Below are 56,865 nucleotides of genomic sequence, written 5' to 3' on the forward strand. Positions count from 1 at the left end.
TGGCGCGGCGTCAGCTTAACGCCCTGTTCCGGCACCAGGCTCAGGAACGGGTTGTGCTGTGGTTTTGGCGCGTAGTGGTGTACGTGCTCCAGAACCTGCTCATAGCTGTGTGGGCCAGTGATTTCCAGCACTTTCGGGTGCACTTCGCGAATTTGATCTTCTTTGGCGCCCAGGCAGCCGGTCACGATGACCTTACCGTTTTCTTGTAGCGCTTCACCGATCGCTTCCAGGGATTCCTGGACGGCGCTGTCGATAAAGCCGCAGGTATTGACGATGACCATATCGGCACCCTCATAAGTGGGCACCACCTCATAACCTTCGGTGCGCAGCTCGGTAAGGATGCGCTCGGAATCGACCAGGTTTTTCGGACAGCCTAAAGATACAAAACCAATTTTGCTCATTTTATGTACGAATCATTGCTCAGGAAAACGCGGAGTATACATCATGCCCCAACGCTACAGCTATATCCGATGGTCATCTGATTGTCAGGAAAACGATACGTTAATAATGCGCTTCGTGAGCACGAATGCAGGCCAGAAAAGCGCCTGCATTATGCTTTCCGCCTGGTGACGTATTACTCTTTTTTCGCCACATCGCCCCGGATAAGGAAGGGCACGGAATCGCGCAGCGATGGATTGACGGTACCGCTGTGGTCAAGCCCTTCATAAACATGCACTTCTGCCTGCGTGCCGGCGGCTTTAACGGCATCGGCGAAGCGCAGCTGCATGGCGGTGGGAACGTTGATATCCGCGCTGCCAATACCGATAAATACCGGGTGCTGAATATGCATTGTCGGATACAACATGGTGTTGATCCCATTGCTTAACAGGCTTTCTATCGCGGGTTTAAGCGTATTGCTGGCATTGAGACCGGCCTGCATGGTCTTTTGCGTCAGCGGTGTGATACAGAGATTTTTCGCCTGTTCCAACAGTGGCAGCGCGCTGTCCTGGAAATAATTTTCTGGCTTCAGCGAGGGATCGGCGTCTGCTGCGGCGAGGTAGATATAGAAGATATACGGAATCTTAGGATCTCCGGCGTTCTGATTATCCCCTTTTGCTGGCGGCAGAATATCAGCAGCGGTGGTTCCGATCGCAAAATACGGTGTGCCGGTTAATACCGTGGCGCGGATGTTCAGTTCCGGCGCGTACTGAGGCTGGAATCCTGCGCTGGAAAATGCCGCGTGAGCCCCTTGTGATTGACCGACCAGAGTCAGTTCATTCTTCAGCGGAAACTGGCGCAGCGCGGCGCGAACGCCATCCAGTATGCTCCACGCTTCCCCACGGGCATTGAGATAGTGGTGTACGCCTTCCGAACCCAGACCGGCATAGTCCGGCGCCACGATGGCGTAGCCCAGCGAAAGCCAGGTATTAAGGTACTGTTTATCGCGGACGGTACGTTCATTGAGCGATGGTGCGCATTGGCTGGCTACGCCGACGGTGCCATGCGCCCAGACCACGACGGGCCATCCGCCTTCCGGCGCTTTCCCTTTTGGAATAAACACCGCGGCGGAGTCCACGCGCGGCGAATGTCCGTCAACGCCACTACGGGAAGGGTAATGCATCAGATACTGCTGGGCGGCTTCGCTAAGCCCATGGTCGGCGGCCAGAGTGGCCGTATTTTCATGCTCTTTGGCCTGCGACGGCGCGGCAATAACCGGGGAGGCGCTTGCGGATAACAGCATTAATGCACAGGCCGTCACCCTTACTCTTTCCTGAAATAACATGCACAACATCCTTTTTTGTCGTCTGAATAGTCACAGTGTAGTCGGCGACGCGTTAACGCGGCATCAATGACAGTCTGATATAGGGGCAGGGCGGTCGAGGCTTTTTCCAGTCCCGACGATGTTCAAGGTTGGTTTGTTGTTAAAAATGTTGCAAATGATGAATTGTTGATATCGCGCAGCATTTTGTACGTTAAGTAATCTCATAATGAGAATGCCAATGGGTGGCAAGGGAGGTAAATGCATGACGGAAAGCAAACTGAAACGCAAGCTGGTGGGGAGGCTCATCAACGCGCGAATTGACCTTGATGCCTATTTGCAACTGAGGAAGGCAAAGGGGTATATGTCAGTCGGTGAAAACGATCATCTGCGTACTAACCTGCTTGAATTGTGCAGCGAGCTGCGTGATAACGCGGTCGCGCTTAAGCGCTGCACATCACTGAACGAATTGGAAATGATGCGGCAGGCGGGCGAGGCGATGGCCTCTGCTGCGGTTTGCCTGATGAGTGGGCGCTATGATTGCCCCTCGTATATCGCGGTTAACGTAGAAACGCTCGATCGCTGTCTGGCGGCGTTGACGAAAAGCATTCGTAAGCTGGATGCAGGGACTCCCGTGGTGGAAACCTGAAACCAGGGGGACATTCGTCCCCCTGCTCGTCGTGCTAGCGCATAATGCGACGTAAAATGCGGTTAGCCTGCTCTTCAAAGTTGGTCGCGGTCTGGTCGATCGTGGCTTTACCGTAATCGATGCTTTGCAGCGCGGAGCTGAACAAGGCGCCAAACTGCGGATCTTCAAGGTACGGCAGCGCCTTCGACTTATTCGGCAGCGAGGCGGACTGCAGTAGCCCGGAAATCACCGGGTCGTCATCGGTTAACAGGCCCGCGTCGCGCAGGATTTTTTCACCTGACTTGCTTAGCGGCACGCCGCGCTCCAGCGCCACAGGGATAACGCCTTCTTTCTCGCTCATCAGGAAGTTAATCAGCGTTGCCGCTTCCTCCGGGTGGCGCGTGTTTTTGCTGATAGACAGCATCAGCGCCGTTTTATGGAACTGCCCGGCGTCTTTTGCCCCTTCGCGCATCGGATACGGCCCCATCACCAGATCCGCCGGATTGGCCAGATTCTGCGACTCGGCGGTGTACAACACGTTCCAGTTATAGACGCCGCCCCATTCACCGTTGATCCACGGTTTCATCTCATAGGCCACGCCTTTGCCAAACGATGCCATGGTACGGGCGTCCGGCACCGCGTGGGCGTCAACCAGCTTACGATAGAAGGTGAACGCCTCGACCAGATCGGCATGGTTCCAGCCGAGCTTGCGGGCTTTCTCATCGACCATCGGTTTCTGGTTGCCCTGATAGACATACGAGTTCAGGAGCAGCAGAGAATCCTGCTCCGTGAGAATCAATGGATAGTAGTTATCACCCAGCTTCTCTTTAAATACCGGCCCGGCCTTCAGCAGTTCGTCCCAGGTTTTGGGTAACGCAACGCCGGCTTTTTTCCACGTGGCGGCGTTGTAGTAAAACAGCATCACGTTGGCGGAAACCGGAATGGCGTTGACCTTGCCATTCACTGTGGTGCTGGCCAGCGACTCCGGAGAAAACTGATCGAGTCCAATAGGCTTCGCCAGTTTATTGAGGTCATAAAAACCGTCGCCGGTTTTTGACAGCAGCGTCAGCCAGTTCCAGTTGGCCTGGATAACGTCGGCCTCGGTATTGCTGTTGATCTGCGTGGTCAGACGCGAGTAGAAGCCGTCCCAGCCGGTGTATTCCGCCTTCACTTTGATATTGGGATATTTGGCCTCAAAGGCTTCCAGCGCCTTTAAGGTGGCCTGGTTACGGGCTTTGCCGCCCCACCAGGCAAAACGGAGTTCCACCTGATCGGCGCTGTGTGCGATGGGCATCGCGCCGAAACTGCAGCAGGCAAGCAGGAACAATATCGACTTTTTCATGGATGAATCCTCCGTGTCATAAGATTAACGCTGCTGCCGACGCCAGGTCGTTAAACCTTTCACCAGCTGCATTTCCTGCTCGCACCACGGCTTACCTTCTGGCGTTAACACATCGTGGAACCAGAGCGACTGCGGATCAGGGTGGTTTTTATTCACGCTGGTCCATGGGATCCAGGTTTGCGTGCGGCCCTGTACCAACCCCCACTGATAGCAGCCGGTATCAAAGGCGCAGAACAGCGGTAGCTGTTCGCTGAAGACGCAGTCCATATGGCGGGCCAGCCACTCGGTACACAGAACGGGACGATTACGGCGAACCAGATTCTCCAGCACGCTCAGCTGGCGGGCGGCGGTGTTGTAGTTGTGGTAGGTGATGATGTCTGACAGATCCATTGCGGCAGCGTCGATCGGATGTTCCAGCGTGCCGTACTTGTCGTGATCGATATGCCATGCGCCAACGGTCAGCGGCTGGGTTGGCCCCACGTCGCGCGCCCAGCCAAAGGTGGCGATCATCAGCTCCAGGGCGTAGCTTTCCAGCGCTTCGTCATACTCGGTTGATTCCGTTGGCGACAGGTTGATGCCGCGGTTTCCCGGTTCGTTGTAGAGATCCCAGATGGTGATGCGCGCGTCGTCTTTAAAACGGGTCAGCACGTCACGTACGTAGGCTTCAACCCGCGGCCACTGCTGTGGATCCATCACGATAGCGCGGCCAGGGCTGGCGGCAGCCTGGCTGTTGTGGACGCCTTCGCGCGGTGGTTTTTGCGGGCCGAGGTATGGCTCGTCGCCGGAGAAGCCGCAGTCGTCCATCAGCGTCAGCATGACCTGGATATCGTGTTTCGCGGCGAGGCTCAGGAAGGTGTCGATGCGCGCCAGCAGACCGTCGCGATCCGCTTCCCAGACAATAAACGGCAGGTTGGTGCGCAGGGCGTTATAGCCGTAATCATGCGCCCAGCCCAGCTCCTGATCGATCACTGCGGCGTCAAAGGTGTCGGCCTGCCACATTTCAGTCCAGTTCACCGCGCTGCGCGGCAAATAGTTAAACCCACAGGCCCAGCCGTGTTGTTTAAACCATGCTTGCGCCTGAGATTCGGTCCATTGTGAATGCATTTCTGTTTCTCCGTTGCTAATAATTATTAGCTAATATTTATTAACTGACGGTGGATACGCAATCACAAGGCTGTCATTCTGCTGGGGCGTTCACAAAAAAGATGTGGGATAACTGTGCTATAGTCGGCGGCGATAAGGAGTAATCATGCAGAAAAAAAATAAGATAACGATGAGTGATATCGCCAGGGAAGCCGGTGTTTCTCAGGCGACCGTTTCGCTGGTGCTCAACAATAGTCGGGCAATTCGTCTGAGTGATGCCACGCGCGACCGGGTGTATGCCGCGGCGCAGGCGTTGGGCTATCAAAAAATTATCGTGCCGCACCGTAAGGACGGGCAGGAGGAGATTGCGCTGCTGCTCAGCGGGATGCCGAATTACGATCCCTTTGTTGACGCCATTAGCGAGGCCAGCAGCACGGCATGGCAGCGTGATACGTTGCTGACCGTTTACGATTACGGCGACGATATGGAACTGGCCGTGCAGATTCTCCGTCAGTTGGAGCGGCGCAACTGCGCGGGAGTCATTCTCGCCAGCTCGGTAACGCGCGTCTTCGACTTTTCACCCTTTGAACCGTTAATCAATAAGCCGGTGGTGCTGCTGAACCAGTACGATCCCAACCGCCCGCTGTTGCCGACTTTCCTGCCGGATGACCGGGCTAACGCCTGTCAGACCGTCAACCATTTGCTGGCGCAGGGGGTGACGCGCATCGCGCACATCATGGGCGATGAGTGGATGGATGCCAGCGTGCTGCGCCTGGAAGGGTATCGCCAGACGCTTGAGCATGCGGGCATTACGGTGGATGAAGCGTTGATCAAGCAAACGGACTGGTCGCTGGATGCCACGTTTAAAGCCACGCTGGAGCTGATGCGCCTGCCGCAGCCGCCGCAGGCCATCTTCTGCGCTAGCGACTGGATGACGCTCGGCTGCTATCAGGCGCTGGCAACGTTGAATGTGTCGATTCCAGGGGACGTGCTGGTGTGTGGTTATGACGATCAGCGGATTGCTCATCAGTTGACGCCGGCGCTGACCAGCGTGCAGCTCGCTTATAACGAGTTGGGTCGAATGGCGGTGAGCTATCTCTGCGATGGCGACGATACCGCCGCCCATATCCGGCTGGTGGGCAAGTTGCAGGTGCGCGGCAGCAGCCAGCGCACCTGAAAAAATCAGCTGACGGGAATCATCACGACGTCGCGGAATGCAGGGCGCTCGGCTAGCTGCTGATACCAGCGCGCGAGGTGTGGGCGTGGCTGCCAGGTCTTGACGGTTTCCAGCAGGTTATAGACGAACGGCGCGACGGCGATATCGCCCACGCCGAACGCTTCGCCGGAGAGCCAGGTCTGTTTCGCCAGCGTGTTCTCCAGAATGTCCAGCAGCGGCTCGCAGGCTTCAATGGCCGCTTCAATCTCCGCCATATTGCGCTGTTCCGCTGGGGTTCTTACCAGCCCGATGAGAATCTTGCGATGCACCGGGGACAGGGTCTCGTTGGCCCAGTCCATCCATTTTTCGCTTTTGGCGCGCTGAATGGGGCTGGCTTGCCACAGGCTGTCAGTTCCGTACTGCGCCGCCAGGTAGCGGACAATAGTATTGGACTCCCACAACACGTCATCACCGTCTTTCAACATCGGCACCAGACCGTTCGGATTGAGCGCCAGATAGGCTGCGTCGCGGTTCACGCCAAAGCCCTGACCCGCCATAATCTGCTCATAGGGCAGGTTGAGTTCGGCCAGCGTCCAGCGCACTTTTTTCACGTTCGTTGAATTATTTCGTCCCCACAGCGTAACCATAACCACTCCCGTTTTTTTAGCGAAGGTTCAATGTGCGGCAAAGTTAACGCTTACGCAATCTTGATCAAAAAAAATGTCAGGTTTTAAGCACAAGTTGGGGATCTTGCGTAAACTTAAAAAACTTTACCAACTCACTGTTTCTTTAAGAGAGTTTCTACGTTATTACTCACGGCCTGGTGCAGCACGGCACTGTCGTGGCGTGTTTTGGGAATGGATACTTGGGTGGTTTTTATGATGTGTAACGCTAACGCCTTCAGGAGCCTGATGGCAGGCTCTGCGCTTTTACTTTTGATTGCACCGGCGGTGCAGGCGGCGGAGCAGATGCCCGATGCGCCGGCTATCGACGCGCGCGCGTTTATATTGATGGACTATGCCAGCGGTAAGGTACTGACCGAAGGCAATGCCGATGAGAAGCTGGACCCGGCCAGCCTGACGAAAATCATGACCAGCTACGTGGTTGGCCAGGCGCTGAAGGCGAACAAAATCAAGCTGACCGATATGGTCACGATTGGCCGTGATGCATGGGCCACCGGCAACCCGGCGCTGCGCGGATCCTCGGTGATGTTCCTCAAGCCGGGTGAGCAAGTCTCCGTCGAGAACCTCAATAAAGGGGTGATCATCCAGTCGGGCAACGATGCCAGCATCGCCATCGCCGACTACGTTGCAGGCAGTCAGGACTCTTTTGTGAGTCTGATGAACGGCTATGCGCAGAAAATTGGCCTGACAAATACCACCTTCAAAACTGTTCACGGCCTGGATGCGCCGGGGCAGTACAGCACCGCGCGCGACATGGCGCTGCTGACCAAAGCCATGATCCACGATGTGCCGGAAGAGTACGCGGTGCACAAAGAGAAAGAGTTTACCTTCAACAATATCCGCCAGCCGAACCGTAACCGCCTGCTGTGGAGCACCAACCTCAACGTCGACGGCGTGAAAACCGGTACGACCGCCGGCGCGGGCTACAACCTGGTGTCATCGGCCACCCAGGGCGATATGCGCCTGATTGCCGTGGTGCTGGGCACCAAGAGCGATCGTGTGCGGTTTAACGAGTCGGAAAAATTGTTGACCTGGGGCTTCCGTTTCTTTGAAACCGTCACCCCGATTAAGCCGGATGCGACCTTTGTCAGCCAGCGAGTGTGGTTTGGCGACAAGAGCGAAGTGAATCTGGGGGCCGGGGAAGCCGGTTCGGTGACGATTCCGAAAGGCCAGCTGAAAAACCTGAAGGCCAGCTACAGCTTAACTCAGCCGCAGCTGACCGCGCCGCTGACCAAAGGGCAGGTGGTGGGGACCATTGATTTTAAACTCAACGACAAAACCATCGAACAGCGCCCGCTGATCGTCATGGAAGCGGTCGAAGAGGGCGGGTTCTTTAGCCGGATGATGGACTTCGTGCTGATGAAATTCCACGAGTGGTTCGGCAGCTGGTTCTCGTAATGCCTGATTAATACAGCAGCGAGATTTGCTGCTGTTTCGCCAGTGCCACCAGTTCTTCATCCGGACTGGTGTCGCTGGCAATCACATCAAAGCGCGTCAGATCGCCCATGCGGGCGGGGCGCACTTTGCCAAACTTGCTGTGATCCGCTACCAGCACATGATAGCGCGCCTGGCGCATTGCCCAGTGCTTCACCGGCAGCTCTTCCAGATTAAAACAGGTTGCGCCCATCTCGATGTCGATACCCGCCGCGGAATAGAAAGCGATGTCCGGGCACAGGTGCGACAACGTATCCTGCTCGCTCAGCGGTTTGAAAATAGCGTTGCTGGCGTGGAACTCGCCGCCGCAAAGAATAGGCCGACAGTTGGGCTTATCCTGTAGCGCGAGGAAAGTGTTGAGGGAGTAGCAGACGGCGGTAAAAGGCAGATCGTTATCAATGGCATCGATAATCCACGGAGTGGTGGTGCCGCAGTCGAAAAACGCCATCTGGTGCGGCTTGAGCAGCTTTGCGGCATGGCGTGCCGCCAGCTTTTTTTCTTCCACCAGGCGGGTTTTTTGGTCGCTCAGTAAATAGTGCGGCACGCTGCGCGGTTCCAGCACCACGTAGCCCCCCAGCAGCACGACCGGCCCGCTTTCGCTGTTAAGATCGCGACGAATCGTCATTTCAGAAACGCCAAGCAGCGCCGCCGCTTCTTTAAGATGCAGCTTATCGCTACGTTTCAGTGCCTGAATCAGTTGGCCAATTCGCTCGTCGCGTCGTGTTTCCATAGTGCCTCTGGTGGACATGCCCCGGCAGGTCGCCGGGGCTCAGCGCGTTATTTTACCTGCGAGCGAAGTGCTAGTCACGCACCCAGCCTTTACGAATCGGAACAGAGAAGATAATGCGGTGCAGCTGCTGAAGGCGCGGGTAAACCAATGCGCCAATGGAGTGCCACAGCATTTGCGCGACCATGCAACCTACGAGGCCGCTGAGGAAACCGCCGAGCATATCCATCGGCCAGTGTACGCCGAGATAGACGCGGGACCAGGCAATCGCCATCCCCACGACCATCAGCACCAGCCCGGACCACAGGCGGTGCCAGAACAGGAACGCCAGCGCGAAGGTGAATATCACCGTGCCGTGGTCGCTCGGGAAGGAGTTATCCGGCGCGTGGTGCAGGAACGTATGGCCGACGTTTTCGACAAACGGACGCTCGTGCGGGAATAGCTGACCAATCGTCCACGACAGCGTAAGGCTAACGGCAATCGCCAGCGCGACTTTAATCACCAGATGACGCTGAGCATGCACCTGCTTACGTTCACCCCATAACCACATGGCGGCGGCCAGCAGAGGGACGATCAGGATCAGATCCTGCGCGATGAATGTCGCCAATGAAATTTCCCACGCCGCCGAGGCAGGGGTGGCATTGATGAGCAAAAACAGCGAATGGTTCAGGTTTTCCAGCATAGCGTTCCGGCTTAATAGATGACGTTTATATGACAGCTACCTTAAAAAGCCGTTTCTGGCGGGTAAAGCGGCATTGTCTGATTCGCTATACGCAATTTAAGGCGGCCTGTCGCATTGCGTAGAGTATAGTGCCAACTACCTTAAGCCAATCTTAACAACGCTTAACAACATCAATTTGTGCGAAATTGTTAAGCTGCGTGATAATTGACTATCACCACTAGCGTGCATTGATTAAACTTGCGCGTTTTTAGAATGCATACGAGTCATATGGACACTTTATCTTCTTCCCGGAAACGCTTAGGGCGCAAGGCGATTCTGTTCCCGCTTTGCCTCGTGCTCTATGAGTTTTCTACCTATATCGGCAACGATATGATCCAGCCCGGCATGCTCGCAGTGGTGAAGGAATTCAACGCTGGAGATGAATGGGTGCCGACCTCGATGACCGCCTACCTTGCCGGCGGTATGTTCCTGCAATGGCTGCTGGGGCCGCTATCGGACCGCATTGGCCGCCGTCCGGTCATGCTCACTGGCGTGGTCTGGTTTATCGTCACCTGTCTGGCGACTCTGCTGGTGCAAAATATTGAGCAGTTCACTTTCCTGCGTTTTTTACAGGGTGTGAGTCTGTGCTTTATTGGCGCGGTGGGTTATGCGGCGATTCAGGAGTCTTACGATGAGGCGACCTGTATCAAGATAACCGCCTTGATGGCCAACGTCGCATTGATTGCGCCATTACTGGGGCCACTGGTGGGGGCCGCGTGGATCCACGTCGCCCGTTGGGAGAGCATGTTTGTGCTCTTCGCGGTGCTGGCAGCCCTGGCTTATATCGGGCTGCATAAGGAGATGCCGGAGACGGCGACGCGCATTGGCGAGAAGCTGTCGTTAAAAGAGCTGGGGCGAGATTATCGCGAAGTGCTGAAAAATGGCCGCTTCGTGGCGGGCGCGCTGGCGACGGGTTTTGTCAGCCTGCCGCTGCTGGCGTGGATCGCGCAGTCGCCGGTGATTATTATTAGCGGTGAGGGCGCGAGCAGCTATGAATACGGCCTGCTGCAGGTGCCGATTTTCGGCGCGCTGATCCTCGGGAACCTTGTGCTGGCACGTCTGACCTCGCGCCGCACGGTGCGCGCGCTGATCGTCGCGGGGGGATATCCCATTATGTTTGGCCTTATTCTGGCCGCTGCGGCGACGGTGGTGTCGTCTCATGCCTATTTGTGGATGACCGCCGGATTAAGCTTCTACGCCTTCGGTATTGGTCTGGCGAACGCCGGGCTGGTGCGTTTGACGCTGTTTGCCAGCGAGATGAGCAAAGGTACGGTCTCCGCGGCGATGGGCATGCTGCAAATGCTGATCTTTACCGTCGGCATTGAGCTGAGTAAACACATGTACCTGTTGGGGGGAATTGGCTTATTCAGCCTGTTCAACCTGGCCGGTGGTTTGCTGTGGCTGGGGCTGATGGTGATGTTCCTGCGGGACAAAACGGTCGGCAGCGGCTTACAGCCGCAATAACGCTACGCAGCTTATCGGGCCTACGATCGATAATCGACCAGTAGGCCCGATAACCGAGCCGGATCTTAATCAGGCAAACGGCGCTTCGCCGTTGAGCACCTTATCAATAATCTCCAGCACGCCTTCTTCGTTATTGTGCGCCGCACGATAATTCGCGACCGCTTTCACCGCTTCAGACGCATTGGCCATCGCAAAACCGTAGCCAGCCTGCTTCAGCATCTCAATATCGTTGCCGCTGTCGCCAAACGCCACCACTTCCTCGTTACGGATGCCCCAGCGCGCCTGCAGTAGACTCAAGCCGTGTGCCTTGTGCACGCCGGGGATGATCAGGTCGATACTGCCGTGACCGGTGGTGACGGCGGTGAGCATATGACCAAGCTTGTCATCAAGCAGTGTCTGCATTTGCGGCACTTTATCGTCCGGAATATTCAGGGCGAATTTGAGAATGGTGTCGTCGAGATTATCGAAATTCTCCACCAGCTCCAGACGGTGATAATAGTGCACCGCAATGTCGTGGAAGCGCGGGTCATAGTGCTTCAGCGTGTAGGCGCTCTGTTTACCGCAGGCGATAATCTCAATTTCCGGGCGCGTTTGCAGGAACGCCACAATCTGCTGGAAATGGTCGCGCGGCATTGAACAGTTGAAAACGTCCTCTCCGGCGTCGCGGACCCAGCCGCCGTTCTCGGCAACGAAGCCAATTTCATCGACAATTTCCGGGAAGAACGACGCCAGTTGGTAGTACTGGTTGCCGCTGGCGACCACAAAGCGAATCTGCTGTTCTTTCATCCGCGCATACTGTTGGCGGAAGCGTTCGCGGTTATAGGTTTTCTTGTCGTTTAAAAATGTGCCATCCATGTCGACAGCGATCAGTTTAACGCTCATCAATGACTCTCCATTACAACGCGGGGCTCGGGTTTCGCCACCGCTTTCGCCACCAGAGCGGCAATCAGAACCAGCGCCAGGACGGCCAGCATCGCGCTACGCAGACCGTAATGTTCGCCGAGGAAGCCGAGCAGCGGCGGCCCGACCAGAAACGCCAGATAGCCAGTGGTGGCGACAACGCTGACGCGAGTTGGCGCATCCGGGCCGGTATCGCTGGCGGCGGAAATCGTGAGCGGGAAGCCAAGCGACGCGCCCAGTCCCCATAGAATAACCGACACGCCGGCCACCCAGGCGCTGTCGACAAAAATAATCAGCGCAATACCGAGCGCCCCCATCAACGCGCTGGCGCGCACCACGCTGACGCGGCTGTAGCGGTCGATAAACCAGCCGCCGGTAAAGCGCCCGACGGTCATACCCAGCGTGAAGCCGGCGTAAATGAGCGAGCCGGAGGTGGGACTAAAACCATGACCGTCCACCATCAGCAGCGGTAGCCAGTCGTTGGCTGAGCCTTCGGCGAACGCCATCGCCAGCACCACCACGCCAATCAGCATCAGCTGCATATCACGCCAGAAGGGCACGCCTTTTTCCTGGTGCTGCGCATCTTCCGCGGCGTTTTTGCCTGTGCCGTCGGGAATGGCCTTAATGGCAATGGCGATGGGGGCAATACCTACCAGCGCCGCCAGCAGAATATGCCACATCGCAGGAAGACCAAAGGCGGTGACCGCCATGCCGATGCCGGCGCCAACCAGCGTGCCGAAGCTGTAAAAGCCGTGCATCATTGGCAGTACGGTTTTTTTCATTTCGCGCTCGACCGCCGCGCCTTCAACGTTAATCGCCACTTCCGCTGAGCCAAAGCTGGCGCCAAAGATGGCCAGGCCGATAGCGAAGATCCACGCCGAGCCAAAGTGTAGCGCCAGGCTGAGGATCATCATGCCAAAGATGGCGCACGACATAGTGGTGCGAATCACCGCGCGGGTCCCGAATCGTTTCACTAAAAAAGCCGAACAAAGGATGCCGCTCATCGAACCAATCGACAGGCCAAACAGCACGATGCCCATTTCAGCAGTAGAAACCGATAAAATATCGCGGATCGCAGGCGTACGTGTAGCCCAGGAGGCCATCAATAAACCGGGTAAAAAAAAGAACATAAAGAGCGCCCACATCCGCAGTTGCAGGGCTTTACGGGAAGTTAACGTTGTCATCCATTCGCGTCGGGTCGGAAAGTGTGCAGACAACACTAACAAGACTGTGTACATTTGTACATAATCTGCATGAGGAGAATTATGGCTCGCCGACCGAATGACCCGCAGCGCCGGGAGCGCATCGTTGACGCTACGCTGGAAACGATCGCCACCCACGGCATTAATGCGGTCACGCACCGTAAAATCGCCACCTGTGCCGATGTGCCGTTGGGGTCGATGACCTATTATTTCGACGGCATTGAAGCGCTGCTGGGCGAGGCGTTTCGCACCTTTACCGATCGGATGTCGGAAGAGTATACGGCGTTCTTCGCCGATGTGACCAACACCACGGAAGCCTGTGATGCCGTTGCTGAAATCATCTTCAGCAGCCAGGTGACAACACCGAAGAACATGACCCTGATGTATCAGCTGTACGCGCTGGCGAGCAGTACGCCGTCGATGAAAGCGATTATGCAGAACTGGATGAAGCGCAGCCAGCAGACGCTGGCGCAGTGGTTCGACCCGACGACCGCCCGCGCGCTGGACGCCTTTATCGAAGGCATGACGCTGCATTTTGTCACCGATCGCCAGCCGCTGACGCGCGAGGATATTCGCAGCATGGTAGGGCGCATTGCCGGAGAGAAGCTGCGCTAGCTCAGCGTCGCGCCAGCGGTCACGTTGACGATGGTCGCGGTCATGGCTCCGGCTGCGTCAGCGGCCAAAAATGTTATCACTCCGGCGACCTGCTCGAGCGTAGGCAATTGTTTAAGCAGGGTGCCTTGCGCCGCGCCGCCCAGCCATTCGTCGACGGTGAGTTCCATTGCCTGCGCCTTCTGGCGAAAGATCTCGCCGGTATAGGAGCCCGCTTCTACGGCCCCGATAATCGCGTGTGAACGTACGCCGAGCACGCGGATGTTGCGTGGGCCCAGTTCGCTTGCCAGCGCTTTAATAAACGCCTCCGTTGCCGCACAGCCCACGATATGTCCCAGATGTCCTGGGATTGCCATCGCGGCTGCCGGGGCGACGACGGTCAGCATCACGCCCTGGCGGCGTCCACCCAGATAGGGGGCAGTCGATTTGGCGATAATAAACTGGGCTGCCAGAAACGGATCGATTCCCTGCCTGAACTCGGCAAGGGACAGCCGCTCCAGATGTTTTCCCTGCTCATGCATAAAGCCGGTCGCGTTCACCACCACGTCGATGCCGTGAGCCTGCTCGGCCAGCTGCGCGACGCGCCGCTGCGTCGCCTGTTCATCGAGTACGTCAACGGTAAAGGTGCTGACAGTGCCCCCCTGCGCGCGCACGCTTTCGACCACCTCGTCGAGCTTATCCTGATGGCGCGCCGCGAGATGCACCAGCGCGCCCTCGCGGGCCATGGCATGCGCTACCGCGCCGCCAATAGCACCGCTGCCGCCGAAGATAATCGCGACTTTGCCTGCTAATAACATAGGTCACCTCATGGTTCGGTGCGTGTTCTATCAGTATGGGATAGGGGGGAGGGGATGCAAGCGAAGCGAGTTTAATGTATTGATTTTGTTTGGTTTAACTGAATTTCAGGCAACAAAAAACCCATCAACCTTGAACCAAAGATGGCGGGGTTGATGGGCTCCACAAAATGGGGACATCAAAGAAAAGCAGTGGCACTAATTAAGACTCGCACCCTGAGGAAAAGTTCTGCGTTGCGCAAAAAAATTTTCTTTTCTTTGTTTTCCCCCTGTCAGGGCTAGCCGCCTAGTCCTGGCCAGATGATGATAATGAGCGTACCGGCGAGGGTTAACAGCACGTTTGCGATCGCATATGTGCCCGCATAACCCAGCGCCGGAATATTGCTGCGCGCGGTGTCGCTGATGATTTCCATTGCTGGCGCACAGGTACGCGCTCCCATAATGGCGCCGAACAGCAGCGCGCGGTTCATGCGCAGGACGTAAGCACCGAACAGGAAGCAGATAACCACCGGAACCAGGCTGACAAACAGTCCCGCAACCAGCATCTGGCCGCCAACCACGCCGAGGCTGTTGCCAATGCCGCCGCCAGCGCTTAAGCCGACGCCCGCCATAAACACCATCAGACCAAACTCTTTCACCATGTTCAGCGCGCCCTGCGGGATATAGCCGAAGGTGGGGTGGTTAGCACGCAGGAAGCCAAGCATGATGCCCGCAAACAGCAATCCGGCAGCGTTGCCGACGCCGAAGCTAAAGTTGCTGAACTGGAAGGTGATCATGCCGATCATCAGGCCGATGATAAAGAAGGCGCAGAAGGCCAGCAGGTCGGTCACCTGGCTGTGGATGGAGACGAAGCCGATACGATCGGCGACGGTTTTCACGCGGCGCGCGTCGCCGCTCACCTGTAGCACATCACCTTTGTTGAGGACGATGTTATCGTCGATCGGCATTTCAATCTGGCTACGGATGACGCGGTTGAGGAAGCAGCCGTGGTCGGTCAGCTTCAGCTGCGCCAGACGGCGACCCACCACATTATGATTTTTCACCACGATCTCTTCGGTAACGATGCGCATGTCCAGCAGATCGCGGTCGAACACCTCTTTACCGTTACGGAAGCTCGGGTCCAGACGCGCATGGGCATCCGGGTAGCCAACCAGCGAAATCTCATCACCCATTTGCAGGACGGCGTCGCCGTCCGGGTTTGCCAGAATGCCGTTGCGGCGGATACGTTCGATATAGCAGCCGGTCTGGCGATAGATGCCCAGTTCACGCAGATTTTTGCCGTCGGCCCATGCAACCAGCTCTGGCCCCACGCGGTAGGCGCGGATTACCGGCAGATAGACTTTTCGATTGGTGTCGGTGTCCAGACCGCGCTCACGGGCGATCTGCTGGGCGCTGGTTTGCAGATCCTGATGCTGGAACTTCGGCATATAGCGGGCGGCGACGATCAGGCTCACCAGACCAATCAGGTAGGTCAGGGCATAACCAAGACTCAGATGATCTTGCGCCTGCGCCAGCAGAGCGCTCTCCATGCCCGAGTGGCGCAGGGTATCCCCCGCGCCCACCAGAACCGGGGTAGACGTCATGGAGCCGGCAAGCAAACCGGCGGTCAGACCGATATCCCAGCCGAAGAGTTTACCGAGGCCCAGCGCAATCAGCAGCGCGCTGCCGACCATCACTAACCCCAGCATGAGATAATTTTTACCGTCGCGGAAGAAAATAGAAAAAAAGTTGGGTCCGGCTTCAACACCAACGCAGAAAATAAACAGCATAAAGCCTAAATTCAGCGCGTCGGTGTTAATACTAAAGTGCTGCTGCCCTAATAAGAGGGAGACGACTAAAACGCCAATGGAATTACCAAGTTGGATGGAGCCCAGACGTAATTTGCCAAGACAAAGCCCCAGCGCTAATACCACGAATAATAACAGGATGTAATTCCCGTTTAACAAATCTGCGACGTTTATATTCACGGAATCTAACTTATCGTTTACCAGTAACGTGTTGAAAGAAAGGGTTATTTGGTCTACTGTTGACCAAGGGCGATGGTTGGCTTAATGCTATCCTGTACCCAAAAAATAACCAGAAAATAGCGGTCAGTAGTTTAATCGTTCCTGAAAGCTACGGCTAGCAACAATCGCTTTTAGCACCGAAGTGTTTTGGCAGGGAAAGCCAAAAACTTTATCTGACTGGGCGCCCGTAAGGGTGATGAATGGGGTTTGATAGAGAATTTTTCAGGAGATGCGTGTGAAAACTGAACGCGGTTGGGTCGGTATAATATGCTGCTTTTTACTTTTTATAGTGGTCTTTTTTTCACTCGTCCTGCACGTCAAGGGCGCATTTCGCGCATCCGGAAATCCTGAACTCGGCCTGCTGTTTTTTATTATTCCTGGCGCCGTGTCCAGCTTTATCTCTCCGCGTCGTCGGGTGATGTTGCCGCTGGTGGGGGCGATTCTTGCCGCACCACTGTGCCTGCTGCTGACGCGACTGTTTCTCGAGAATCACGGTTCTTTCTGGCAGGAGCTGGCGTGGTTGTTCAGCGCTATCTTCTGGTGTGCACTCGGCGCGCTGTGCTATCTGTTCGTCAGTTCGTTGCTGCACGACAAACGCCGGGAAAACAAACGCCCGCTATAGGGCGGGCGTCGTGTCACGTCTCGTTAAGCGAATCAGGCAAACAGGCCCAGGTTCTCTTTCGCCCACGCTTCAAAATCGGTGCAGCCGCCGATGTGTTTCTGATCGACAAAAATCTGCGGCACGGTTTCAACCGGTTTACCCACCGTTTTTTCCAGATCGGCTTTGCTGATGCCTTCTGCGTGAATATCCACGTAACGGTAGTTAAAATCGTCGCGCTCCTGAGTCAGTTTCTCCGCCAGCTCTTTTGCACGAACGCAATAAGGGCAGCCCGGACGACCAAAAATTACGGTAAACATAGTGTCTCTCCTCAAACGAGCGGAATAATCAATGTGCCTGTCGGCGAATGGCGCTTATCATGCCGCGTCAGGGGACCAGGGGAAAGAAGGTTCTGCCTGTTGTTCTGATTCATCAAGGCTATGTTTGGCTAATTATTTTTCCCCGCTTACCGTTATACTCGAGCTGAATTGGCTATCAAAATACGCGACAGGTTCACAGGAGGAGAGGCATGCGTTCGCTGGGAGCACTACCGAAAAGCGTTTTAATTCTGGAGACCATCGGCATGATTGTGCTGGCGGTGGCATGGCTGTCGCTGAATCAGTACGTCACGCTGCCCGCGCCGTTCGCCAGCCCGCTGGCGGCGGTGGTGATGATCTTCGTGGGAATTGCGCTGATGCTGCCTGCCGCTGGCGTGCTATTTCTTGGCATAGCCCGCGCCGTAGCGCCGCAGCTGATGAATCCTGGCCAGTCGCGAAAAAAGGAAAACAAAGATGACACCGACCATTGAGGTATTGCTTAACCATCGCTCCATTCGTCAATTCACCGACGAACCGATTCGCGACGATCAGCGTCAGGCGATTATCGCCAGCGCCCAGGCAACGTCCAGCTCGAGCTTTTTGCAGTGTACATCGATTATTCGCATTACCGATAAGGCGATGCGCGAGCAGCTGGTCGGCCTGACCGGCGGGCAGCAGCACGTGGCGCAGGCGGCAGAATTCTGGGTATTCTGCGCCGATTTTAACCGTCATTTACAGATTTTCCCTGATGCGCAGCTGGGCCTGGCGGAACAACTGCTGTTGGGCGTGGTGGATACCGCGCTGATGGCGCAAAACGCGCTGACCGCGGCGGAGTCGCTGGGACTGGGGGGCGTGTATATCGGCGGGTTGCGTAATAACATCGAAACCGTGACCGAGCTGCTGGCGCTGCCAAAGCACGTGCTGCCGCTGTTTGGTCTGTGTCTGGGCTGGCCGGCGAGCCATCCGGATCTCAAGCCGCGTCTACCTGCCACGCTGTTGGTGCATGAAAACCACTACCAGCCGATGGATCGCGAAGTGCTGGCGCAGTACGACGAACAGCTGGCGCAGTATTATCTGTCGCGCAGCACCAACGCGCGCCGCGATACCTGGAGCGACCATATTCGCCGTACGTTGGTGAAAGAAAGTCGACCGTTTATTCTGGATTATCTCCACAAGCAGGGCTGGGCGACACGCTAAAGCATGCGTCACCCGAAGGCCCGATAAGCGCAACGCTATCGGGCTGAATCTTTGTCAGGGCGCATACATTCGGCCTGGGGAAAGCGGTATGCTACGTCGGCTTTTTTTACGGTCTTTTTGGAGAGGTAAAGGGTGAAAATCGCCATTTTATCCCGGGATGGAACGCTCTACTCGTGCAAACGTCTGCGCGAGGCCGCCCTTCGCCGTGGCCACATCGTCGAGATCCTCGACCCGCTTTCGTGCTACATGAATATCAATCCGTCGGCATCGTCTATTCATTATAAAGGGCGCCAGCTGCCGCATTATGACGCGGTGATCCCGCGTATCGGCTCGGCTATCACTTACTACGGCATGGCGGCGCTGCGTCAGTTTGAAATGTTGGGCAGCTACCCGCTCAACGAATCGGTAGCGATTACCCGCGCCCGTGACAAGCTGCGTTCGCTCCAGCTGCTGGCGCGCCAGGGCATCGACCTTCCGGTGACCGGTATTGCCCATTCGCCGGACGATACCAGCGATCTTATCGACATGGTCGGCGGCGCGCCGCTGGTGGTCAAGCTGGTGGAAGGGACGCAGGGAATCGGCGTGGTGCTGGCCGAAACGCGACAGGCGGCGGAGAGCGTGATTGACGCCTTTCGCGGGCTGAACGCGCATATCCTGGTGCAGGAATACATCAAAGAGGCCAAAGGGCGCGATATTCGCTGCCTGGTGGTGGGCAATCAGGTGGTGGCGGCAATTGAGCGACGGGCGAAGGAGGGCGATTTTCGCTCCAACCTGCATCGCGGCGGTGTCGCTACGGTGGCCGACATTACTCACGCCGAGCGCGAGATTGCTGTTAAGGCGGCTCAAACCCTGGGCCTCGACGTGGCGGGAGTGGATATCCTGCGCGCAGCGCGCGGACCGCTGGTGATGGAAGTGAACGCCTCGCCGGGGCTGGAAGGGGTGGAAACCACGACCGGTATCGATATTGCCGGAAAAATGATCGCGTGGATCGAGCAACAGGCACACCCTGGATTTTGCCTGAAAATCGGTGGCTAGTGCGGCTTTCATGGTATGTGACGCTTTTTTTGCGTAAGCTATATGGCAATCTGGTACTCAGGCCGGGCCCCGTCCCGGTCGTTTGTGTTTTATGAAATGTTACTTTACCGCATGAGGTCATAGGCAATATGGATTCTCTCGTCGTCCCGAGTCTGGATACGTTACGTCAGTGGCTCGACGAAATAGGCATGAGCTTTTTTGAGTGTGACACCTGTCAGGCGCTGCACCTGCCGCATATGCAAAATTTTGATGGCGTCTTCGATGCCAAAATTGACCTCATTGATAACGTCGTGCTCTTCTCGGCGCTGGCCGAGGTTAAGCCGTCTGCGCTGCTGGCGGTGGGGGCAGATCTGTCTGCGATTAACGCCAGCTCGCTGACCGTGAAAGCGTTCCTCGATATGCAGGATGATAATCTGCCAAAGCTGGTGGTTTGCCAGTCTTTATCCGCTGCGGTTGGGGTCAGCTTCGAACAGTTTGCGGCTTTCGTGCAGCAAAGCGAAGAGCAGGTCTCGATGGTCATCCTCGAGGCGTCCGCCCAGCAGCTGCTGTATAAGCCGGAAGAAGAAGAACAGCCGCCGGAAGATGTTCAATACCATTTTCTTCACTAATCCTCCCCGCTAAATAGCGCAGTCACTGCCATGGTGGCTGCGTATTACACGCTTTTATTCTGCTTTTAACCTTATTTTAAAGATTCTTTCACTACCTGATTGGCGCTTTTGGCTTATCAGATAGAGTGATCTTGCATAAAAAATTGATAAAAGGCGTTTTTTACGCTGACCTATAGCCTCCGGCTCGGGCTACAGTTATTCTTGCGACATATCGGTGCACCCCCTAATTATTGCTGGCAATACTCATTGTTGGCGAGAATTTTGCATCGATAGCGCGAGCAATGACTGCAGGGGAGCCCGGTCTCTTCTCTTTCATGCAGTACGAAAAAATATGCATGATTTCTGCATACTCTAAATTGCGTATATTTAGTCCGTTTGTTAACGGGCGACGAGAAGGATAAGAGATATGGCCGCCTTAAATAAAAAATGGTTAACAGGTCTGGTGACGGGGGCGCTGATGGCTGCCTCGGCAAGCGTGCTCGCTGCAGAACAAAAAACGCTGCATGTCTATAACTGGTCCGACTATATCGCGCCGGATACCGTGGCGAACTTCGAGAAAGAGACCGGGATTAAAGTCGTGTACGACGTATTCGACTCTAACGAAGTGCTGGAAGGGAAACTGATGGCAGGAAGCACCGGTTTTGACCTGGTGGTGCCGTCGGCAAGCTTCCTGGAACGCCAGCTCACTGCGGGGGTGTTCCAGCCGCTCGATAAGAGCAAGCTGCCAAACTGGAAAAATCTCGATCCGGAAGTCCTGAAGCTGGTCGCTAAGCACGACCCGGAGAATAAATACGCCATGCCTTACCTGTGGGCGACCACCGGTATTGGCTATAACGTTGATAAGGTCAAAGCCGTACTGGGCAAAGACGCGCCGCTGAACAGTTGGGATCTGGTGATGAAGCCAGAGAACCTCGAGAAGCTGAAGAGCTGCGGCGTCTCCTTCCTCGATGCGCCGGAAGAGATTTTTGCCACCGTGCTGAACTATCTGGGCAAAGATCCGAACAGCAGCAAGGCGGATGATTACACCGGCCCGGCAACCGACCTGCTGCTGAAGCTGCGCCCGAATATTCGCTACTTCCACTCCTCCCAGTACATTAACGATCTGGCTAACGGCGATATCTGCGTGGCCATCGGCTGGGCAGGCGACGTGTGGCAGGCGGCGAACCGTGCGAAAGAAGCGAAGAACGGCGTGAACGTCTCCTACTTCATTCCGAAAGAGGGGGCGCTGGCATTCTTTGACGTCTTCGCAATGCCTGCCGATGCGAAAAACAAAGACGAAGCCTATCAATTCCTCGATTACCTGATGCGTCCGGACGTGATTGCGCATATTAGCGACCACGTGTTCTACGCCAATGGCAACAAGGCTTCTACGCCGCTGGTGAGCGCGGAGATTCGCGACAATCCGGCGATTTACCCGCCGGCTGATGTCTTCGCCAAGCTGTTTACGCTGAAAGTCCAGGATCCCAAAATCGACCGCGTCAGAACGCGCGCATGGACCAAAGTGAAAAGCGGGAAATAATGCCGTTATGCACCGGGGCAGTGCAACTGCCCCAATCTGGACACCCACCACATGGCGGGTGTCCAGAGGTTGATATGACAACCGGGTCATATCGATATTCGTTTTTTGCCGGAGAGCACCAGATTGAACGACGCTATTCCCCGCCCACAGGCGAAAACCCGCAAAGCGCTCACCCCGCTGCTGGAAATCCGTAATCTGACTAAATCCTTCGACGGCCAGCACGCCGTGGATGACGTTAATCTCACTATCTATAAAGGCGAAATATTTGCGCTGCTGGGCGCTTCCGGCTGTGGGAAATCGACGCTGCTGCGCATGCTGGCGGGCTTTGAACAGCCAACCGCCGGGCAAATCGTGCTGGACGGCGTCGATCTGGCGCAGGTTCCGCCGTATCTGCGTCCGATTAACATGATGTTCCAGTCCTACGCGCTGTTTCCGCACATGACCGTCGAGCAAAACATCGCCTTTGGTCTTAAGCAGGACAAGCTGCCGAAGGCGGAAATTAGCGCCCGCGTCGCCGAGATGTTGGCGCTGGTGCACATGCAGGAGTTCGCGAAGCGTAAGCCGCACCAGCTTTCCGGCGGCCAGCGTCAGCGTGTGGCGCTGGCGCGAAGCCTCGCCAAACGTCCGAAACTGTTGCTGCTCGATGAACCGATGGGCGCATTAGATAAAAAGCTGCGTGACCGGATGCAGCTGGAAGTGGTTGATATTCTTGAACGTGTTGGCGCGACCTGCGTGATGGTCACCCACGACCAGGAAGAGGCCATGACCATGGCGGGCCGCATTGCCATTATGAACCGCGGTAAGTTTGTACAGATTGGCGAACCGGAAGAAATTTACGAACACCCGACCACCCGCTACAGCGCCGAGTTTATCGGCTCGGTCAACGTTTTCGAAGGGCTGCTGAAAGCGCGCGACGAAGACGGGCTGGTGATTGAGTCTCCGGGGCTGGTTCATCCGTTGAAGGTGGATGCGGATGCCTCGGTGGTCGATAACGTGCCAGTGTACGTGGCCTTACGCCCGGAAAAAATCATGCTCTGTGAAGATCCGCCAGCGGATGGTTACAACTTCTCCGTGGGGGAAGTTGAGCATATTGCTTACCTTGGCGATCTCTCCATTTATCACGTCCGCCTCAAAAGCGGCCAGATGATCAGCGCACAGCTGCAGAATGCTCACCGTTACCAGAAAGGGTTGCCGACCTGGGGCGATGAGGTCCGTCTGTGCTGGGAAGCCGATAGCTGCGTGGTGTTGACGGTTTAAGGAGGGGCTATGAGTACGTATGAACCACCGGCCCGTCCGCACAAACCGGGCGGCTTCGCCCTGTGGCTGGCGCGGGTCAACATGAAGCACGGGCGCAAGCTGGTGATCGCGCTGCCGTATGTGTGGCTGATCCTGCTGTTCCTGCTGCCGTTCCTGATTGTGTTTAAAATCAGTCTGGCGGAAATGGCGCGGGCGATCCCGCCGTATACCGACCTGATGGAGTGGGCCGACGGCCAGCTGACGATCGCGCTGAACTTTGGCAATTTCCTGCAATTGACCGACGACCCGCTCTATTTTGAAGCGTATCTCCAGTCGTTACAGGTTGCCGCCATTTCGACGATCTGCTGCCTGCTGCTTGGTTACCCGCTGGCGTGGGCGGTAGCGCACAGCAAGCCGTCAACGCGAAATATTCTGCTGCTGCTGGTGATTCTGCCGTCGTGGACCTCGTTCCTGATCCGCGTGTACGCGTGGATGGGGATCCTGAAAAACAACGGCGTGTTGAATAATTTCCTGATGTGGCTGGGGGTAATCGATCAGCCTCTGACTATTCTGCACACCAATCTCGCGGTCTACATCGGCATTGTCTACGCCTATCTGCCGTTTATGGTGTTGCCTATTTACACCGCGCTGACCCGCATTGACTATTCGTTGGTTGAGGCCTCGCTGGATCTTGGCGCTCGCCCGCTGAAAACCTTCTTCAGCGTGATTGTGCCACTCACCAAGGGGGGGATTATCGCCGGTTCGATGCTGGTGTTTATTCCGGCGGTAGGGGAGTTTGTGATCCCGGAACTGCTCGGCGGCCCGGACAGTATTATGATTGGCCGCGTGTTGTGGCAGGAGTTCTTCAACAACCGCGACTGGCCGGTGGCCTCGGCGGTGGCGATCGTCATGCTGCTGCTGTTGATCGTGCCGATCATGTGGTTCCATAAATATCAGCAAAAACAGATGGGGGACCACGGATGAACAATCTACCGGTCGTCCGCTCACCGTGGCGGATCCTGATTCTGGTGCTTGGCTTTACCTTCCTGTACGCGCCGATGCTGATGCTGGTGATCTACTCGTTTAACAGCTCGAAGCTGGTCACCGTGTGGGCTGGCTGGTCGACGCGCTGGTACGGCGAGCTGTTCCGTGACGATGCGATGATGAGCGCGGTGGGGCTGAGCCTGACCATTGCCGCAGCGGCCGCCACGGCGGCGGCGGTGCTTGGCACCATTGCCGCGATGGTGATGGTTCGCTTTGGCCGTTTCCGCGGTGCCAATGGTTTTGCCTTTATGATCACCGCACCGCTGGTAATGCCGGACGTCATTACCGGATTGTCGCTGCTGCTGCTGTTCGTCGCCCTGGCGCACGCCATCGGCTGGCCGGCGGATCGTGGCATGCTGACCATCTGGCTGGCGCACGTGACCTTCTGTACCGCCTACGTGGCAGTGGTGATCTCCTCGCGACTGCGCGAGCTGGATCGCTCCATTGAGGAGGCGGCGATGGATCTTGGCGCCACGCCGCTGAAGGTGTTTTTCGTGATTACGCTGCCGATGATTATGCCGGCTGTCGTTTCCGGCTGGCTGCTGGCCTTTACGTTGTCGTTGGACGATCTGGTGATTGCCAGCTTCGTCTCCGGCCCGGGAGCGACGACCTTGCCAATGCTGGTCTTCTCCAGCGTGCGTATGGGGGTGAATCCGGAGATTAACGCTTTGGCGTCGCTGATCCTCGGCGTGGTCGGAATTGTCGGATTTATCGCCTGGTATTTGATGGCGCGCGCGGAAAAACAACGGGTGCGTGATATCCAGCGTGCAAGACGCGGATAATCCACTTAAAATCGATACGGATATGCAGTCGATGCCGCGAACTTTCGCGGCATCGTTTTCATGGAAGGCGATACATTGGAACTGTTTACTCGAAGCCGTCGGTCGCACGCCCGTCTGAATGTTCCTGCTTTAGTGCAGGTGGCCGCGCTCGCCATTATTTTAATCCGCTGTCTCGACCTGTTGATGGTGTTCAACCTGTTGGGACTAAGTGGGATAGGCGAATTTATTCATCGCAGCGTCCAGACCTGGTCGCTGACGCTGGTGTTTCTCTCCAGTCTGGTGCTGGTGTTTATCGAGATTGCCTGCGCCTTTTCGCTGGTCAAAGGGCGCAACTGGGCGCGCTGGGTTTATCTGCTAACGCAGGTGATTGCCGCCAGCTACCTGTGGGCGGCCTCGCTGGGTTACGGCTACCCGGAGCTGTTCAGCATTGCCGGTGAATCGAAGCGCGAAATCTTCCGCTCGCTGGTGATGCAAAAAATGCCGGATCTGCTGGTTTTATGCCTGCTTTTCGTCCCCGCCGCCTCCCGGCGATTTTTCCGCTTACAATAACGGTGATACAATCCACGCCCCATTCGTCTCAAGGTTTTTCTATGCAGTGCGCACTTTATGATGCCGACCGCTGTCGTTCCTGCCAGTGGATTGAGCGGCCCATCGCCGAACAGCTTGCCGCTAAAATGGCCGATCTCCAGACGCTGCTGGCGGATTCTACCGTCGGCGACTGGTGCGCACCCGTCTGCGGGCCGGAGCAGGCTTTTCGCAATAAAGCCAAAATGGTGGTCAGCGGCAGCGTAGAGCGCCCGCTGCTCGGCATGCTGCATCGAGACGGCACGCCGGAAGATTTAACCGATTGTCCTCTTTATCCGCCGTCGTTCGCGCCGGTGTTCGCCACGCTTAAGCCGTTTATTGCCCGGGCGGGCCTAACGCCGTACAACGTGGCGCGCAAGCGCGGTGAACTGAAGTATTTACTGTTGACGGAAAGCCAGCTCGACGGTGGGATGATGCTGCGCTTCGTACTGCGGTCAGAAACCAAGCTGGAACAGCTGCGCGCCGCGCTGCCGTGGCTACAGGCGCAACTGCCGCAGTTGAAGGTGATCACCGCGAACATCCAGCCGGTGCATATGGCGATTATGGAAGGCGAGCAGGAGATTTTCTTTACCGAACAGCAGGCGCTGGCGGAGCGTTTTAACGGCGTGCCGCTGTGGATCCGCCCACAAAGCTTTTTCCAGACCAACCCAACGGTGGCCAGCGCGTTATACGCTACCGCGCGTGACTGGGTACGGGCGCTGCCGGTGAATCACATGTGGGACCTGTTCTGCGGCGTGGGCGGCTTTGGCCTGCACTGCGCGACGCCGGAGATGACCCTGACCGGCATTGAGATTGCCCCGGAAGCCATTGCCTGTGCGAAGCAGTCGGCGGCAGAGTTGGGGTTGGACAAGCTGCATTTCCAGGCGCTGGACTCCACGCAATTTGCCACCGCCCAGGCGGATATTCCGCAACTGGTGCTGGTCAACCCGCCGCGCCGGGGCATTGGTAAAGCGTTGTGCGACTATCTCAGCGAGATGGCGCCGCAGTATATTATTTACTCCAGCTGCAACGCGCAGACGATGGCAAAAGACATTACCCACCTGCCGGGATACCGGATCGAAAAAGTACAGCTGTTCGATATGTTCCCGCATACCGCGCACTATGAGGTGTTGACGCTGCTGGTTAAGAGCCTATCCCATTAGGCTATTTTATTCGCCATTTTGGGGCCGGGCAGTGCTCGAAATCCTCACGTACTACGTGTACGCTCCGGTTTTTGCGCGCTGTCCGGCCCCAAACTGGCTTCAACAATTACGCCTACTGGGATAGGCTCTAAGCGTTAAGCCTTCACTCCCGGAAGTTTAAATAAAATGTGATAACTCGTGACGCTCGCCTGAGTTAAGCTTGAAAAAAAGCGTAGGTGGAGCGTCATGAATAACGCAAAAAAAATCTTACTGGTGGAAGATGACCAGGATATTGCAACCCTGTTGCGCCTGAATTTGCAGGATGAGGGCTATCAGATTGTGCATGAGGCCGACGGCGCACGCGCGCTGCTTCAGCTTGATCAGAGCGTATGGGACGCAGTGATTCTTGACTTAATGCTGCCCGGCGTTGACGGGCTGGAGATCTGTCGCCGTATTCGGCAGATGACGCGCTATTTGCCAGTGATTATTATCAGCGCCCGCACCAGCGAAACGCACCGCGTGCTGGGGCTGGAGACGGGGGCTGACGATTATCTGCCGAAACCGTTTTCAGTGCTGGAACTGGTTGCCCGTGTCAAAGCGCTGTTTCGTCGTCAGGAGGCGATGGGGCAAAGTATCCGTCTGGAAAGCGGGGCGATTGCCAGCCATGGTCTGACTATCGATCCGCTCTCCCGCGAGGTACGACTGCATGGGGAGTCAATCGAGCTTACGCCGCGAGAATTCGACCTGTTGTACTGGTTTGCGCGCCATCCTGGCGAGGTCTTCTCGCGCCTGTCGCTGTTGGAAAACGTCTGGGGCTATCAGCACGAAGGCTATGAACACACCGTCAACACCCATATCAATCGCCTGCGGATCAAAATAGAGAAGGATCCGGCCGAGCCGGAGATCATCCTCACCGTCTGGGGAAAAGGCTATAAGTTCGCCACTGACAAACCGGAGTCTGCGCCATGAATCGACGGCTGAGCCTGAGCCAGCGTCTGACGCTGGTCTTCACCGCCATCCTGCTGCTGTGTGCGATCGCCGCTTGCAGCATACAGCTGTATAACAGCAACCAGTACGGTAATGCGATGGTGCAGCGTCTCTCCTCCGGGCTGGCGCAGCAGATTGTCAACCGCGAGCCGCTGCTGGAAGCGCGCGGCGAGGTGAATGGTCAGACCCTGAAAATGCTGTTCGATCGGCTGATGACCTTCAATCCCAGCGTCGAGCTCTATCTTCTGTCGCCCGAAGGCACGATTATCGCCGATGCGGCGCCGCCCGGACACATCAAGCGCCAGCAGCTCGACATTGAACCGGTAAAAACCTTCCTGAGCGGCGCTGCCTGGCCGGTGTACGGCGACGACCCGCGCAATCTGAATAAACGCAAGGTCTTCAGCGCAGCGCCGGTGATGCAAAACGGCAATCTGCGCGGCTATCTTTATATCGTCCTCGAAGGAGAAAATTTCAACGCGCTGGCGGAGAGCGCCTGGCAGAAAACGCTGTGGAGCACCGTGGTCTGGTCGCTGCTGCTGGTGGCGCTGTTTGGCCTGCTGGCGGGGTTGATGATCTGGTACTGGGTTACCCGCCCGGTACGCCAGCTTACCGCAGATGTTGAGGGGCTGGACCGGGACAGTATCAGCGCTATCCGGCAACTCGCTCAGCAACCGCTGGAGGGGGATTCCTCGAACGAGGTGGCGATTCTGCGCAACACCTTTATCGAGCTGGCGCGCAAAATTGCCGGTCAGTGGGACCAGCTTTCTGACAGCGATCGGCAGCGCCGCGAGTTTATCGCCAATATCTCCCACGACCTGCGCACGCCGCTGACTTCGCTGTTGGGGTATCTGGAGACGCTTTCGCTGAAGGCCGATACCCTGACGCCGGAGGATAATCGTCAGTATCTGGCGATTGCGCTGCGCCAGGGGCAAAAGGTACGCCATCTGTCACAGCAATTGTTTGAGCTGGCAAAATTGGAGCACGGCGGCATCAAGCCGCAGCGGGAACCTTTTGCCATCGGTGAGCTGCTGCAGGATGTGGCGCAAAAATTCGATCTGGCGATTGAAACGCGCCGACTCACGCTGAAGGTTGAGATCCCGCGCGCGCTGCCGTTACTGAATGCCGACGTTTCGATGATTGAACGAGTCGTCACGAATCTGCTGGATAACGCCGTGCGCCATACGCCGCCGGGTGGCACGGTGATGCTGCGCGTGTGGCAGGAAAATGAACGCCTGCAGGTCGAGGTGGCGGACAGCGGGCCGGGCGTCGAGGCGGCTTTGCGGGAACAGCTCTTCCAGCGTCCTTCCGCGTTAAGCCCGCAGAGTGCGCGTGAAAACCGCGGAGGCTTGGGATTGCTGATCGTTCGCAGGATGCTGGAGCTGCATGGCGGCAGTATTCGTCTGGTCGACGCGGCGGCGGGCGCCTGTTTTCGCTTTTTCGTGCCGCTGTAGAGTAATGAACCCGGTAAGCAGGGCGCTTACCGGGATAAAGATGGCTTACTCAGCAAACCACTTATCGTTAATTTTCTGGTAGGTACCGTCGGCTTTAATCGCTTTCAACGCGCCGTTCAGTTTTTCCAGCAGCGCTTTGTTATCCGGACGTACCGCAATGCCGAGGCCGATGCCGAAGTACTGCGGGTCGGTTACTTTCTCGGTCGCGGTACCCAGCTGCGGGTTGGTTTTCAGCCACTCGTTGACCACCGCGGTGTCGCCAAACACGCCGTCGATACGGCCATTTTTCAGGTCGATAATCGCATTCTGGTAGCTGTCGTAGGCCACGGTTTTGACTTCCGGATGCTTGTCCATCAGGTATTTCTGGTGGGTGGTACCGTTTTCCATACCGATGCGCTTGCCTTTCAGATCGTCAAAGCTTTTGAACTCACCTTTTTTAGCAATAACCAGCGCGGAGTTAGCGTAGTAGGCGTCGGTAAAGGCCACCTGCTTGCTACGTTCCGGCGTGATGTCCATACCGGAAATCACCGCGTCATATTTCTTGAACTTCAGCGCCGGAATCAGGCTGTCGAACGCATGGTTAGTGAAAGTACATTCGGCCTGCATCTGCTTACACAGCGCGTTGGCGAGATCGATATCGAAGCCGACAATCTGGTTGTTGGCATCCATGGATTCAAACGGCGGGTAGGTCGCGGAAACGCCGAAGCTGATTTTTTCTGCGGCCTGAGCGCCGAAGGTTACGGTGGCCAGTAAGGCGGCCAATACTAATTTTTTCATGGATGAGCTCCTGTCTGTCTCGCTTATAGAATGCTGCCCTGCGTGTGGCATGGAGTTACAATGCCATTATGTGAATTTATATGCAATATATTTGATTAAATATTTTATTGACGGTGAAAAAAAACGGATAGGCCAGAGGCTTATCCGTTTTATGTTTTAATGATTATGCAAAAATCAGTTGCGACGCTCGAAGGCCAGCGCTTTACGCTCAATCAGGCGCATCAACAGCGTCAGCAGGCCGTTCACAACGAGGTAGACCAGCCCGGCGGCACCAAATACCATCACATCGTAGGTGCGGCCATAAAGCAGCTGCCCGTGGCCCATCACTTCCATCAGCGTAATGGTGTAGGCCAGAGAGGTACTCTTGAACACCAGCACCACTTCGTTGGAGTAAGAGGAGAGCGCGCGTTTAAAGGCGTAAGGCAGCAGAATCGCCAGCGTATCTTTCTTACTCATTCCCAGCGCATTACACGACTGCCACTGGCCTTCCGGGATGGCGCGAATGGCCCCGAAGAACAGCTGCGTGGTATAGGCGGCGCTGTTTAGCGACAGGGCAATCAGCGCACACAGCCACGGTTCCGAGAGCAAATGCCACAGTACCGGGTAGTTCTGCAGCGTTGGGAACTGGCCGGGGCCGTAGTAGATCAGGAAGATCTGTACCAGCAGCGGCGTGCCGGTAAACAGCGTAATGTAGCCGCGAACCACCCACACCAGCACCGGCGTCTTCAGCGTCAGAATGATGGTGAAAATCAACGCCAGTACCAGCGCCACCACGATAGAGGCGACGGTCAGCGTCAGGCTGGTGTGCAGCCCTTTCATCAGTTCCGGTAAATACTCGAGCATCAGCCTGGTCTCCGTTCAAAGCGAGTGGTACGCAGGTCAATGCGTTTGAGAATGTACTGGCTGAGCAGGGTAATCACCAGGTAAATGGCTGCCGCCACGATGTACCAGGTAAACGGCTCCTGGGTACGGGTGGCAATGCTTTTGGTTTGCAGCATCAGGTCGTTCACGCTAATCAGCGAGACCAGCGCGGTATCCTTCAGCAGCACCAGCCACTGGTTACCCAGCCCCGGCAACGCGTGACGCCACATCTGCGGCATCACCAGGCGGAAGAAGATGGCGCTTTTCGACAGCCCCAGCGCCTGGCCGGACTCCCACTGGCCTACCGGCACCGCTTTCAGCGCGCCGCGCAGCGTTTGCGAGGCGTAGGCGGCGTAGAGCAGGGAGAGGGCAATCACGCCGCACAGGAACGGGCTGACGTCAAAGTTTTCAATCTGCATCTGCACCGGAATCTGCACGAAACCGAGGTTGATGCTAAACCCATCGGACAGCGTCAGCAGCAGCTGTGAAGAGCCGAAGTAGATAAACAGCACCACCAGAATTTCCGGCAGGCCGCGTAGCACCGTGACCAGCGCGGAGCCGATCCATGCGATCGGGCGCCATTTTACCGACTCCCATACCGCAAAGAACATCGCCAGCGCGAGCCCGATAATCAGTGCACAAATGGCAAGGCCGACGGTCATGCCGGCGGCGCTTGCTAAAGGAAACATTTCGTTCATCAAGTCTTACTTCTGGAACCATTTCGCGTAGATGGTTTGGTAAGTGCCATCTTTCTTCACTTTTTCCAGCGCAGCGTTGAATTTCTGCTGCAGCTCGGTGTTGCCCTGACGCACGGCAATGCCCAGACCGGTACCGAAGTAGCCTTTATCGGTGACTTTGTCGCCAACGGCCGCCAGCTTGTCGTTCGCTTTCAGCCATTCGGTGACCACCGCAGTGTCGCCGAAGACGGCATCAATACGACCGTTTTGCAGATCCAGTTTAGCGTTCTGGTAGCTGTCGTAAGGCACGGTGGTGATTTCCGGATGTTTATCCATGATGAATTTCTGGTGGGTGGTGCCGTTCTGCACGCCCACTTTTTTGCCTTTCAGCTGGTCGACGCCGGTAAATTTACCTTTCACGCCCACGAACAGCGCGGAATTGTCGTAATACGGGGTGGTGAACAGCACCTGCTTTTCACGTTCCGGCGTGATATCCATACCGGCCATGACCGCGTCGATGCGGCGGAACTTCAGGCTTGGGATCAGGCTATCGAAAGACTGGTTGCTGAAGGTACAGGTTGCGTCGATCTCTTTACACAGCGCATTCGCCAGATCCACGTCGAAGCCGACGATCTGGTTGTTAGCGTCCATCGACTCAAACGGAGGATAAGAAGCTTCGGTGGCGAAACGGATGGTTTGAGCAGCACCAGCGGAGAGGCTAACGCTAGCAAGCAGCGCGGCAATCAGTACTTTTTTCATCGTCATTGTCCTGAATCTCAGTGAGAAAGATAACTTCTAAATGCATCAGTCTGTGGGCTGTTAAAGCAGCTTGCATCGCCTTGTTCGACGATATAACCGTTTTCCATGTACACCACGCGGCTGGCCGTTTTACGCGCCACTTCCACTTCGTGGGTGACGATCACCTGGGTAATGTTGGTTTCCGCCAGTTCATGAATGATGCTGACGATCTGGGCGGTAATTTCCGGGTCGAGCGCCGCGGTCGGTTCATCAAACAGCAGCACCTGCGGCTCCATCATCAGCGCACGGGCAATCGCCACGCGCTGCTGCTGGCCGCCGGAGAGGTGCAGGGGGTAACGGTCGCTGAACGGCTTGAGGCGTAAACGCTCGAGCAGTTTTTCGGCGCGGGCCATCGCGCTATCTTTGCTTAAACCGAGCACGCGGCACGGCGCTTCAATCAGGTTCTGTACCACCGTCAGGTGCGGCCACAGGTTGTACTGCTGGAAGACCATCCCTACGTTTTGACGCAGTTCGCGAATCGCCTTGTCTGACGGGGTTTTAGCAAAATCGAAATGGTTACCCGCAATCGCCAGGGTACCGGATTTCGGCATCTCCAGCAGATTCAGCACGCGCAGCAGTGAGCTTTTGCCCGCGCCGCTAGGGCCAAGCAGTACCAGCGTTTCGCCCTCCGGGCACTGTAGCGTGATGTCGAACAGCGCCTGATGCGCGCCATAAAAGCAGTTAATGCCGTCTAATTTAATGCTCATTGATACCCGTCACGAAAGAGTTGTTCTCGCCCTGGAAACGCCAGGTGCTTACTCTGCTGCCGCTCTTCTATTTCCCCGCTGAAGGTATCAGCCATAGAGGAATTATCAGCAATTGAGGCCGCAAATAGTACCTTTGACAGAATAGTTATGCAATATTTGTGCGTTAAAACTTAAATATAAACCAACTTTTCTTTTAAAGTTAGCACAAAATAACGGTCGGGGTGGGCGAGGGGTATAAATGTCGGCATTCCTGGAGGAATGCCAGACATTTTGCCGGGATAAGCGATTTAGCAGGATTTGTTTACACTTTATTAACGTTTCTCGAGAGATTGACGCAACGTACCGGCTGGCGCATGGCTGTTGTTGCCAAGGTAGCGCACATCGTCCACCGTCCAGCACTGGCCTTCCCGAATCATCAGCACTTCATCTTTCCAGCTCTGGGTTCCCTGTTTTAAATCGACGCGCAGCGGAATATTGCGGGCATCGGTATTCGGGATAGTCGAGGCGCTAGCCACGCTTGCCGAATCAGGCGCCGTGGCGCTGCTGGAGAACAGGCCGGACTGCATCAGCGAACGTTTGCTGGCATCCTGGCTGCTCTCGTTCAGCAGTTTGGCCAGGCCGTCGCTGAGGTAAGGGCGCAGGGCGTTAATATCGCTGGTCCGGCGCTGGATCTGGTCGTCGTAAAATTTTTGTGCCACGGTATCCGGGCCGCCTTCTACACATTGCCCGACGCGCGTGCCGGTATCTTTGTAGGCTGGTGTTACGGTGGTGCAGGCGCTCAGCAGCAGCGCGGCGGGAAGAATAAGTGCAAGGTTGGTGTAACGCATAGTGATTCCTTGTTAGCTGTCTCAACATTAGTCGCTTCTACGCCGTCCACGGGCGTATCAACCGCCGCCATGCAGCGGGCGCGATTTACGTATACGATAATGAAGTAATCCCTTTTCAAGCATAGCGTATCGGTCCGATAATGCGTTTAGCGCTGAGAGCTAAGGCATTGAACGTTAAAGAAGGAGCTGTCCATGCAATTTTCAACTACCCCCACCCTTGAAGGGCAAACGATCGTCGAATACTGCGGCGTGGTCACCGGAGAGGCGATTTTAGGCGCCAACATTTTCCGCGATTTCTTCGCCGGTATCCGCGACATCGTCGGCGGTCGCTCGGGGGCATACGAAAAAGAGCTGCGCAAAGCGCGCGAAATTGCTTTTAAAGAGTTGGGCGAGCAGGCCGCGGCGCTGGGTGCCGACGCGGTTGTGGGCATTGATATTGATTATGAAACCGTGGGTAAAGACAGCAGTATGCTGATGGTCAGCGTGAGCGGTACGGCGGTCAAAACGCGCAGATGAAACGTTTTCTGACGATCGTGATGCTGGCGGTGCTGCTGGCGGGGTGTGCGAGTAAAGAAGAGAAAAAAGCGGTTATCGAGAAACCTGACTATGTACTCGATACCAGCCGTTCGGCCCCGGCGGCATATCCGCGCATTAAAATGCTGGTCATCCACTATACGGCGGACGATTTTGACGTCTCGCTCACGGCGCTGACCGGCAAGGATGTCAGCGTCCATTATCTCATTCCCGCCGTGCCGCCGCTGGTACGCGGCAAGCCGCGAATCTGGCAGCTGGTGCCGGAGTCAGAGCTAGCCTGGCATGCAGGCGCGAGTTTCTGGCGCGGGGCAACCCGTATTAACGATACCTCTATCGGTATTGAGCTGGAAAACCGTGGCTGGCAGAAGTCGGAGGGGACGAAGTTCTTCACGCCGTTTGAACCGGCGCAAATCCAGGCGCTGGTGCCGTTGGCGAAGGACATTATCAAACGCTACAACATCGAACCGCAAAACGTGGTCGCGCATTCGGATATCGCGCCGCAGCGTAAGGACGATCCCGGTCCGTTATTCCCATGGCAATCGCTGGCGCAGCAGGGTATCGGCGCGTGGCCGGATGCCAGCCGCGTGGCCTTCTATCTGAACGGTCGCTCGCCGAATGCGCCGATTGCCTCGTATACCCTGCTGGACCTGCTGGCGCGCTATGGCTATGAGGTCAAACCAAATATGACGCGGCTCCAGCAGATGCGGGTGATTGCGGCCTTCCAGATGCACTTCCGCCCGGCGCGCTATGACGGCGTCGCGGATATGGAGAGTCTGGCGATTGCCGAGGCGTTGCTGGAGAAATATGGCCAGGGCTAAGCCCTAGCGATGCAGCTTGCCGTGATCTTCGAGCCAGGCGGCGGTACGCACGATGCCGTCGTCCAGCGACACAATCGGCTCGTAGCCCAGCTCTTCGCGGGCGCGGCTGATGTCCAGGGTAAAGTCGAAGTTCAGCTTCGACACACCGTAGTGGGTCAGCGACGGCTCTTTGGCTTTTTTATCGCCAAAGCGTTCCATGCTGCGCGCAATCATATCCAGCATCGGATAAGGCACGGAACGAATGCGGCAAGCAATGTCCAGCTCGTCTATTAGCCGCTCAACGATGCTTCGCAGCGTGCGCGGCTCGCCGTTGGTGATGTTGTAAGCGCGGCCGGAAGGCAGACCGTCACAGCGCGGTTGGCTGGCGAGCCACATAGCGTGGGCGGCGTTTTCGTAGTAGGTCATGTCAACCATCGCGTGGCCGCCGCGCGGCAGCAGCACGCTGCCGTAATGGTGCATCATCTGCGCGAGGCGCGGGATAAACACCTTATCGTGCGGGCCAAACACGCTCTGTGGGCGCAGAATAGTAAAGCGCGTGTTCGGGTTGGCCTGCGCCAGCAGCTGGATCACCTCTTCGCTGGCGGCTTTACTGCGGGCGAACTCGTTGGCAAAACGGTGCGGGCGGAAATCTTCTTTGATATCCCGATGGTGGTGATAGTCAAAGTAGAGTGACGGCGAAGAAATATGGATAAAGTTGCGCACCCCCCAGGCGACGGCCCATTCGCCGAGGCGGCGGGTGGCACGGACGTTGGCGAGGTCGAAGGCGGCCTGGGTGCCCCACGGTGAAGTAAAGCTGGAGCAGTGCCACAGCGTGTCAACGCCCGCCAGCATCACTTTGGCCTGAGAGGAGACCAGTTCGGTCAGGTCGGCATGGACGAATTCGGCGCCCATTTTTTCCAGCAGTTTGCCCATCGCTTCATTGCGACCGCTCGCTCTGACGCTAATGCCCTTGCGGCGCAGATACTCAACTGCGTTTCTGCCTAATCCGCTCGTGGCGCCGGTGACCAGTACCTTCATAATCATCCACAGTGTTAAAAAAGAGTTTCGTGCGCATTCTTCCGTTTATTTCACTTGTATGCAATGGGAAACTAAGACGAAAAAGGGTTATTGCGCACTTTTTCCTGTGACTTCTTCTGCCAGACGGGCAATGCGCCGCGCCATTCCGCGAAAGATGAACAGATGTGCTGGAATCATCAACAGCCAGTAGATTAATCCTGGCATACCGTGCGGATGCCACCAGGCGCGCACGTCAAGTTCGCGATGAGTGCCTTTGTCGACCAGCGTAAAGCTAAGACGCCCGAGCCCCGGCGCTTTCATGCCAAACAGCAGCGTCAGCGCTTTTTCCGGTTCGACGATAATCACCTTCCAGCTGTCGACCATGTCGCCGGGCTGGAGCAGTGGGTGCGCGGGGCGACCTTTGGCGAGCCGGTGCCCGACCAGCAGATCCATCGCCGCGCGGGTTTTCCACAGCGCGTTGCCAAAGAAATAGCCCTCTTTGCCGCCGAGACGGTTAACCACTTCCCACAGCGCCGACAGGCTTGCCTGAGTGCTGACGGTGAAGCCTGCCTGCTTGGCAAAGAAGCCGTACTCAGGACGCCAGCGGGCGAAGGCCTGCGCGTCGTAGCCCCAGTCGCTGGAGTTGGCCAGTTTTTTCTCTTCCTCCAGCGTGCGGCGTACCGCTTCATCGAAGGGGACTAAGGTTTGCGGGATCAGCGTGCGCAGCGCGCGATCGTCGGCCAGCAGATCGTGTTTTAATCCCTGGATCAGCGCTTTGGCGATTGTCGGCGGTACTGAGGTGATCACGTTCAGAAACCAGACCGAGATCCAGCTCGTGGGGAAGGGGATGGGAATCAGCGGCCGATGACGACCGCTGACGGCCATAAAATGTTCGAACTGCTGCTGATAGGTCAGCTCTTCCGGCCCGGCGGTCTCAAACACGCGGTGTTCTGCGGACGGGTGGTTGAGCAGTTCGACCAGGTAAACCAGCAGATTCTCCAGCGCAATCGGCGTGGTGCGCGAACGGACCCAGCGCGGCGGCGTCAGCACCGGCAGGTTGTAGACCATATCGCGCATCACTTCGAAGGCGGCGGAGCCCGCGCCAACGATAATCCCGGCGCGCAGCTCGCTGACCGGCACGCCTGCGTCGCGCAGGATATTGCCGGTAAGCTGCCGGGCGCGCAGGTGCGGCGACTGCTGGTGCTCTGGCGCTTGTAGCGAGCTGAGGAAAATCACCTGCTTAACGGGGGTAATCCGCAGCGCGTCGCGGACGTTTTCCGCCACCCGACGTTCATGGCGAATAAAATCCTGACTTTCACCCATGCCGTGAACGAGGTAGTAAACGGTATCCACGCCGTTCAACAGCCGGGCAATATCGCCGTTTTTTTCCAGGTCAACGGAATAGCAAGTCACCCCGGCAAGCTGTAGCTTCTGGAGTCGTTCAATACGACGTGCCACCGCCCGGACGGTATAGCCGCGCAGGCTTAATTCAGTGACCAGATGCTGGCCAATATAGCCGCTGGCCCCAAACACCAAAATAGTCTGTGACACGCCGAACTCCTTATCGCGCTAAAAAGGTTTTCCAGTGGGCAACCACTTCCGTGAGTTGCTCACGATTGACGTCCAGATGCGTGACCAGCCGCACGATGGGCGAGGCGTTGATCAGCACGCCGCGCGCCTGCATAAACTCCCCCAGTGCGGCAGCGTTTTCTTCGCCCACGCGGACGAATAGCATATTGGTATCGTGACGCATGACGTCGGCGCCAATCTCACGCAGCGCAGCGGCAAGCCAGGCGGCATTGTCATGATCGTCCTGCAGACGCGCGACGTTGTTTTGCAGCGCATACAGTCCTGCCGCCGCCAGAATACCGGCCTGGCGCATACCGCCGCCGGTCATCTTCCGCCAGCGGTTGGCGCGTTTAATGTAGTCATGATTCCCGACCAGCAGCGAGCCGACCGGCGTGCCCAGCCCTTTGGACAGGCAGATGGTGAACGAGTCGCAGTATTGGGCGATATCTTTTAGCTCACAGCCGTAGCTAACCAGCGCGTTGAAGATACGCGCCCCGTCGACATGCAGCGCCAGGCCGCGTTCGCGGGTAAATTCCCAAGCCGATTTAAGATACTCGCGCGGCAGTACCTTGCCGTTGTGGGTATTTTCAATGCTCAGAAGTTTGGTGCGCGCGAAGTGGATATCGTCGGCTTTAATTTTTGCCGCCACTTTATCCAGCGGCAGCGTACCGTCGCTGGCAGCGTCAATCGGCTGCGGCTGAATGCTGCCCAGCACCGCCGCGCCGCCCGCTTCATACAGATAATTATGTGCCCCCTGGCCGACGATGTACTCCTCGCCGCGTTCGCAGTGGCTCAGCAGCGCCACCAGGTTGGCCTGGGTGCCGGTAGGCAGGAACAGGGCTGCCTCTTTGCCCGCCAGTTCGGCAGCGTACTGCTGAAGGGCGTTAACGGTAGGATCGTCACCATAGACGTCATCACCGACCGGCGCGGCCATCATCGTTTCGAGCATGGCGCGCGTCGGGCGGGTTACGGTATCACTGCGTAAATCAATCACGGCATTTCCTTTTTAAACTCGGAAGAATGCCACCATTTTTACCTGAGCCAGTTGGTTTTCGCCAGTTCGATCACTTCATCGCCACGCCCGCTGATGATGGCGCGCAGCATATACAGGCTGAAACCTTTGGCCTGTTCGAGTTTAACCTGTGGCGGAATCGCCAGCTCCTCTTTGGCCACGACCACGTCGACCAGTACCGGGCCGTCGATACTGAAGGCGCGTTGTAAGGCGTCATCGACGTCGGCGGCTTTCTCGACGCGAATGCCGGTGATCCCGCAGGCCTCGGCAATACGCGCGAAGTTGGTGTCGTGCAGTTCGGTGCCATCGGTCAGGTAACCTCCGGCCTTCATCTCCATCGCCACAAAGCCCAACACGCTGTTATTAAAGACCACAATTTTGACCGGCAGCTTCATCTGCACCACCGACAGGAAATCGCCCATCAGCATGCTAAAGCCGCCATCGCCGCACATCGCGACAACCTGACGTCCTGGTTCTGTCGCCTGCGCGCCCAGCGCCTGCGGCATGGCGTTGGCCATTGAACCGTGGTTGAAGGAACCGAGCAGGCGGCGCTTACCGTTCATCTGTAGGTAGCGGGCGGCCCACACCGTTGGCGTGCCGACGTCACAGGTGAAGATGGCGTCGTCGTCAGCAAAGCGGCTAATCTGCTGCGCCAGATACTGTGGGTGAATGACTTTGTCGCTGGGTTTGGCCAGATCGTCCAGCCCCTTACGCGCGTCGCGATAGTGTTCCAGCGCTTTGTCGAGAAAACGGCGATCACTTTTCTCTTCCAGTAGCGGCAGCAGCGCGGACAACGTGGCTTTGACATCACCAACCAGCGCCATATCAACTTTACTGTGCGCGCCAATACTGGCGGGGTTGATATCTATCTGAATGATGGTGCTTTCGCTGGGGTAGAACGGGCGATACGGGAACTGGGTGCCCAGCAGAATCAGCGTATCGGCGTTCATCATGGCGTGGAAACCGGAGGAGAAGCCAATGAGCCCGGTCATGCCGACATCGTACGGGTTGTCGTACTCGACGTGCTCTTTACCGCGCAGTGCGTGGACGATGGGGGACTTAAGCTTTTCAGCAAATGCGGTGAGCTCGTCATGCGCCCCGGCGCAGCCGCTGCCGCACAGCAGGGTGATGTTGCGTGAGGATTTCAGCGTGTCGGCCAGCTTTTCCAGTTCGCTTTGCGGCGGCGTCACTATTGGGTGCGGGGCCGGATACCAGTGGCTGCTGGCGCTTTCCGGCGCGGCCTTCAGCGCCACGTCGCCCGGCAATACCACCACCGATACGCCGCGGTTAAGCACCGCTTTACGCATCGCGATAGCCAGCACTTGCGGGATCTGCTCGGGGGTGGAGACCAGCTCACAGTAGTGGCTGCATTCACGGAACAGCTCCTGCGGATGCGTCTCCTGAAAGTAGCCGCTACCGATTTCACTCGACGGAATATGCGCCGCAATGGCGAGGACGGGCACGTGATTACGGTGACAGTCAAAAAGGCCGTTGATGAGGTGCAGGTTTCCCGGTCCACACGACCCGGCGCACACTGCGAGCTCACCGGTCAGCTGTGCTTCGGCGCCTGCCGCGAAGGCGGCAACCTCTTCGTGTCGCGTCGGCATCCACGCAATGGTGCCCATGCGGTTAAGGCTATCGCTCAGGCCGTTGAGCGAATCGCCCGTGACGCCCCAGATTCTTTTCACGCCAGCCTGTTCGAGCGTTTTGGCAATATAGTTGGCTACGGTTTGTTTCATTGGTTTTCCATCTCCTGAAGTGTGATACCGGTTACAAGTTTAGATGAATCCTGTCGTTTCGCTGGGAAAATACCCTTATTTTCAGCGGGTATATTTTGTAAATGAGAAGCAGTAACGTAGTGTTCAACAGGGATAAAACAGGAAAAATATAAATGATGACAACCATATTAAATTCGCTAAACCGCACACTATCGTGTGATGATTTTGGCAAGCTGTTGCTGCGCCTGGTGGTGGGTGGGCTGATGCTGTTTCATGGGCTGCATAAGCTGTTTGACGGTGTTGACGGTATTAGCGCCATGCTGGTGGCGAAAGGTCTGCCGGGCTTTATCGCCTATGGCGTGTTGGTAGGCGAAGTGGTCGCCCCCATCCTGCTCATTCTTGGCGTGTTGACGCGCCCGGCGGCATTAGTGTTGGCCTTTACCATGGTCGTTGCCTGGTTGATGGTGGGGCTCGATAAAACCGCCGTGCTGGATAAAACCGGGGCATGGGCGATTGAGAGCCTGGTCTATTTCTTTGTCGCGGGGCTGGCGATTGCTTTTCTGGGCGCGGGGAAATTTGCGCTGGGCAGCAAATCAGCCTGGCAGTAGTGACTCTCTGACGACATAACGCAGAGGCGAGCTCACTCGCCTCTCTCTAAAAAGAGCGTTAGTCTCTTTCGTCGCTAAACCACCGTTTTTTTCTTCGTTTCACCGCGTGTTGAATTAACGCGTTGCTCATCGCTGCGCCAATCTCGGCGCTGGCCACCAGTCCCTGAATAAAAGGACGATCGTGCATTAACCACGGCAGGCCGCCAAAAGCTATCCGCCCACGGGCGTTATCCGGTGCCAGCAGTGTGTAATCGTCACCGATATCCGGAATATCATCACCGCAGGCCAGCAGTTGAGTGCGTAGTGTCGGGAAGGGAATATCTTTGCTCTTTAACGGTTTTTGTCCTCTTGCATCGATGAAGACATCAAATTCGCTGCGTTGATTATTGTGGTAAATAACCGTCGTGTCGCCTTCGTTCTGTCGTTCATAATCCGCGCCCAGCGCCAGTATTGCGATTAGCCCGGCGTCGTGAAGGGCCAGCAGACGACGAATCGACTCAGACGGAATTGCTGCATAGTTATCGATAAACACGCGCGCCAGCCCGCGCTTGAAGCGTTCCCTGTCACGCTCGTCCAGATGAGGCACAAGCTCTTCGATGATCTCATGCAGACGTAGCAGGGTGTAGCGCCACGCCACGGTGTGCTGCTGTTGCTTGTTACGTTCGACTTCCAGCAGATTGAGCTTTGCCCAGTCAAAAGGGTCATGGCGTATTCTGTCGGCAAAGTAGGCGGTGGAAAAGGTATCGGCGGTGAGATTTTCCAGGCCAATCTGCTGACTCCAGTTTGGTGCGGAGTCCTGTAGCTGCTTCACAATGAGCTGAAAGATGCGATCTAATAGCCCATCAGCGCCCGATGCTATGACATGCTCAATCGCCTCTTCGGTGGCAATATTGAGGGGTTCATAGGGAAGAGGGCAGTAAAAATCGGCTTCCGGTAGTACCCCGGTGCGCGACATTAGAGAGATTTTCAGGTTTTGGCTGCCGGGGTTAAGTATAAACTGCGGCACATTGTCCCTATCGGTGGTGAAGAAACCATGCTGGCTGACGACAGCAACCGCAGCATCAATCGCGCTTAATGAGGTGCCCAGAATCCCCACGCGGCAGGCGTCAATTTTGGCTTCCATCAGGCCGGACCACGGGCTGGGGAAAAAATCGCGAGGAGAGTCATCATCCTCAGGCCACTGATGGCCCGTGGCTATGACGGCAAAATCAACGTCGACCGGACGTTCCGCGTGGTTGATCCACAGAGAAACCCCGTGCGGATTTGCCCTCAGGTCGGTGACTTGACTTGATTCGTTAAGGGTAATGTCGAAGCCTGAAGATTGCGCTTTGTCGGCGATGGCAAAAAGGCGATCGCGATAATAGTCGCCAAGGATCACGCGTGGTAAAAACTGGCGCTCATGCAGCGTCATACGTTCGATATTAAATTGCGCCAGGTATTCATCACTTTGGTTTTGTAACCATGTCAGATAGGTGATGTAAATGGGCGGGATCTCAATGCTGGCGATGTTTGCCAGCATTGATTCCGTGTTATTTTCGCCGCTATACGGCATACCAACGCCTGCGTGCTCAGCCTGCTCGTAGAGCAAGACGGAGAGTGGCTCTCCCCGCTCAACCAGGGCGTGGAAAGTATATATACCGGTAGGGCCGACGCCGACGATGGCCACTTTTTTCATGACAGATCCTTGTTAATCGTTCGCAGACGGGACGGGGAGCTTGAGTAGCCTTGCAAAAGTTATTGTGGTCAATAAATTGATTTTGGCGATATTCATTCCACGCTGTTTACACACCTGTCAGTTGAACGGTGTGCCCAGTGATAAGTTTAGATGAGACTCATCGTTTCGCTGGAAAAGACCGGATCACAGGCGATTGACAGCCCGCTGATGTTGAACCCGGCCAGCCTGTCGATAACTGTTTTAATCGATATTTATAAGATTGACTGGGTGTGTAGCGGATTGATAAATCGTTTCGCAAGAATATAATATCGAGCTATTATCAAAATAATGGTAGGTAAATGTATTACTGCGCAAGTTATGGAACAGAATATCACCATTGGTAAACGAGGCTATCTCATAGCCCTCTGTATTATTTTGCCTGGTGCCCACTTCAAAATTATCTCCCCATTTTTTCCTGAACATGACCGTATAGATGAAAAATGACCTCAATGTACCCTCTCTTTTGGCAGTTGAGCGCTAAATGTTTTAATGGGTTGTTAATAGCATAGACCGCCTGAGAGTGAATAAACAAAACAATAATTACTGTGTTTTTAATAATGTTTAGTGTTTCATTAAACATAATGAAAATTAATCCTTAAAGCGAGGTGATGGAGTCAAGGCTTAGCGTGAATGTCCCTGCGCGGTATTAAATTGGGAACAAATTTCCTTAATGTCTTGTTCACATTCGAGAAATGCGTTTACCACCGAGGGATCAAACTGTGTTCCTGCCCCACTAATAATGATGTCGAGGGCTTTACTATGGGACATGCTTTTTTTATACACACGCTTACTGGTTAATGCGTCATAAACGTCCGCAACGGCCATCACACGGGCGCAAAAGGGGATATTGGTGCCTGACAGGCGGTCGGGATAGCCTTTGCCGTCCCAGCGTTCATGATGGCTGCCCGCCATATCAATGGCGCAGTGGAGAAACTCACTGGGTGCTCGCAGTTTATCTGCGGCATCGGCTAGCAGCCGCCGACCGATGGTGGTGTGCGTTTTAATCACGTCAAACTCTTCGTCGGTAAGGGCACCGGGTTTCAGTAAAATTGAGTCAGGAATGGCCACTTTGCCGACGTCATGCAGAGGTGCCGCATGGAATAATGAATCGATAAAAAAAGGATGCTGTGCTTCTGGATGATACTTTTCCAGAACCTCAGCAAGGCGTTTCACGTAGAACTGGGTGCGGCTGGTATGTCCTCCTGTCTCCGGATCTCTGGAATCACATACGGCGGCCATCGCATGCAGCAGAGCATGATTTGAATTCTCGAGGTCTTCTTTCCATATATTCATATTTTTTCGTAATATCAAATATTCTACAAGTTCATGTAGTATGATCAGAATGAATGCCCCTATAACTGCATAGATAACCGGTAACCAAACGTTATAGAAATAAAATGCGCAAAACATGGCGGCATTTAACAGGATAACTAAAGATGTAATAATAATAATGCGACGAGTAAAATTGCTCGATAAAAAATAGAGTATATTAATTACTGACAATAAGCTAATGCAGGTGATGACATTCCATATTTTAAGCCATGATGGATGTATCACGACGTTATTGTTCATGATATTGTTCAGCATCGTCGCATGCGCGCCAACACCAGCAATCGCATGGTGAGCGGGCATGATGACTTTGTCATGGAGCGCTGCAGAAGAGGAGCCAATCAAAACGAGTGGCGCTGATATTTTATCTGATTGTCCGGAGAGTATCATTGAGGATGATATGCTAACGAACTGACTTTCACCTAGCTTTGTGTTTATCCAGGCCTTACCTTCATTGTCTACCGGGATATGATATTGACCGACATTAATTTCCCGTCCCCAGACGGTTTTCTCAATTGAAAAGTGGTCGACTCCCTCTTTTTCCATTAACATGGCAAGAGTAAATGATGGGATATTACCTTCGTCGCTGTTAATTATCATTGGAATATTACGTAGGACACCATCACCTTCATTGATAAAGTTAACAAAACCAGCTCGTGTAAGCGATGATCTGATTTCGGGTGTATTTTTTAATATCATTTCAGCATAGGGTAAGTTCAAGCTGGTGTTAAAAATGTGTTTAAGAGTGTGAGTATCACGAGCACGACTCAGAATAAGTTGTGTCGCCCCAACGATAGGGGCTTCATCCCGCAAAACACTCGCCAGATAATGATCGTTGTCGCGCATACCCTCGGGCACGCCGACAACAAACATATCCATATCAAACTCCATTTTATAACGTTGCTGAATATAATTCAGTGACGTTCTATCGGGTTCTAAAAGAAGAATGTCCATGCCAATAACCTGGCTCTTTTCCTGCCTGGTGGCTTTGATCAAATTGCCAAGAACATAACGCGGCCAGGGCCATTGGCCAACTTTCTGTAAGCTTAAATCATCAATATCCACAATCGCCACGGCAGGGGCTTTCGGCTTGTATGGAGTAAGAATATTAAATATCTCCTGTAGATGATCCTCAAGTGAGATAAAGATATGATTGGATGTGGCGATAAAAATGAGCCAGATAACCATAAAGGTGAGGCCAATGACGCCATGGGTCCGGCGTTTTTTTTTCGTACTTGTGAGAGGCATATTAGTGCACCATGATTTCTACTCGCCTGTTTTTAGGCTGTGAGCGGCCTGATGGCGTTTTAATCAGCGGATCAAAGGGGCCATGATAGCGAATATCCATAGCGGATTGAGGGAATCCCCTATGTAATAACATGTCATAGATAACTTGTGCCCGGCGCAGGGAAAGCTGCATATTATATTGGTTATTACCAATGCCATCGGTATGGCCGATGATGGTTATCTGGCAAGGTTTACGCTGCAGGCAATCTTTTCTGACGCGTCGAATGAGGTTGCTTGTCGTCGATAATGGTTCAACTGAATCATTAGGAAACCAGACCGTTTCACTGGCAAGTGGCGCCGGTTCTGCTTTAAACAGTGCAGGACGCTGCTGGCGGGCATCAGCAGGAGATAACTGGCCTTCATGTTCTCCCAAAAGACCATCGATAAGGGTTTGCCCCGAATTGTCTAATGTGACGGGTTGATTATCATTATTTTTTACAATGACACGCCCGACATGCCCGGTGGCATCGGGAAGCAACGTTACTTTGGTGCTCGTACAACCGGCCAATAATAATAATGCAGATAATATAATTTTCTTTCTCACGCGGAATAGGCCTCAATCGGTCGAAACAAGAAATCGTGTGCCCCGAACAGCAATAACTGTTGTTGGCGTTTTAAATTTCACGGCTGAAGGATCTAGTTTTCCTAATCCTCCCGATGAATATAATGCGGCTCCGCGACTTAATAAAACGTCAAAAGAGTAGCTATGCTTTAACGGCGTGTAGTCATATTTATTGATCTGGAATTTGCTATCGGAATCTAACGCGACAGTTGTACCATCGTTAAAACTTAATCCGGCGTAGCCATCTTTTCCTGTTTGAATCACATCTCCTTCATATATTTCATCCCCGGAAGAGATGATCTGGCATGATGAACGCAACATTTTGCAGGCGTGTGCCGTTTCTTTGATCACAGCTACCTTTTCGGCCGCCATAGCATCAGCGGAGACGAAAAGAAGTACTGCTACAATTATTCTCTTTGAAATTGTTTGCATGTTTTCTCCAATCATGAAAATAAACCAATAGTTTCAGTTCGTGAATAGCAAGTACATAAGGCAAAGAGAAGCGCACTAAACCAAATTATGTATTATGTTGATGAACAGATTTTTCCTGATAAACAAAAGCATCGGCTCTGCTAATCGTTTCTTCAAGCGTCCCTGAATACTCAGCTAACCCGACAGAGAATTCTGGTAGCAATATTATATTGTGCTCATCAACCTTTATATATTGACGCGACATAAATCGTAATCGCTTAATCAATTGTTCTGCATCTTCAGGTTTGAAGTCGTAGAGCATAATGATGAATTCATCTCCACCGAAACGAACGATACGATCTGTACTACGTAACGAATGTCGCAAAAGTCTACTAAAGGCCACCAAAATTCGATCGCCAATTAGATGGCCATAGTTATCATTAATTTGCTTGAAATTATCCAGGTCAAGCATGATGAGATGGCTTGGTTTGTTGTTTTTTGTCTCTTCATAAAGATAATGTCGGTTATAAGCTCCGGTGAGAGAATCGATATAAAGGTTTTTACGTTCGCGAACTAAACGTATATAACCTCCCGTGCGCCAAATAGCAAAAGACAGAGGTATAATGAGTAGTAATATAGGATTGAGGTAACTCAGTATAGACAGGTTATGTATTACTGACTTTACTTCCTGTTGTTCCTTTTTACTCACCTCATTAAGTTTAATGTTTATCCTTTTTATTTTTTGGCAATGATTATTGTTTTCTCCGGATTGTACTTCTGACATCGGTTGTGTCGTTGTGTTTTTCCACTCAATTGGTTTTTCTTTCTGTATCTCACGATGAAGATCTTTACGGTTAATGTCCGCCTCAGGGCACATTGCCTGAAGTTGATCTGAGAGCGTTTTTTGTAACATCAAATGCCGAAACGAGACGGTTTTTAAAACATTGCTTACTCTAATGTTTTCCCTGTTATTTAACTGAAAGACACATAACAGTGAGATGGATGAAATAATCAATACAAGATACGATATAAAAATATTTCTTTGTTGCATCATATAATAAGAATTACTATGCTTTTAAAATTCAAGTGCAGGTTTAATTATTGCAATTTAGGTCTTTGTTGAGATATTGCAGTGAGGTAATAAAAAACCTTAAATCACGATAAATCGTACCCCATTTTTGATGGTTTAAGTTTTATTTTCTGGCCCGTGGGAATCGGATTGGGGATATATTACGATTTTATTCTGTTTTTAACAACTGTCAGGTAATTCATGTAACTAATTGAAATGATTGATGAAAATTTATCTGGCATTTTGTTTTTAGTTTTATGTGTTAAATCGGACACTGATATCCGGTTTTTTATTCTGTTTTTTGTTTGTTTGTTGGTGTTAAATTTTGCAATGTTGAGATTTTTGGTGTTTTTTGTTTGCTTTGGTTTTGATTTGTCAACGGCTTATTTGTAATATAGATGACCAGCCTGCAACTATAATAAGTTAAATGCGATTTATTGTATGGTATTAGAATCGCGCTAGTTTTAAAGAGACTTCCCGGTAAAAAATGGTGGTGAGAAATGATCCAGCAGTCTAACAATATAGCGCCAGACGCGAGATTACTCCGGCTGGCACGACAATATAAAAGACTGTTGAACCGCTATCAAAACCAGCGGCGTGAAGTACAGTTACAGGATGTTGCTGATACCCTCGCTTGCTCGCCGCGTTATGCTCGTACGCTATTAAAAGAGATGCAACAAATTGGCTGGATTAGCTGGGCTTCCCTGCCTGGGCGGGGGAAGCAAAGTCTTATACAGTGCCGACATGACATCCAGCACCTTCAGGAAGGTATTGATGCTCCTGTTAACTCCTCAGTGACCCCCCTATCGATGATACCCGCGTCTGGCGGGTATCATTTCATCTTTCCTTACTATCGTCCGATTTCTGCGATCGTTCCTAAATTATCGGCACAGCATCTCACCCGGCATTTAATCAGGATGGTTCATGTGGGATTGGCGAGGTATCTTGACGGTAATACGCAGCCAGAATTGGCTCTTGCCCACCATGTAGAGGTTTCTACCGATAGAACGTGCTGGCGCTTTTATCTTCGACAGGGGCTGGTCTGGCATAATAACGATCCGTTCAGTGTTGTTGATTGCGCGCGCACATTGCGCGCTTTTGCAGGAACAGAAGCGTTACCTTATGTTCAGAATATTACCGCTGACCAGCAATGTATTGAGTTCCATCTGACGCAACCTGATGAGATGTTACTGCATCGTTTGGCGAATCCGGTTGTTGCAATACCGCATCCGGTTTTTCCCACTGTTGGCATCGGCCCGTTTTTGATCGCTAAACATACTGATGACGGTATCTCACTTGTCCGCTTTCCCGGCTGGTACGGTGAAATGCCGCTAGCGCGTGCGATTACGCTTGAAACGCGTTTGCGGAAAGTAAAGGATTGGGGCGTGGTTCAACTTGAGACCGAGCGCTCTACGGAGCGGCAGGAGAGGACAGAAACCTTGACCTGTAGCGATACGTTTTCCTTCCTGGCATTTAACAATAGCAGCGCGAGTATTCTCTCTCGTCAGCAGCGCATCACGCTGACAGAAATCGCGAAAACTCTGGCGAGCAGCATGATGAAGAAGCAGTCTGATCTGCTGCCCGTTGAGAGTTGGCTGACGATGTCTGGAAAGGAAATGGACATGTCCGAGCTCCCTCCGCTGCTTTCCATGGCCTATTTCAGTACGCCGGATACGGAAATTTTCGTCAAAATGTTTGCCCGATATTTGCTGCGTGTCGGATGTCGGTTAACGACACGGGCCATTCATAATACCCACTGGCCGGCAAGCGGGGCGGTCTGGGAAAGCATGGATATTGCCCTGGGCTACTTAAGTTCTGTCCAGCAAGCAGCATTTACCTTTGAGGAACGCTGGCGCAGAAGCAGCATGGTAAAGGTGTTCTGGCCAAAAGAGAGTCAAAAACGCGTGATAAGGTTACTGGACAGGTCGGTACACCGAGAACCGGAACGTCATAAACGGCTCCTTATTGCGCTTCAGCGCCATGCTATTCGCCATCATTTGATCGTTCCTCTGTATCAAAAGCAGTACACGTTGCGGTATCCAAAATCAGTGAAGGGGATTCATTGCCATCCGCAGTGTTGGCCAGATTTTGCGAGGATATGGATTGATGATAAAAACAATACGTGGTGACAATCGGCAGCTGTTTATCTTTATGCATGCCCATTAAAAAAGGCCACCCGTTATGCGGGGTAGCCTTTTGCCCTAATGGGTGAATTACGCCAGTACCAGGTCGCCCTGCGGATGGCAGGAACACGCCAGCACGTACCCGTCGGCAATTTCCGCATCGCTTAACGTCATAGTGCTGGTGACCGTATAGTCACCGGAAACCACCTTGGTTTTGCAGCAGCCGCATACGCCTGCACGGCAGGCCGCCACTACTGGCACCTTGTTGCTTTCCAGCGCGTCCAGCAAGGTGGTACCAACCGGAGAGTAGAACTCTTTCGCTGGCTGTAGTTTGGTGAACTTCAGGCCGCTGGTGGCTGCGTCGGCAACCGGGGTGAAGAACTTCTCTTTAAAGAAGCGGGTCACGCCCAGCGCTTTCACTTCTTTTTCGACAAGCTCCATATACGGTGCCGGGCCACAGGTCATCACGGTGCGAGACGCCAGATCCGGTACGCTTTTCAGCAACTCGGTGCTCAGACGACCGGAGACAAAACCGTGGGTGGCGTTGTTTTCCGCCACCAGGGTGACCGGATACTGACGCCATTCGTCGGCGAAGATCACATCTTCCGGCGAACGGACGTTAAAGATCACCTGCACATCGGCCTGCGGACGGTACTTCGCCAACCAGCGACGCATAGACATGATTGGCGTCACGCCACAGCCAGCCGCCAGCATCAGGAATTTGTCATTCGCTTTGTCTTCGCAGATGAAATCGCCCATGGCATCGGACAGCCAGATATAATCGCCGCGTTTCACGTCACGGGTCAGCCACTGTGAACCTGCGCCATCGTCAATGCGGCGAACGGTCAGCGTGATGTACTCGCTGACTCCCGGCGTAGAGGAAATGGTGTAAGCACGCAGGGTCTCCGCTGAGTTGCGCACGCTGACCAGTGCGTACTGCCCGGCGCGGTACGGATAATAGTCGTGGCACAGCAACGAAATGGTCCATACATCCGGCGTTTCCTGATGGATGTGGTGAACCTGCATCCGCCATGGGCACTGACTTGTTGGCATTGTCATGCTTAACTCCTTACGCGCTCAACAGCTGCTTCATATCTTCTTCAACGGTGGTCACGGAACGCAGACCAAATTTCTCGTTGAGCACAGCCAGCAGGTCCGGCGTGAAGAAGCCTGGCGCCGTCGGGCCAGTAACGATGTTTTTCACGCCGAGCGACAGCAGGGTCAGCAGAATCACGATCGCTTTCTGTTCGAACCAGGAGAGCACCAGCGACAGCGGCAGATCGTTGACGCCACAGCCCAGTTTCTCTGCCAGAGTGACCGCCAGGATGATGGCAGAGTATGCATCGTTACACTGACCGGCATCCACCAGACGCGGCAGGCCTTCGATATCGCCGAACTCCAGTTTGTTGAAACGGTATTTACCGCAGGCCAGAGTCAGGATCAGGCAGTCGTCCGGCACGCTGGTGGCGAAGTCGGTGAAGTAGTTACGTTCGCCGCGCGCGCCGTCGCAGCCGCCCACCAGGAAGATGTGACGCAGTTTTTCACGGCTCACCAGGTCAATCAGGGTATCAGCTGCGCCCAGTAGGGTCTGACGACCGAAACCTACGGTGATCAGGTGCGGAATTTCGCTGTACGGGAAGCCCGCCATTTGCTGGGCCTGGGCGATAACTGGACCGAAGTCATCGCCTTCCAGGTGGCTCACGCCCGGCCAGCCGACGATGCTACGGGTCCAGATACGGTCGTCGTAGGCGCCAACGGTTGGGTCGATGATGCAGTTAGAGGTCATCACGATCGGTCCTGGGAAGCGGGCGAATTCAACCTGCTGATTCTGCCAGCCGCTGCCGTAGTTACCGATCAGGTGTTTGAACTTACGCAGTTCCGGGTAGCCGTGCGCTGGCAGCATTTCACCGTGGGTATAGACGTTAACGCCGGTGCCTTCGGTTTGTTCCAGCAGGTTGTAGAGATCTTTCAGGTCGTGACCGGAGATCAGGATGCACTTACCTTCAGTGGCTTTCACGTTGACCTGAGTCGGGGTCGGGTGGCCGTATTTGGTGGTTTCACCAGCGTCCAGAATGCTCATCACTTTGAAGTTCATCTGGCCGATTTCCATAGAGCACTCCAGCAGAGCGTTCATATCGGTAGGCCAGGTGCCCAGCCACGCCATGATTTTGTGGTACTGAGCATAGATGTCGTTGTCGTACTGGCCGAGAACGTGGGCATGTTCCATGTAAGCTGCCGCGCCTTTCAAGCCGTACAGACACAGCAGGCGCAGACCGAGAATGTTCTCACCGATGGTGGCTTTGTCTTTGTTCGGGGTAAATTCCGCCGCCTGTTTTTGCAGATCGCCCAGATCGTCACTGACCAGTTGCAGGTCAGCCATCGGGTTATCGACGGTGGCGTTAGCGTCTTTGGTCAGGCACTGCGCTTTCAGCGCTTCACGCAGGGCAATCGCTTCACGGGCGTAGCCCACGATACGCGGAGAGTCGAAGTTAACGTTGGTCAGAGTGGAGAAGAACGCGCGCGGGGCGAAGTTATCAACGTCGTGGTTGATGATGCCGTATTCACGCGCCTTCACCGCCCATGCGGACAGACCTTGCAAAGACGCAATCAGCAGATCCTGCAGATCGGACGTTTCAGCCGTCTTACCACACATACCCTGAGCGTAAGAGCAGCCGTTCCCTGCCGGAGTACGGATGGTTTGTTCACATTGCACACAAAACATGGGTCACACCTTTTTAAAGTTATATTTAATATACATGTTTAAGGGTAAGCCTGAGACTCAGCCTTGAAAAGGCATTTTTAGTGCAACTTAAAGGGAGGTTGATTTAGCGCAATTTTGGCGGCAGCGAAGGCTACCGCCATGGAGGTATCAGGCGGTGAAGAAGGCCATCATCAGCGGTACGAGCAGGCTAAGAATAAAGCCGTGGACGATAGCGGGAGGGACCATTTCCACGCCGCCAGAACGCTGGAGTACCGGTAGGGTGAAGTCCATTGAGGTGGCGCCGCACAGGCCAAGCGCGGTGGAGCGGCTGCGGCGTACCAGGCCGGGAATGAGCATAATGGCCAGTAGCTCGCGCGCCAGGTCATTAAAGAAGGTGGCGCTACCGATTACCGGGCCGTAGGCGTCGGTCAGCAGAATACCTGACAGCGAGTACCAGCCAAATCCGGAGGCCATCGCCAGACCGGTTTTAATGGGCAAACCAAGCAGAAACGCATTGATGACGCCGGCAACCATCGAACTGGCCACCACGACTAACGCAATCACCATGCCGCGGCGGTTGAGAATAATTTGTCGCAGGGTCATGCCGCTGTTTCTCAGCTGAATACCGACCAGGAACAGCAAGAAAATGAGCGTATATTCGCTGGCATCGGTGGCGTGCTGTAAAAAGGAAAGCCCGCTGAGTCCGAGAACAAAACCGGCAATAACCACAAAGCACAGCTTTAATGATTCCAGCGCCATCGCGAGGCGTGAGGGTAATTTTTCCTGATGATGAGGATGTCCCCACGGCAACACTTTTTCCAGCCACAGCAGTGCCGCAATATTGCAAAGTAAAATAACCACAATGCTAATAGCAGAATAGTGGAAGATAGATAATAGATTCGCTGCCAGATTATCCAGAAATGCCAGGCTGATCCCCATAAAGAAGAGAATCAGATAAACAATCCAACTGAGCAGGCGATTGATCAGCTGCAGCGCACCGCGGTGGGTAAGGGGAATCAGATAGCCGATAACCAACGGCACCAGAATGATGAGCAGTCCCGATAACATAACGAACACGCTTCCTTGTAGTATTTAAATCGCGCACAGACACTACCGAAAACCGCATACCGAGTAAAGCTGCGAAAAAAGAAAGACCCGGCTTTACCGGGTCTTTCTTTGCCGGGTTGGCGCATTCACGCCATGCCCGGTTTACAGAAGGCTTATTTCTTTTCCAGCAGGGTGCGATAAATCACGCCGCCCAGGATACCGCCGATGATCGGCATCACCCAGAACAACCACAGCTGGTCAAGCGCCCAGCCGCCCTGGAAAATAGCGACCGCGGTACTACGCGCCGGGTTAACGGAGGTGTTAGTTACCGGAATGCTGATGAGGTGAATCAGGGTCAGCGCCAGGCCGATGGCGATTGGTGCGAAGCCTGCCGGGGCATTTTTGTCGGTTGCGCCGTGGATCACCAGCAGGAAGCCGCAGGTCAGTACGATTTCAATCACGATAGCGGAAAGCATTGAGTAGCCGCCCGGTGAATGTTCGCCGTAACCGTTGGAGGCGAAGCCGCTGGCTGCCGCGTCAAAGCCCGCTTTACCGCTGGCGATTAAATACAATACGGCAGCGGCGATAATCCCGCCGACAACCTGCGCGACAATATAGCCAATCACTTCTTTGGCCGGGAAACGACCGCCGGCCCACAGGCCCAGGGTCACTGCCGGGTTAAAATGGCCGCCAGAGATATGGCCAACGGCAAATGCCATGGTGAGAACGGTTAAACCGAACGCCAGCGCAACGCCCGCAAAGCCAATCCCTAATTCCGGGAATGCTGCAGCCAGAACGGCGCTACCGCAACCACCAAATACCAGCCAGAAGGTGCCAAAGCACTCTGCAGCCAATTTTCTAAACATAACCACCTCGAATTAAAAATTATTATCGTCATAAAGGGTGACGACTGAATATATCCCTACCAAAATGGGTGGCAGGCATAGTCCTCATTATTTTAAAAACGAACGTCATCCCTCACCAGTTAAATAAATAGCCGAACTTTGATACAAAACAATGTGGTGTTATTCCTTGAGCAATTTATTCTTTGAAGTAGAGTGTAGTGCATTATTTTCGGAATAATCGTGGAAGGTGATAGAGAACGCACTTTATTACTTTCAGCGGTTAATAAAGCATCACTCCGTACGCAAGCGGCGTGCCAGTCTGGTGTCAAGTGCGACGCATGCCGCTATACTGCCGATAACGAAGGGATGGCAGCTATCGTGTTACGGAGGGGTTATGCTTCTTGAGCGCACCGAAATTGCAGGGTTTCGCGGCATTAATCGATTATCGTTGATGCTGGAGGAGAATAACGTCTTAATCGGCGAAAACGCGTGGGGTAAATCGAGTCTGCTGGACGCGCTGACGCTGCTGCTTTCACCGCACGATGAGCTGTATCACTTTGTCTATAACGATTTCTGGTTTCCGCCCGGCGATGTGCAGGGGCGTGAGCACCATCTGCACATCATACTGACTTTTCGCGAAAACGAACCCGGCCGCTACCGGGGCCGACGCTACCGTGGGCTCTCCGACTGCTGGACGCTGTGCGACGACGGTTTTCGACGTATTTTCTACCGCCTGGAGGGTGAATTGGCCGCCGACGGTAGCGTGCTGACGCTCCGTAGCTTTATCGACAGCGACGGTCAGGCGTTGGACATTGACGATATTGACGGCCAGGCGCGCGAGTTGATTCGCCTGATGCCCGTACTACGCCTGCGTGATGCCCGTTTTATGCGCCGCATCCGCAGCGGCACCGTGCCGGATGTGCCTGACGTTGAAATCACCGCGCGCCAGCTCGATTACCTTTCCCGCGAGCTGGTGACGAGCCCGCAGAATCTCAGCGATGGTCAGATACGCCAGGGGCTGGCGGCGATGGGACAACTGCTGGAGCACTACTTCTCTGAGCAGGGCTCTGGCCCGGCGATTCAACGCTTGATGCGCCGTCGTTCGCACGACGAGCAGCGCAGTTGGCGCTATCTGGATTTGATTAACCGTATGATCGACAAGCCCGGCGCGCGCAATCACCGGGTGATCCTGCTGGGCATGTTCGCGACGCTGCTGCAGGCGAAGGGGACGGTCAAACTCGATAGAGACGCGCGTCCGCTGCTGCTCGTGGAGGACCCGGAAACGCGGCTGCATCCGATTATGCTGTCGGTGGCCTGGAATCTGCTCAACTTGCTGCCATTACAGCGTGTGGCGACCACCAACTCCGGTGAGCTGTTGTCGCTCACGCCAATGCAGAATGTTTGCCGTCTGGTCCGTGAGTCCTCCCGCGTATCGGCATGGCGGCTGGGGCCGGAGGGAATGAACGCCGAAGACAGTCGCCGTATTTCGTTCCACATTCGTTTTAATCGCGCCTCATCGCTGTTTGCGCGCTGCTGGCTGCTGGTGGAAGGTGAAACCGAAACCTGGGTGATTAACGAGCTGGCGCGCCAGTGCGGGCACCATTTCGATGCTGAAGGGGTCAAAGTGATTGAGTTTGCCCAGTCCGGACTCAAACCGTTGATTAAATTCGCTCGTCGAATGGGGATAGAGTGGCACGTGCTGGTCGATGGGGATGAGGCAGGAAAAAAATATGCGGCCACGGTGCGCAGCCTGCTCAACAACGATCGTGAAGCCGAACATCATCACCTGACGACGTTGCCCGCGCCGGATATGGAACACTTTATGTACCGGCAGGGTTTTTCCAGCGTTTATCACCGCGTGGCGCAATTGCCGGAAAACATCCCGATGAATATGCGCCGGGTGATCACCAAAGCGATTCATCGTTCATCGAAACCCGATCTGGCGATTGAAGTGGCGATGGAAGCCGGGCGGCGCGGTATTGAAGCCGTTCCGCCCTTGCTGAAGAAAATGTTTTCCCGCGTCGTCTGGCTGGCGCGCGGGAAAGCGGATTAACGCTGGACTGTTTCGGTAATTTGCTGCTGGAGCTCGTCCAGCAGCGCATAGCGACGGCGGTACTCCGCGCGCTTCTTGCTGGCAATCTCTTCCATCGTTTTACGCGCCAGCGTCAGCGGTAAAACGTAATCACCTTCCTCGTCGGCCTGTGCTCCCAACGACGCCCAGAAACTGTTGTAGTCGGCATGCAGCTTGCCGCGTTTTTTATGGCGGTAGCGCAGGCTGCGATAAATGTGCGTTTCGTTGCTGACGGCACGCACGTGTGCAACGGACAGCAGTGACCCCAGGGTTAACAGCGCATCCACCACCAGACGTTTCGGGAATAAGCCGTGGCAGGCTTTGGTGGCGGCTTGAATCAGCTGGTGCGGCACGTCCGCTTTCGCCCCTTGCAGGCCGCCGACAAAGAACGTGTCTACCCCGTTGTACTGGCACAGCGTAAACGTCAGTTCCGCCAGCACGGTGTCGTTCTCGTCCTGGAAAACAATCGTCGCTTCGCCTTCTTTATCCAGCATTGCATCTGCGCACAGACGAATGCTGTATTGCTGTCCGTCTTTACCACTAAGCGTGGTCAGCAGCGCGCCGCGTGGGGAAAGATAATGATTGGCGACGTTTTCCGGCAGTCTGGCCAGCAGCTGCTGGTAGTGCCAGCACAGCGCATCAATGGTTTGCTGGTGGCTCAGGTGCGTACACAGCCACGGCCGATGCAGTCGGCACGGCAGGCCGGGCTGTACGTTCAGAATTTGCATCAGCTGCGGTTGTTTCGCCAGACTGCCAAGCAGTTTACCGGTCATTCGCGGTGTGCTCAGCGAGCGCAGCAGGAATTTACGCCGGTACGCCGGGTTTTTCCACGCACGGCCGGGCGCAAGCGTGCCGGTCGACAGTAGTCGAAAA

At 54.8% G+C, this 56,865-nt stretch carries 55 protein-coding genes and 1 pseudogene (1 of these 56 only partly in view); 24 read left to right on the plus strand and 32 right to left on the minus strand.

Annotated elements, in window-relative coordinates; translation table 11 throughout:
- Nucleotides 1-401, minus strand: a pseudogene (gene rimO / locus ACW14G_RS07620) (30S ribosomal protein S12 methylthiotransferase RimO); the annotation flags it as partial.
- 173 nt (nt 402-574) lie between these two features.
- Complete coding sequence (locus ACW14G_RS07625; RefSeq protein WP_249022115.1) at nt 575-1,723, minus strand: lipase family protein; 1,149 nt, start codon at nt 1,721-1,723, stop codon at nt 575-577.
- 241 nt (nt 1,724-1,964) lie between these two features.
- On the opposite strand from ACW14G_RS07625, the gene ACW14G_RS07630 reads away from it, so the two are divergent.
- Nucleotides 1,965-2,348 (plus strand): biofilm formation regulator BssR, encoded by a 384-nt coding sequence (locus ACW14G_RS07630; RefSeq protein WP_223802214.1) that lies wholly within the window; start codon nt 1,965-1,967, stop codon nt 2,346-2,348.
- Nucleotides 2,349-2,382: 34 nt separating this feature from the next.
- On the opposite strand, the gene ACW14G_RS07635 is transcribed toward ACW14G_RS07630, so the two are convergent.
- Together ACW14G_RS07635 and ACW14G_RS07640 are read right to left on the minus strand one after the other, a co-directional pair.
- Nucleotides 2,383-3,669, minus strand: a complete 1,287-nt coding sequence (locus tag ACW14G_RS07635; protein ID WP_249022114.1) for an ABC transporter substrate-binding protein — start codon at nt 3,667-3,669, stop codon at nt 2,383-2,385.
- Between the two features lie 24 nt (nt 3,670-3,693).
- Nucleotides 3,694-4,773 (minus strand): cellulase family glycosylhydrolase, encoded by a 1,080-nt coding sequence (locus ACW14G_RS07640; RefSeq protein WP_163447003.1) that lies wholly within the window; start codon nt 4,771-4,773, stop codon nt 3,694-3,696.
- A gap of 145 nt (nt 4,774-4,918) precedes the next feature.
- On the opposite strand from ACW14G_RS07640, the gene ACW14G_RS07645 reads away from it, so the two are divergent.
- On the plus strand, nt 4,919-5,929 hold the full coding sequence (locus tag ACW14G_RS07645; RefSeq protein WP_249022113.1) for a LacI family DNA-binding transcriptional regulator: 1,011 nt from the start codon (nt 4,919-4,921) through the stop codon (nt 5,927-5,929).
- A gap of 5 nt (nt 5,930-5,934) precedes the next feature.
- Here ACW14G_RS07645 and ACW14G_RS07650 read toward each other — a convergent pair whose 3' ends face one another.
- The gene (locus ACW14G_RS07650) at nt 5,935-6,555 is read right to left on the minus strand and encodes a glutathione S-transferase family protein (protein ID WP_065355615.1); all 621 of its coding nucleotides are present in this window, start codon (nt 6,553-6,555) and stop codon (nt 5,935-5,937) included.
- Nucleotides 6,556-6,786: 231 nt separating this feature from the next.
- Here ACW14G_RS07650 and dacC point away from each other — a divergent pair, with 231 nt between their 5' ends.
- Complete coding sequence (dacC, locus tag ACW14G_RS07655; RefSeq protein ID WP_163446999.1) at nt 6,787-7,989, plus strand: serine-type D-Ala-D-Ala carboxypeptidase; 1,203 nt, start codon at nt 6,787-6,789, stop codon at nt 7,987-7,989.
- A gap of 7 nt (nt 7,990-7,996) precedes the next feature.
- Here the strand turns inward: dacC and deoR are convergent, their stop codons facing one another.
- Nucleotides 7,997-8,755, minus strand: coding sequence for a DNA-binding transcriptional repressor DeoR (gene deoR / locus ACW14G_RS07660; protein WP_065355616.1), 759 nt, complete (start codon nt 8,753-8,755; stop codon nt 7,997-7,999).
- Between the two features lie 70 nt (nt 8,756-8,825).
- Entirely contained in the window at nt 8,826-9,434 is a 609-nt protein-coding gene (ybjG, locus tag ACW14G_RS07665) for an undecaprenyl-diphosphate phosphatase (protein ID WP_064548552.1), read from the minus strand.
- 267 nt (nt 9,435-9,701) lie between these two features.
- Here ybjG and ACW14G_RS07670 point away from each other — a divergent pair, with 267 nt between their 5' ends.
- Nucleotides 9,702-10,937: an MFS transporter gene (locus ACW14G_RS07670; RefSeq protein ID WP_167576323.1), complete on the plus strand. Its 1,236-nt coding sequence runs from the start codon at nt 9,702-9,704 to the stop codon at nt 10,935-10,937.
- A 69-nt stretch (nt 10,938-11,006) separates the two neighbouring features.
- Here ACW14G_RS07670 and ACW14G_RS07675 read toward each other — a convergent pair whose 3' ends face one another.
- Together ACW14G_RS07675 and ACW14G_RS07680 are read right to left on the minus strand one after the other, a co-directional pair.
- On the minus strand, nt 11,007-11,819 hold the full coding sequence (locus ACW14G_RS07675; protein ID WP_167576322.1) for a Cof-type HAD-IIB family hydrolase: 813 nt from the start codon (nt 11,817-11,819) through the stop codon (nt 11,007-11,009).
- Entirely contained in the window at nt 11,819-13,021 is a 1,203-nt protein-coding gene (locus ACW14G_RS07680; RefSeq protein ID WP_163446993.1) for an MFS transporter, read from the minus strand. Before ACW14G_RS07680 ends, ACW14G_RS07675 begins: the two co-directional genes overlap by 1 nt.
- Before the next feature lie 81 nt (nt 13,022-13,102).
- Between ACW14G_RS07680 and ACW14G_RS07685 the strand changes: the two genes are divergently transcribed.
- Nucleotides 13,103-13,654, plus strand: coding sequence for a TetR/AcrR family transcriptional regulator (locus ACW14G_RS07685; protein ID WP_163446991.1), 552 nt, complete (start codon nt 13,103-13,105; stop codon nt 13,652-13,654).
- Here ACW14G_RS07685 and ACW14G_RS07690 read toward each other — a convergent pair.
- A complete protein-coding gene (locus ACW14G_RS07690; RefSeq protein WP_249022112.1) occupies nt 13,651-14,448 on the minus strand; it encodes an SDR family NAD(P)-dependent oxidoreductase in 798 nt (265 codons plus the stop codon). The genes ACW14G_RS07685 and ACW14G_RS07690 overlap by 4 nt on opposite strands.
- 275 nt (nt 14,449-14,723) lie before the next feature.
- Nucleotides 14,724-16,412, minus strand: a complete 1,689-nt coding sequence (locus tag ACW14G_RS07695; protein WP_163446987.1) for an aspartate:alanine antiporter — start codon at nt 16,410-16,412, stop codon at nt 14,724-14,726.
- A gap of 274 nt (nt 16,413-16,686) precedes the next feature.
- Here ACW14G_RS07695 and ACW14G_RS07700 point away from each other — a divergent pair, with 274 nt between their 5' ends.
- Nucleotides 16,687-17,073: an inner membrane protein YbjM gene (locus ACW14G_RS07700; protein WP_163446985.1), complete on the plus strand. Its 387-nt coding sequence runs from the start codon at nt 16,687-16,689 to the stop codon at nt 17,071-17,073.
- A 32-nt stretch (nt 17,074-17,105) separates the two neighbouring features.
- Here ACW14G_RS07700 and ACW14G_RS07705 read toward each other — a convergent pair whose 3' ends face one another.
- On the minus strand, nt 17,106-17,369 hold the full coding sequence (locus tag ACW14G_RS07705; protein WP_064548642.1) for a GrxA family glutaredoxin: 264 nt from the start codon (nt 17,367-17,369) through the stop codon (nt 17,106-17,108).
- 209 nt (nt 17,370-17,578) lie between these two features.
- Between ACW14G_RS07705 and ACW14G_RS07710 the strand changes: the two genes are divergently transcribed.
- The 12 genes from ACW14G_RS07710 (at nt 17,579) to ACW14G_RS07765 (ending at nt 28,931) form a co-directional block, all read left to right on the plus strand.
- Nucleotides 17,579-17,857: a DUF1418 family protein gene (locus ACW14G_RS07710; protein ID WP_065355635.1), complete on the plus strand. Its 279-nt coding sequence runs from the start codon at nt 17,579-17,581 to the stop codon at nt 17,855-17,857.
- Nucleotides 17,841-18,563 carry an oxygen-insensitive NADPH nitroreductase gene (gene nfsA / locus ACW14G_RS07715; RefSeq protein WP_167576320.1) on the plus strand — a complete coding sequence of 241 codons (723 nt, stop codon included), beginning with the start codon at nt 17,841-17,843 and terminating at the stop codon, nt 18,561-18,563. Before ACW14G_RS07710 ends, nfsA begins: the two co-directional genes overlap by 17 nt.
- Nucleotides 18,564-18,695: 132 nt before the next feature.
- Nucleotides 18,696-19,598 (plus strand): 30S ribosomal protein S6--L-glutamate ligase, encoded by a 903-nt coding sequence (gene rimK / locus ACW14G_RS07720; protein WP_249022111.1) that lies wholly within the window; start codon nt 18,696-18,698, stop codon nt 19,596-19,598.
- Nucleotides 19,599-19,726: 128 nt separating this feature from the next.
- Nucleotides 19,727-20,206 carry a type III secretion system chaperone family protein gene (locus ACW14G_RS07725; protein WP_065355637.1) on the plus strand — a complete coding sequence of 160 codons (480 nt, stop codon included), beginning with the start codon at nt 19,727-19,729 and terminating at the stop codon, nt 20,204-20,206.
- 406 nt (nt 20,207-20,612) lie between these two features.
- Nucleotides 20,613-21,725 (plus strand): spermidine/putrescine ABC transporter substrate-binding protein PotF, encoded by a 1,113-nt coding sequence (potF, locus tag ACW14G_RS07730; RefSeq protein ID WP_065355638.1) that lies wholly within the window; start codon nt 20,613-20,615, stop codon nt 21,723-21,725.
- A 123-nt stretch (nt 21,726-21,848) separates the two neighbouring features.
- Nucleotides 21,849-22,982: a putrescine ABC transporter ATP-binding subunit PotG gene (gene potG / locus ACW14G_RS07735; RefSeq protein WP_455648553.1), complete on the plus strand. Its 1,134-nt coding sequence runs from the start codon at nt 21,849-21,851 to the stop codon at nt 22,980-22,982.
- Between the two features lie 9 nt (nt 22,983-22,991).
- A complete protein-coding gene (gene potH, locus ACW14G_RS07740; RefSeq protein WP_064548656.1) occupies nt 22,992-23,945 on the plus strand; it encodes a putrescine ABC transporter permease PotH in 954 nt (317 codons plus the stop codon).
- Entirely contained in the window at nt 23,942-24,787 is an 846-nt protein-coding gene (gene potI, locus ACW14G_RS07745; protein WP_064548659.1) for a putrescine ABC transporter permease PotI, read from the plus strand. Before potH ends, potI begins: the two co-directional genes overlap by 4 nt.
- A 60-nt stretch (nt 24,788-24,847) precedes the next feature.
- Nucleotides 24,848-25,336 (plus strand): YbjO family protein, encoded by a 489-nt coding sequence (locus ACW14G_RS07750; protein WP_064548662.1) that lies wholly within the window; start codon nt 24,848-24,850, stop codon nt 25,334-25,336.
- Between the two features lie 41 nt (nt 25,337-25,377).
- A complete protein-coding gene (gene rlmC, locus ACW14G_RS07755) occupies nt 25,378-26,514 on the plus strand; it encodes a 23S rRNA (uracil(747)-C(5))-methyltransferase RlmC (protein WP_249022110.1) in 1,137 nt (378 codons plus the stop codon).
- Nucleotides 26,515-26,739: 225 nt separating this feature from the next.
- Nucleotides 26,740-27,462 carry a response regulator transcription factor gene (locus ACW14G_RS07760; protein WP_249022109.1) on the plus strand — a complete coding sequence of 241 codons (723 nt, stop codon included), beginning with the start codon at nt 26,740-26,742 and terminating at the stop codon, nt 27,460-27,462.
- Nucleotides 27,459-28,931, plus strand: coding sequence for a sensor histidine kinase (locus ACW14G_RS07765; RefSeq protein ID WP_163446972.1), 1,473 nt, complete (start codon nt 27,459-27,461; stop codon nt 28,929-28,931). The genes ACW14G_RS07760 and ACW14G_RS07765 overlap by 4 nt, the downstream gene beginning before the upstream one ends.
- 45 nt (nt 28,932-28,976) lie before the next feature.
- Here ACW14G_RS07765 and artJ read toward each other — a convergent pair whose 3' ends face one another.
- The 6 genes from artJ to ACW14G_RS07795 all read right to left on the minus strand — a co-directional run bounded on the left by artJ (nt 28,977) and on the right by ACW14G_RS07795 (nt 33,578).
- The gene (gene artJ, locus ACW14G_RS07770) at nt 28,977-29,708 is read right to left on the minus strand and encodes an arginine ABC transporter substrate-binding protein ArtJ (RefSeq protein ID WP_163446970.1); all 732 of its coding nucleotides are present in this window, start codon (nt 29,706-29,708) and stop codon (nt 28,977-28,979) included.
- A gap of 174 nt (nt 29,709-29,882) precedes the next feature.
- The gene (gene artM / locus ACW14G_RS07775) at nt 29,883-30,551 is read right to left on the minus strand and encodes an arginine ABC transporter permease ArtM (protein WP_167576316.1); all 669 of its coding nucleotides are present in this window, start codon (nt 30,549-30,551) and stop codon (nt 29,883-29,885) included.
- Complete coding sequence (artQ, locus tag ACW14G_RS07780; protein WP_064548674.1) at nt 30,551-31,267, minus strand: arginine ABC transporter permease ArtQ; 717 nt, start codon at nt 31,265-31,267, stop codon at nt 30,551-30,553. Before artQ ends, artM begins: the two co-directional genes overlap by 1 nt.
- A gap of 6 nt (nt 31,268-31,273) precedes the next feature.
- Nucleotides 31,274-32,005 carry an arginine ABC transporter substrate-binding protein ArtI gene (gene artI, locus ACW14G_RS07785; protein WP_064548676.1) on the minus strand — a complete coding sequence of 244 codons (732 nt, stop codon included), beginning with the start codon at nt 32,003-32,005 and terminating at the stop codon, nt 31,274-31,276.
- A 17-nt stretch (nt 32,006-32,022) separates the two neighbouring features.
- A complete protein-coding gene (artP, locus tag ACW14G_RS07790; RefSeq protein ID WP_064548678.1) occupies nt 32,023-32,751 on the minus strand; it encodes an arginine ABC transporter ATP-binding protein ArtP in 729 nt (242 codons plus the stop codon).
- Nucleotides 32,752-33,062: 311 nt separating this feature from the next.
- Entirely contained in the window at nt 33,063-33,578 is a 516-nt protein-coding gene (locus ACW14G_RS07795; RefSeq protein ID WP_249022108.1) for a lipoprotein, read from the minus strand.
- 192 nt (nt 33,579-33,770) lie between these two features.
- Here ACW14G_RS07795 and ACW14G_RS07800 point away from each other — a divergent pair, with 192 nt between their 5' ends.
- Together ACW14G_RS07800 and ACW14G_RS07805 are read left to right on the plus strand one after the other, a co-directional pair.
- Nucleotides 33,771-34,094, plus strand: coding sequence for a heavy metal-binding domain-containing protein (locus ACW14G_RS07800; RefSeq protein WP_064548683.1), 324 nt, complete (start codon nt 33,771-33,773; stop codon nt 34,092-34,094).
- Nucleotides 34,091-34,930, plus strand: coding sequence for an N-acetylmuramoyl-L-alanine amidase (locus ACW14G_RS07805; protein ID WP_163446968.1), 840 nt, complete (start codon nt 34,091-34,093; stop codon nt 34,928-34,930). The genes ACW14G_RS07800 and ACW14G_RS07805 overlap by 4 nt, the downstream gene beginning before the upstream one ends.
- A gap of 3 nt (nt 34,931-34,933) precedes the next feature.
- Here the strand turns inward: ACW14G_RS07805 and ACW14G_RS07810 are convergent, their stop codons facing one another.
- From ACW14G_RS07810 to poxB, 4 genes are all read right to left on the minus strand, one after another.
- Entirely contained in the window at nt 34,934-35,947 is a 1,014-nt protein-coding gene (locus ACW14G_RS07810; protein ID WP_065355729.1) for an NAD-dependent epimerase/dehydratase family protein, read from the minus strand.
- An 87-nt stretch (nt 35,948-36,034) separates the two neighbouring features.
- Nucleotides 36,035-37,477: a DUF2867 domain-containing protein gene (locus ACW14G_RS07815; RefSeq protein ID WP_249022107.1), complete on the minus strand. Its 1,443-nt coding sequence runs from the start codon at nt 37,475-37,477 to the stop codon at nt 36,035-36,037.
- A gap of 10 nt (nt 37,478-37,487) precedes the next feature.
- Nucleotides 37,488-38,489, minus strand: a complete 1,002-nt coding sequence (gene ltaE, locus ACW14G_RS07820; RefSeq protein ID WP_249022106.1) for a low-specificity L-threonine aldolase — start codon at nt 38,487-38,489, stop codon at nt 37,488-37,490.
- Nucleotides 38,490-38,527: 38 nt separating this feature from the next.
- Nucleotides 38,528-40,246 (minus strand): ubiquinone-dependent pyruvate dehydrogenase, encoded by a 1,719-nt coding sequence (gene poxB / locus ACW14G_RS07825; protein WP_167576313.1) that lies wholly within the window; start codon nt 40,244-40,246, stop codon nt 38,528-38,530.
- Between the two features lie 152 nt (nt 40,247-40,398).
- Between poxB and ACW14G_RS07830 the strand changes: the two genes are divergently transcribed.
- On the plus strand, nt 40,399-40,833 hold the full coding sequence (locus ACW14G_RS07830) for a DoxX family protein (protein ID WP_249022105.1): 435 nt from the start codon (nt 40,399-40,401) through the stop codon (nt 40,831-40,833).
- Nucleotides 40,834-40,891: 58 nt separating this feature from the next.
- Here ACW14G_RS07830 and ACW14G_RS07835 read toward each other — a convergent pair whose 3' ends face one another.
- The 5 genes from ACW14G_RS07835 to ACW14G_RS07855 form a co-directional block, all read right to left on the minus strand.
- The gene (locus tag ACW14G_RS07835) at nt 40,892-42,508 is read right to left on the minus strand and encodes an FAD-NAD(P)-binding protein (RefSeq protein ID WP_249022104.1); all 1,617 of its coding nucleotides are present in this window, start codon (nt 42,506-42,508) and stop codon (nt 40,892-40,894) included.
- Between the two features lie 660 nt (nt 42,509-43,168).
- Complete coding sequence (locus ACW14G_RS07840) at nt 43,169-45,124, minus strand: CHASE2 domain-containing protein (RefSeq protein WP_249022102.1); 1,956 nt, start codon at nt 45,122-45,124, stop codon at nt 43,169-43,171.
- Between the two features lies 1 nt (nt 45,125).
- A complete protein-coding gene (locus ACW14G_RS07845) occupies nt 45,126-45,707 on the minus strand; it encodes an OmpA family protein (protein ID WP_249022101.1) in 582 nt (193 codons plus the stop codon).
- 12 nt (nt 45,708-45,719) lie between these two features.
- Complete coding sequence (locus ACW14G_RS07850; RefSeq protein ID WP_249022100.1) at nt 45,720-46,157, minus strand: FecR family protein; 438 nt, start codon at nt 46,155-46,157, stop codon at nt 45,720-45,722.
- Between the two features lie 85 nt (nt 46,158-46,242).
- On the minus strand, nt 46,243-47,049 hold the full coding sequence (locus ACW14G_RS07855) for a GGDEF domain-containing protein (protein ID WP_163447755.1): 807 nt from the start codon (nt 47,047-47,049) through the stop codon (nt 46,243-46,245).
- Between the two features lie 656 nt (nt 47,050-47,705).
- On the opposite strand from ACW14G_RS07855, the gene ACW14G_RS07860 reads away from it, so the two are divergent.
- Entirely contained in the window at nt 47,706-49,334 is a 1,629-nt protein-coding gene (locus ACW14G_RS07860) for an SgrR family transcriptional regulator (RefSeq protein ID WP_249022099.1), read from the plus strand.
- A gap of 84 nt (nt 49,335-49,418) precedes the next feature.
- On the opposite strand, the gene hcr is transcribed toward ACW14G_RS07860, so the two are convergent.
- From hcr to aqpZ, 4 genes are all read right to left on the minus strand, one after another.
- Nucleotides 49,419-50,387 (minus strand): NADH oxidoreductase, encoded by a 969-nt coding sequence (hcr, locus tag ACW14G_RS07865; RefSeq protein ID WP_163447753.1) that lies wholly within the window; start codon nt 50,385-50,387, stop codon nt 49,419-49,421.
- 10 nt (nt 50,388-50,397) lie between these two features.
- On the minus strand, nt 50,398-52,050 hold the full coding sequence (gene hcp, locus ACW14G_RS07870) for a hydroxylamine reductase (RefSeq protein ID WP_223802231.1): 1,653 nt from the start codon (nt 52,048-52,050) through the stop codon (nt 50,398-50,400).
- A 147-nt stretch (nt 52,051-52,197) separates the two neighbouring features.
- A complete protein-coding gene (locus ACW14G_RS07875) occupies nt 52,198-53,097 on the minus strand; it encodes a lysine exporter LysO family protein (RefSeq protein WP_167576304.1) in 900 nt (299 codons plus the stop codon).
- A 152-nt stretch (nt 53,098-53,249) separates the two neighbouring features.
- Nucleotides 53,250-53,942: an aquaporin Z gene (gene aqpZ / locus ACW14G_RS07880; protein WP_064548706.1), complete on the minus strand. Its 693-nt coding sequence runs from the start codon at nt 53,940-53,942 to the stop codon at nt 53,250-53,252.
- 219 nt (nt 53,943-54,161) lie between these two features.
- Here aqpZ and ACW14G_RS07885 point away from each other — a divergent pair, with 219 nt between their 5' ends.
- Both ACW14G_RS07885 and ACW14G_RS07890 read left to right on the plus strand, forming a co-directional pair.
- On the plus strand, nt 54,162-54,326 hold the full coding sequence (locus ACW14G_RS07885) for a hypothetical protein (RefSeq protein ID WP_411908097.1): 165 nt from the start codon (nt 54,162-54,164) through the stop codon (nt 54,324-54,326).
- Nucleotides 54,316-55,974, plus strand: coding sequence for an ATP-dependent endonuclease (locus tag ACW14G_RS07890; protein WP_163447750.1), 1,659 nt, complete (start codon nt 54,316-54,318; stop codon nt 55,972-55,974). The genes ACW14G_RS07885 and ACW14G_RS07890 overlap by 11 nt, the downstream gene beginning before the upstream one ends.
- On the opposite strand, the gene ACW14G_RS07895 is transcribed toward ACW14G_RS07890, so the two are convergent.
- On the minus strand, nt 55,971-56,865 hold the 3' portion of the coding sequence (locus ACW14G_RS07895) for a VirK/YbjX family protein (protein WP_167576303.1). 62 nt of this gene lie beyond the right edge of the window; only the last 895 of its 957 coding nucleotides appear in the window; its start codon lies beyond the right edge, outside the window; its stop codon occupies nt 55,971-55,973. The genes ACW14G_RS07890 and ACW14G_RS07895 overlap by 4 nt on opposite strands.

Source organism: Kluyvera sp., assembly GCF_965301105.1.

What these genes read in the sequence shown, in the direction of transcription:
- ACW14G_RS07625 (WP_249022115.1), bottom strand. Translation starts at nt 1,723, where the DNA reads ATGTTATTTCAGGAAAGAGTAAGGGTGACGGCCTGTGCATTAATGCTG.
- ACW14G_RS07630 (WP_223802214.1), top strand. Translation starts at nt 1,965, where the DNA reads ATGACGGAAAGCAAACTGAAACGCAAGCTGGTGGGGAGGCTCATCAAC.
- ACW14G_RS07635 (WP_249022114.1), bottom strand. Translation starts at nt 3,669, where the DNA reads ATGAAAAAGTCGATATTGTTCCTGCTTGCCTGCTGCAGTTTCGGCGCG.
- ACW14G_RS07640 (WP_163447003.1), bottom strand. Translation starts at nt 4,773, where the DNA reads ATGCATTCACAATGGACCGAATCTCAGGCGCAAGCATGGTTTAAACAA.
- ACW14G_RS07645 (WP_249022113.1), top strand. Translation starts at nt 4,919, where the DNA reads ATGCAGAAAAAAAATAAGATAACGATGAGTGATATCGCCAGGGAAGCC.
- ACW14G_RS07650 (WP_065355615.1), bottom strand. Translation starts at nt 6,555, where the DNA reads ATGGTTACGCTGTGGGGACGAAATAATTCAACGAACGTGAAAAAAGTG.
- dacC (WP_163446999.1), top strand. Translation starts at nt 6,787, where the DNA reads ATGATGTGTAACGCTAACGCCTTCAGGAGCCTGATGGCAGGCTCTGCG.
- deoR (WP_065355616.1), bottom strand. Translation starts at nt 8,755, where the DNA reads ATGGAAACACGACGCGACGAGCGAATTGGCCAACTGATTCAGGCACTG.
- ybjG (WP_064548552.1), bottom strand. Translation starts at nt 9,434, where the DNA reads ATGCTGGAAAACCTGAACCATTCGCTGTTTTTGCTCATCAATGCCACC.
- ACW14G_RS07670 (WP_167576323.1), top strand. Translation starts at nt 9,702, where the DNA reads ATGGACACTTTATCTTCTTCCCGGAAACGCTTAGGGCGCAAGGCGATT.
- ACW14G_RS07675 (WP_167576322.1), bottom strand. Translation starts at nt 11,819, where the DNA reads ATGAGCGTTAAACTGATCGCTGTCGACATGGATGGCACATTTTTAAAC.
- ACW14G_RS07680 (WP_163446993.1), bottom strand. Translation starts at nt 13,021, where the DNA reads ATGACAACGTTAACTTCCCGTAAAGCCCTGCAACTGCGGATGTGGGCG.
- ACW14G_RS07685 (WP_163446991.1), top strand. Translation starts at nt 13,103, where the DNA reads ATGGCTCGCCGACCGAATGACCCGCAGCGCCGGGAGCGCATCGTTGAC.
- ACW14G_RS07690 (WP_249022112.1), bottom strand. Translation starts at nt 14,448, where the DNA reads ATGTTATTAGCAGGCAAAGTCGCGATTATCTTCGGCGGCAGCGGTGCT.
- ACW14G_RS07705 (WP_064548642.1), bottom strand. Translation starts at nt 17,369, where the DNA reads ATGTTTACCGTAATTTTTGGTCGTCCGGGCTGCCCTTATTGCGTTCGT.
- ACW14G_RS07710 (WP_065355635.1), top strand. Translation starts at nt 17,579, where the DNA reads ATGCGTTCGCTGGGAGCACTACCGAAAAGCGTTTTAATTCTGGAGACC.
- nfsA (WP_167576320.1), top strand. Translation starts at nt 17,841, where the DNA reads ATGACACCGACCATTGAGGTATTGCTTAACCATCGCTCCATTCGTCAA.
- ACW14G_RS07725 (WP_065355637.1), top strand. Translation starts at nt 19,727, where the DNA reads ATGGATTCTCTCGTCGTCCCGAGTCTGGATACGTTACGTCAGTGGCTC.
- potF (WP_065355638.1), top strand. Translation starts at nt 20,613, where the DNA reads ATGGCCGCCTTAAATAAAAAATGGTTAACAGGTCTGGTGACGGGGGCG.
- potH (WP_064548656.1), top strand. Translation starts at nt 22,992, where the DNA reads ATGAGTACGTATGAACCACCGGCCCGTCCGCACAAACCGGGCGGCTTC.
- potI (WP_064548659.1), top strand. Translation starts at nt 23,942, where the DNA reads ATGAACAATCTACCGGTCGTCCGCTCACCGTGGCGGATCCTGATTCTG.
- ACW14G_RS07750 (WP_064548662.1), top strand. Translation starts at nt 24,848, where the DNA reads ATGGAAGGCGATACATTGGAACTGTTTACTCGAAGCCGTCGGTCGCAC.
- rlmC (WP_249022110.1), top strand. Translation starts at nt 25,378, where the DNA reads ATGCAGTGCGCACTTTATGATGCCGACCGCTGTCGTTCCTGCCAGTGG.
- ACW14G_RS07760 (WP_249022109.1), top strand. Translation starts at nt 26,740, where the DNA reads ATGAATAACGCAAAAAAAATCTTACTGGTGGAAGATGACCAGGATATT.
- ACW14G_RS07765 (WP_163446972.1), top strand. Translation starts at nt 27,459, where the DNA reads ATGAATCGACGGCTGAGCCTGAGCCAGCGTCTGACGCTGGTCTTCACC.
- artJ (WP_163446970.1), bottom strand. Translation starts at nt 29,708, where the DNA reads ATGAAAAAATTAGTATTGGCCGCCTTACTGGCCACCGTAACCTTCGGC.
- artM (WP_167576316.1), bottom strand. Translation starts at nt 30,551, where the DNA reads ATGCTCGAGTATTTACCGGAACTGATGAAAGGGCTGCACACCAGCCTG.
- artQ (WP_064548674.1), bottom strand. Translation starts at nt 31,267, where the DNA reads ATGAACGAAATGTTTCCTTTAGCAAGCGCCGCCGGCATGACCGTCGGC.
- artI (WP_064548676.1), bottom strand. Translation starts at nt 32,005, where the DNA reads ATGAAAAAAGTACTGATTGCCGCGCTGCTTGCTAGCGTTAGCCTCTCC.
- artP (WP_064548678.1), bottom strand. Translation starts at nt 32,751, where the DNA reads ATGAGCATTAAATTAGACGGCATTAACTGCTTTTATGGCGCGCATCAG.
- ACW14G_RS07795 (WP_249022108.1), bottom strand. Translation starts at nt 33,578, where the DNA reads ATGCGTTACACCAACCTTGCACTTATTCTTCCCGCCGCGCTGCTGCTG.
- ACW14G_RS07800 (WP_064548683.1), top strand. Translation starts at nt 33,771, where the DNA reads ATGCAATTTTCAACTACCCCCACCCTTGAAGGGCAAACGATCGTCGAA.
- ACW14G_RS07805 (WP_163446968.1), top strand. Translation starts at nt 34,091, where the DNA reads ATGAAACGTTTTCTGACGATCGTGATGCTGGCGGTGCTGCTGGCGGGG.
- ACW14G_RS07810 (WP_065355729.1), bottom strand. Translation starts at nt 35,947, where the DNA reads ATGAAGGTACTGGTCACCGGCGCCACGAGCGGATTAGGCAGAAACGCA.
- poxB (WP_167576313.1), bottom strand. Translation starts at nt 40,246, where the DNA reads ATGAAACAAACCGTAGCCAACTATATTGCCAAAACGCTCGAACAGGCT.
- ACW14G_RS07830 (WP_249022105.1), top strand. Translation starts at nt 40,399, where the DNA reads ATGATGACAACCATATTAAATTCGCTAAACCGCACACTATCGTGTGAT.
- ACW14G_RS07835 (WP_249022104.1), bottom strand. Translation starts at nt 42,508, where the DNA reads ATGAAAAAAGTGGCCATCGTCGGCGTCGGCCCTACCGGTATATATACT.
- ACW14G_RS07840 (WP_249022102.1), bottom strand. Translation starts at nt 45,124, where the DNA reads ATGCCTCTCACAAGTACGAAAAAAAAACGCCGGACCCATGGCGTCATT.
- ACW14G_RS07850 (WP_249022100.1), bottom strand. Translation starts at nt 46,157, where the DNA reads ATGCAAACAATTTCAAAGAGAATAATTGTAGCAGTACTTCTTTTCGTC.
- ACW14G_RS07855 (WP_163447755.1), bottom strand. Translation starts at nt 47,049, where the DNA reads ATGTTACAAAAAACGCTCTCAGATCAACTTCAGGCAATGTGCCCTGAG.
- ACW14G_RS07860 (WP_249022099.1), top strand. Translation starts at nt 47,706, where the DNA reads ATGATCCAGCAGTCTAACAATATAGCGCCAGACGCGAGATTACTCCGG.
- hcr (WP_163447753.1), bottom strand. Translation starts at nt 50,387, where the DNA reads ATGACAATGCCAACAAGTCAGTGCCCATGGCGGATGCAGGTTCACCAC.
- hcp (WP_223802231.1), bottom strand. Translation starts at nt 52,050, where the DNA reads ATGTTTTGTGTGCAATGTGAACAAACCATCCGTACTCCGGCAGGGAAC.
- ACW14G_RS07875 (WP_167576304.1), bottom strand. Translation starts at nt 53,097, where the DNA reads ATGTTATCGGGACTGCTCATCATTCTGGTGCCGTTGGTTATCGGCTAT.
- aqpZ (WP_064548706.1), bottom strand. Translation starts at nt 53,942, where the DNA reads ATGTTTAGAAAATTGGCTGCAGAGTGCTTTGGCACCTTCTGGCTGGTA.
- ACW14G_RS07890 (WP_163447750.1), top strand. Translation starts at nt 54,316, where the DNA reads ATGCTTCTTGAGCGCACCGAAATTGCAGGGTTTCGCGGCATTAATCGA.